At 39.1% G+C, this 57671-nt stretch carries 59 protein-coding genes, 6 tRNA genes, 2 pseudogenes and 1 other annotated feature (2 of these 68 only partly in view); of the genes and pseudogenes, 32 read left to right on the plus strand and 35 right to left on the minus strand.

Annotation, left to right across the window (positions count from 1 at the left end; all coding sequences use genetic code 11):
* The 8 genes from tolA to DPV97_RS01200 form a co-directional block, all read right to left on the minus strand.
* Nucleotides 1-125 carry the 5' portion of a cell envelope integrity protein TolA gene (gene tolA, locus DPV97_RS01165; protein WP_070715291.1) on the minus strand. It extends 1177 nt beyond the left edge of the window, so only the first 125 of its 1302 coding nucleotides appear in the window; it begins with the start codon at nt 123-125; its stop codon lies off the left edge, out of view.
* 18 nt (nt 126-143) lie between these two features.
* A complete protein-coding gene (gene tolR, locus DPV97_RS01170) occupies nt 144-563 on the minus strand; it encodes a colicin uptake protein TolR (RefSeq protein ID WP_070715289.1) in 420 nt (139 codons plus the stop codon).
* Nucleotides 564-641: 78 nt separating this feature from the next.
* The gene (gene tolQ / locus DPV97_RS01175; RefSeq protein WP_070715287.1) at nt 642-1328 is read right to left on the minus strand and encodes a protein TolQ; all 687 of its coding nucleotides are present in this window, start codon (nt 1326-1328) and stop codon (nt 642-644) included.
* A 20-nt stretch (nt 1329-1348) separates the two neighbouring features.
* Complete coding sequence (gene ybgC, locus DPV97_RS01180; protein ID WP_186821768.1) at nt 1349-1777, minus strand: tol-pal system-associated acyl-CoA thioesterase; 429 nt, start codon at nt 1775-1777, stop codon at nt 1349-1351.
* A gap of 71 nt (nt 1778-1848) precedes the next feature.
* On the minus strand, nt 1849-2136 hold the full coding sequence (gene ybgE, locus DPV97_RS01185; RefSeq protein ID WP_049374447.1) for a cyd operon protein YbgE: 288 nt from the start codon (nt 2134-2136) through the stop codon (nt 1849-1851).
* A gap of 2 nt (nt 2137-2138) precedes the next feature.
* Nucleotides 2139-2237: a cytochrome bd oxidase small subunit, CydX/CbdX family gene (locus DPV97_RS01190; RefSeq protein WP_101494276.1), complete on the minus strand. Its 99-nt coding sequence runs from the start codon at nt 2235-2237 to the stop codon at nt 2139-2141.
* A gap of 11 nt (nt 2238-2248) precedes the next feature.
* Entirely contained in the window at nt 2249-3388 is a 1140-nt protein-coding gene (gene cydB, locus DPV97_RS01195; protein WP_070715286.1) for a cytochrome d ubiquinol oxidase subunit II, read from the minus strand.
* A gap of 14 nt (nt 3389-3402) precedes the next feature.
* Nucleotides 3403-4968 (minus strand): cytochrome ubiquinol oxidase subunit I, encoded by a 1566-nt coding sequence (locus DPV97_RS01200; protein WP_070715284.1) that lies wholly within the window; start codon nt 4966-4968, stop codon nt 3403-3405.
* A gap of 451 nt (nt 4969-5419) precedes the next feature.
* Between DPV97_RS01200 and DPV97_RS01205 the strand changes: the two genes are divergently transcribed.
* The gene (locus DPV97_RS01205; protein ID WP_070715282.1) at nt 5420-5740 is read left to right on the plus strand and encodes a DUF5339 domain-containing protein; all 321 of its coding nucleotides are present in this window, start codon (nt 5420-5422) and stop codon (nt 5738-5740) included.
* A 55-nt stretch (nt 5741-5795) separates the two neighbouring features.
* On the opposite strand, the gene ruvB is transcribed toward DPV97_RS01205, so the two are convergent.
* The 8 genes from ruvB to aspS all read right to left on the minus strand — a co-directional run bounded on the left by ruvB (nt 5796) and on the right by aspS (nt 13731).
* A complete protein-coding gene (gene ruvB, locus DPV97_RS01210; RefSeq protein WP_070715281.1) occupies nt 5796-6803 on the minus strand; it encodes a Holliday junction branch migration DNA helicase RuvB in 1008 nt (335 codons plus the stop codon).
* Between the two features lie 13 nt (nt 6804-6816).
* Nucleotides 6817-7428: a Holliday junction branch migration protein RuvA gene (gene ruvA / locus DPV97_RS01215; RefSeq protein WP_070715280.1), complete on the minus strand. Its 612-nt coding sequence runs from the start codon at nt 7426-7428 to the stop codon at nt 6817-6819.
* Nucleotides 7429-7486: 58 nt separating this feature from the next.
* Entirely contained in the window at nt 7487-8059 is a 573-nt protein-coding gene (ruvC, locus tag DPV97_RS01220; protein ID WP_070715278.1) for a crossover junction endodeoxyribonuclease RuvC, read from the minus strand.
* Nucleotides 8060-8109: 50 nt separating this feature from the next.
* Complete coding sequence (locus tag DPV97_RS01225) at nt 8110-8544, minus strand: ACP-like domain-containing protein (RefSeq protein ID WP_049366389.1); 435 nt, start codon at nt 8542-8544, stop codon at nt 8110-8112.
* A gap of 17 nt (nt 8545-8561) precedes the next feature.
* Nucleotides 8562-9302 (minus strand): YebC/PmpR family DNA-binding transcriptional regulator, encoded by a 741-nt coding sequence (locus DPV97_RS01230; RefSeq protein ID WP_005697071.1) that lies wholly within the window; start codon nt 9300-9302, stop codon nt 8562-8564.
* A gap of 47 nt (nt 9303-9349) precedes the next feature.
* Entirely contained in the window at nt 9350-9808 is a 459-nt protein-coding gene (gene nudB / locus DPV97_RS01235) for a dihydroneopterin triphosphate diphosphatase (RefSeq protein ID WP_070715277.1), read from the minus strand.
* Between the two features lie 101 nt (nt 9809-9909).
* Nucleotides 9910-11178 (minus strand): NRAMP family divalent metal transporter, encoded by a 1269-nt coding sequence (locus DPV97_RS01240; RefSeq protein ID WP_014064903.1) that lies wholly within the window; start codon nt 11176-11178, stop codon nt 9910-9912.
* A 786-nt stretch (nt 11179-11964) separates the two neighbouring features.
* A complete protein-coding gene (aspS, locus tag DPV97_RS01250; RefSeq protein ID WP_070715274.1) occupies nt 11965-13731 on the minus strand; it encodes an aspartate--tRNA ligase in 1767 nt (588 codons plus the stop codon).
* A gap of 184 nt (nt 13732-13915) precedes the next feature.
* Here aspS and cmoA point away from each other — a divergent pair, with 184 nt between their 5' ends.
* From cmoA to priC, 5 genes are all read left to right on the plus strand, one after another.
* Nucleotides 13916-14641 (plus strand): carboxy-S-adenosyl-L-methionine synthase CmoA, encoded by a 726-nt coding sequence (gene cmoA / locus DPV97_RS01255; protein WP_070715272.1) that lies wholly within the window; start codon nt 13916-13918, stop codon nt 14639-14641.
* 95 nt (nt 14642-14736) lie between these two features.
* A complete protein-coding gene (gene gloA, locus DPV97_RS01260) occupies nt 14737-15144 on the plus strand; it encodes a lactoylglutathione lyase (protein WP_070715270.1) in 408 nt (135 codons plus the stop codon).
* A 74-nt stretch (nt 15145-15218) separates the two neighbouring features.
* Nucleotides 15219-15908 carry a ribonuclease T gene (gene rnt, locus DPV97_RS01265; protein ID WP_070715268.1) on the plus strand — a complete coding sequence of 230 codons (690 nt, stop codon included), beginning with the start codon at nt 15219-15221 and terminating at the stop codon, nt 15906-15908.
* A gap of 117 nt (nt 15909-16025) precedes the next feature.
* Nucleotides 16026-16152, plus strand: a sequence feature (His leader region).
* 102 nt (nt 16153-16254) lie between these two features.
* Entirely contained in the window at nt 16255-17607 is a 1353-nt protein-coding gene (locus tag DPV97_RS01270) for a Na+/H+ antiporter family protein (protein ID WP_070715266.1), read from the plus strand.
* A 39-nt stretch (nt 17608-17646) separates the two neighbouring features.
* Entirely contained in the window at nt 17647-18228 is a 582-nt protein-coding gene (gene priC / locus DPV97_RS01275) for a primosomal replication protein PriC (protein ID WP_070715265.1), read from the plus strand.
* 67 nt (nt 18229-18295) lie between these two features.
* Here the strand turns inward: priC and DPV97_RS01280 are convergent.
* From DPV97_RS01280 to rne, 3 genes and pseudogenes are all read right to left on the minus strand, one after another.
* A tRNA-Ser gene (locus DPV97_RS01280) sits at nt 18296-18385 on the minus strand.
* A gap of 154 nt (nt 18386-18539) precedes the next feature.
* Nucleotides 18540-18758: pseudogene (locus DPV97_RS09725) on the minus strand (polyhydroxyalkanoate depolymerase); the annotation flags it as partial.
* Between the two features lie 68 nt (nt 18759-18826).
* Nucleotides 18827-21344 (minus strand): annotated as a pseudogene (rne, locus tag DPV97_RS01285) (ribonuclease E); the annotation flags it as partial.
* Between the two features lie 427 nt (nt 21345-21771).
* Between rne and rluC the strand changes: the two are divergent.
* The 3 genes from rluC to hflX all read left to right on the plus strand — a co-directional run bounded on the left by rluC (nt 21772) and on the right by hflX (nt 24485).
* Nucleotides 21772-22752 (plus strand): 23S rRNA pseudouridine(955/2504/2580) synthase RluC, encoded by a 981-nt coding sequence (gene rluC / locus DPV97_RS01290; protein ID WP_070715260.1) that lies wholly within the window; start codon nt 21772-21774, stop codon nt 22750-22752.
* Nucleotides 22753-22838: 86 nt separating this feature from the next.
* A complete protein-coding gene (gene hfq / locus DPV97_RS01295; protein ID WP_070715258.1) occupies nt 22839-23120 on the plus strand; it encodes an RNA chaperone Hfq in 282 nt (93 codons plus the stop codon).
* Between the two features lie 9 nt (nt 23121-23129).
* Complete coding sequence (hflX, locus tag DPV97_RS01300; protein ID WP_070715256.1) at nt 23130-24485, plus strand: ribosome rescue GTPase HflX; 1356 nt, start codon at nt 23130-23132, stop codon at nt 24483-24485.
* On the opposite strand, the gene DPV97_RS01305 is transcribed toward hflX, so the two are convergent.
* The 6 genes from DPV97_RS01305 to mepM all read right to left on the minus strand — a co-directional run bounded on the left by DPV97_RS01305 (nt 24475) and on the right by mepM (nt 30735).
* A complete protein-coding gene (locus tag DPV97_RS01305; protein WP_005696712.1) occupies nt 24475-25425 on the minus strand; it encodes a sigma 54-interacting transcriptional regulator in 951 nt (316 codons plus the stop codon). The genes hflX and DPV97_RS01305 overlap by 11 nt on opposite strands.
* Before the next feature lie 120 nt (nt 25426-25545).
* Nucleotides 25546-26454 (minus strand): siderophore ABC transporter substrate-binding protein, encoded by a 909-nt coding sequence (locus DPV97_RS01310; protein ID WP_070715255.1) that lies wholly within the window; start codon nt 26452-26454, stop codon nt 25546-25548.
* Between the two features lie 14 nt (nt 26455-26468).
* Nucleotides 26469-27230, minus strand: a complete 762-nt coding sequence (locus tag DPV97_RS01315; protein WP_070715253.1) for an iron ABC transporter ATP-binding protein — start codon at nt 27228-27230, stop codon at nt 26469-26471.
* Entirely contained in the window at nt 27221-28180 is a 960-nt protein-coding gene (locus DPV97_RS01320; RefSeq protein WP_070715250.1) for an iron chelate uptake ABC transporter family permease subunit, read from the minus strand. Before DPV97_RS01320 ends, DPV97_RS01315 begins: the two co-directional genes overlap by 10 nt.
* Nucleotides 28173-29126: an ABC transporter permease gene (locus DPV97_RS01325; RefSeq protein WP_049370524.1), complete on the minus strand. Its 954-nt coding sequence runs from the start codon at nt 29124-29126 to the stop codon at nt 28173-28175. Before DPV97_RS01325 ends, DPV97_RS01320 begins: the two co-directional genes overlap by 8 nt.
* Before the next feature lie 133 nt (nt 29127-29259).
* Nucleotides 29260-30735, minus strand: a complete 1476-nt coding sequence (mepM, locus tag DPV97_RS01330; RefSeq protein WP_070715249.1) for a murein DD-endopeptidase MepM — start codon at nt 30733-30735, stop codon at nt 29260-29262.
* A 178-nt stretch (nt 30736-30913) separates the two neighbouring features.
* Here mepM and znuC point away from each other — a divergent pair, with 178 nt between their 5' ends.
* The 5 genes from znuC to tilS all read left to right on the plus strand — a co-directional run bounded on the left by znuC (nt 30914) and on the right by tilS (nt 35813).
* On the plus strand, nt 30914-31708 hold the full coding sequence (znuC, locus tag DPV97_RS01335; protein ID WP_070715248.1) for a zinc ABC transporter ATP-binding protein ZnuC: 795 nt from the start codon (nt 30914-30916) through the stop codon (nt 31706-31708).
* A gap of 9 nt (nt 31709-31717) precedes the next feature.
* Nucleotides 31718-32503 carry a zinc ABC transporter permease subunit ZnuB gene (gene znuB / locus DPV97_RS01340; protein ID WP_070715246.1) on the plus strand — a complete coding sequence of 262 codons (786 nt, stop codon included), beginning with the start codon at nt 31718-31720 and terminating at the stop codon, nt 32501-32503.
* A gap of 87 nt (nt 32504-32590) precedes the next feature.
* Nucleotides 32591-33538: an acetyl-CoA carboxylase carboxyl transferase subunit alpha gene (accA, locus tag DPV97_RS01345; RefSeq protein ID WP_049364469.1), complete on the plus strand. Its 948-nt coding sequence runs from the start codon at nt 32591-32593 to the stop codon at nt 33536-33538.
* A gap of 116 nt (nt 33539-33654) precedes the next feature.
* Nucleotides 33655-34521 (plus strand): pyridoxal kinase, encoded by an 867-nt coding sequence (pdxY, locus tag DPV97_RS01350; RefSeq protein WP_049364468.1) that lies wholly within the window; start codon nt 33655-33657, stop codon nt 34519-34521.
* Nucleotides 34521-35813, plus strand: coding sequence for a tRNA lysidine(34) synthetase TilS (tilS, locus tag DPV97_RS01355; RefSeq protein WP_070715245.1), 1293 nt, complete (start codon nt 34521-34523; stop codon nt 35811-35813). The genes pdxY and tilS overlap by 1 nt, the downstream gene beginning before the upstream one ends.
* Before the next feature lie 16 nt (nt 35814-35829).
* Here the strand turns inward: tilS and mutH are convergent, their stop codons facing one another.
* The 3 genes from mutH to DPV97_RS01370 form a co-directional block, all read right to left on the minus strand.
* The gene (gene mutH, locus DPV97_RS01360; protein WP_049364466.1) at nt 35830-36501 is read right to left on the minus strand and encodes a DNA mismatch repair endonuclease MutH; all 672 of its coding nucleotides are present in this window, start codon (nt 36499-36501) and stop codon (nt 35830-35832) included.
* The gene (locus DPV97_RS01365; RefSeq protein ID WP_070715243.1) at nt 36498-37037 is read right to left on the minus strand and encodes a methylated-DNA--[protein]-cysteine S-methyltransferase; all 540 of its coding nucleotides are present in this window, start codon (nt 37035-37037) and stop codon (nt 36498-36500) included. Before DPV97_RS01365 ends, mutH begins: the two co-directional genes overlap by 4 nt.
* A gap of 90 nt (nt 37038-37127) precedes the next feature.
* On the minus strand, nt 37128-38504 hold the full coding sequence (locus tag DPV97_RS01370) for an outer membrane protein transport protein (RefSeq protein WP_070715241.1): 1377 nt from the start codon (nt 38502-38504) through the stop codon (nt 37128-37130).
* Between the two features lie 208 nt (nt 38505-38712).
* Here DPV97_RS01370 and DPV97_RS01375 point away from each other — a divergent pair, with 208 nt between their 5' ends.
* The 3 genes from DPV97_RS01375 (at nt 38713) to purN (ending at nt 40898) form a co-directional block, all read left to right on the plus strand.
* On the plus strand, nt 38713-39000 hold the full coding sequence (locus DPV97_RS01375) for a YfcZ/YiiS family protein (protein WP_070715239.1): 288 nt from the start codon (nt 38713-38715) through the stop codon (nt 38998-39000).
* A 153-nt stretch (nt 39001-39153) separates the two neighbouring features.
* Nucleotides 39154-40191 carry a phosphoribosylformylglycinamidine cyclo-ligase gene (gene purM, locus DPV97_RS01380; RefSeq protein WP_070715237.1) on the plus strand — a complete coding sequence of 346 codons (1038 nt, stop codon included), beginning with the start codon at nt 39154-39156 and terminating at the stop codon, nt 40189-40191.
* Between the two features lie 68 nt (nt 40192-40259).
* A complete protein-coding gene (gene purN / locus DPV97_RS01385; protein WP_049374488.1) occupies nt 40260-40898 on the plus strand; it encodes a phosphoribosylglycinamide formyltransferase in 639 nt (212 codons plus the stop codon).
* 56 nt (nt 40899-40954) lie between these two features.
* Here purN and DPV97_RS01390 read toward each other — a convergent pair whose 3' ends face one another.
* Complete coding sequence (locus DPV97_RS01390; protein ID WP_049374475.1) at nt 40955-41569, minus strand: OmpW family outer membrane protein; 615 nt, start codon at nt 41567-41569, stop codon at nt 40955-40957.
* A 206-nt stretch (nt 41570-41775) separates the two neighbouring features.
* On the opposite strand from DPV97_RS01390, the gene DPV97_RS01395 reads away from it, so the two are divergent.
* The 7 genes from DPV97_RS01395 (at nt 41776) to mtgA (ending at nt 47189) form a co-directional block, all read left to right on the plus strand.
* Nucleotides 41776-42531, plus strand: a complete 756-nt coding sequence (locus tag DPV97_RS01395) for a beta-methylgalactoside transporter (protein WP_070715235.1) — start codon at nt 41776-41778, stop codon at nt 42529-42531.
* Between the two features lies 1 nt (nt 42532).
* Nucleotides 42533-43087 carry a septation protein A gene (locus DPV97_RS01400; protein ID WP_070715233.1) on the plus strand — a complete coding sequence of 185 codons (555 nt, stop codon included), beginning with the start codon at nt 42533-42535 and terminating at the stop codon, nt 43085-43087.
* Nucleotides 43087-43557 carry an acyl-CoA thioester hydrolase YciA gene (yciA, locus tag DPV97_RS01405; RefSeq protein ID WP_070715232.1) on the plus strand — a complete coding sequence of 157 codons (471 nt, stop codon included), beginning with the start codon at nt 43087-43089 and terminating at the stop codon, nt 43555-43557. The genes DPV97_RS01400 and yciA overlap by 1 nt, the downstream gene beginning before the upstream one ends.
* An 11-nt stretch (nt 43558-43568) precedes the next feature.
* Entirely contained in the window at nt 43569-43865 is a 297-nt protein-coding gene (locus DPV97_RS01410) for a YciI family protein (protein WP_070715231.1), read from the plus strand.
* A gap of 66 nt (nt 43866-43931) precedes the next feature.
* A complete protein-coding gene (locus DPV97_RS01415) occupies nt 43932-46124 on the plus strand; it encodes a transglycosylase SLT domain-containing protein (RefSeq protein WP_070715229.1) in 2193 nt (730 codons plus the stop codon).
* Between the two features lie 32 nt (nt 46125-46156).
* Nucleotides 46157-46465 carry a trp operon repressor gene (trpR, locus tag DPV97_RS01420; RefSeq protein ID WP_005696738.1) on the plus strand — a complete coding sequence of 103 codons (309 nt, stop codon included), beginning with the start codon at nt 46157-46159 and terminating at the stop codon, nt 46463-46465.
* A complete protein-coding gene (mtgA, locus tag DPV97_RS01425) occupies nt 46443-47189 on the plus strand; it encodes a monofunctional biosynthetic peptidoglycan transglycosylase (protein WP_049364455.1) in 747 nt (248 codons plus the stop codon). The genes trpR and mtgA overlap by 23 nt, the downstream gene beginning before the upstream one ends.
* A gap of 55 nt (nt 47190-47244) precedes the next feature.
* Here the strand turns inward: mtgA and DPV97_RS01430 are convergent.
* Both DPV97_RS01430 and gltX read right to left on the minus strand, forming a co-directional pair.
* Nucleotides 47245-47320, minus strand: a tRNA-Ala gene (locus DPV97_RS01430).
* Nucleotides 47321-47400: 80 nt separating this feature from the next.
* Entirely contained in the window at nt 47401-48843 is a 1443-nt protein-coding gene (gene gltX / locus DPV97_RS01435; RefSeq protein ID WP_070715227.1) for a glutamate--tRNA ligase, read from the minus strand.
* Between the two features lie 172 nt (nt 48844-49015).
* Between gltX and DPV97_RS01440 the strand changes: the two genes are divergently transcribed.
* The 4 genes from DPV97_RS01440 to DPV97_RS01455 all read left to right on the plus strand — a co-directional run bounded on the left by DPV97_RS01440 (nt 49016) and on the right by DPV97_RS01455 (nt 49469).
* Nucleotides 49016-49091, plus strand: a tRNA-Val gene (locus tag DPV97_RS01440).
* A gap of 44 nt (nt 49092-49135) precedes the next feature.
* Nucleotides 49136-49211, plus strand: a tRNA-Val gene (locus DPV97_RS01445).
* A 59-nt stretch (nt 49212-49270) separates the two neighbouring features.
* Nucleotides 49271-49346 (plus strand) — tRNA-Val (locus tag DPV97_RS01450).
* A gap of 47 nt (nt 49347-49393) precedes the next feature.
* Nucleotides 49394-49469: transfer RNA gene (locus DPV97_RS01455), tRNA-Val, on the plus strand.
* Nucleotides 49470-49588: 119 nt separating this feature from the next.
* On the opposite strand, the gene DPV97_RS01460 is transcribed toward DPV97_RS01455, so the two are convergent.
* The 3 genes from DPV97_RS01460 to DPV97_RS01470 form a co-directional block, all read right to left on the minus strand.
* Nucleotides 49589-50581, minus strand: a complete 993-nt coding sequence (locus DPV97_RS01460; RefSeq protein ID WP_005696743.1) for an amidohydrolase family protein — start codon at nt 50579-50581, stop codon at nt 49589-49591.
* Between the two features lie 190 nt (nt 50582-50771).
* Nucleotides 50772-52514 (minus strand): DUF3413 domain-containing protein, encoded by a 1743-nt coding sequence (locus DPV97_RS01465; protein ID WP_070715224.1) that lies wholly within the window; start codon nt 52512-52514, stop codon nt 50772-50774.
* A gap of 1 nt (nt 52515) precedes the next feature.
* Nucleotides 52516-52734, minus strand: coding sequence for a YejL family protein (locus DPV97_RS01470; protein ID WP_005698664.1), 219 nt, complete (start codon nt 52732-52734; stop codon nt 52516-52518).
* A 138-nt stretch (nt 52735-52872) separates the two neighbouring features.
* Between DPV97_RS01470 and yejK the strand changes: the two genes are divergently transcribed.
* The 4 genes from yejK to cpxA all read left to right on the plus strand — a co-directional run bounded on the left by yejK (nt 52873) and on the right by cpxA (nt 56538).
* Complete coding sequence (gene yejK, locus DPV97_RS01475; RefSeq protein WP_070715222.1) at nt 52873-53889, plus strand: nucleoid-associated protein YejK; 1017 nt, start codon at nt 52873-52875, stop codon at nt 53887-53889.
* 62 nt (nt 53890-53951) lie between these two features.
* On the plus strand, nt 53952-54365 hold the full coding sequence (gene bamE / locus DPV97_RS01480; RefSeq protein ID WP_014064861.1) for an outer membrane protein assembly factor BamE: 414 nt from the start codon (nt 53952-53954) through the stop codon (nt 54363-54365).
* 62 nt (nt 54366-54427) lie between these two features.
* On the plus strand, nt 54428-55135 hold the full coding sequence (locus DPV97_RS01485; RefSeq protein WP_070715219.1) for a response regulator: 708 nt from the start codon (nt 54428-54430) through the stop codon (nt 55133-55135).
* The gene (gene cpxA / locus DPV97_RS01490) at nt 55135-56538 is read left to right on the plus strand and encodes an envelope stress sensor histidine kinase CpxA (RefSeq protein ID WP_070715218.1); all 1404 of its coding nucleotides are present in this window, start codon (nt 55135-55137) and stop codon (nt 56536-56538) included. The genes DPV97_RS01485 and cpxA overlap by 1 nt, the downstream gene beginning before the upstream one ends.
* A 37-nt stretch (nt 56539-56575) precedes the next feature.
* Here the strand turns inward: cpxA and DPV97_RS01495 are convergent, their stop codons facing one another.
* Nucleotides 56576-57671, minus strand: partial view of a heavy metal translocating P-type ATPase gene (locus DPV97_RS01495; RefSeq protein ID WP_070715216.1) — the 3' portion only. 1073 nt of this gene lie beyond the right edge of the window; only the last 1096 of its 2169 coding nucleotides appear in the window; its start codon lies beyond the right edge, outside the window; its stop codon occupies nt 56576-56578.

Here is a 57671-nt window from a genome sequence, read left to right on the forward strand (position 1 = left end):
CCACCACCCATTATTTCAACGGTTTGATAAAGAGAGCTCCAAATCAACAAACCAAACAATGCAAGGTGCATCGCAATAGAGATGACAAACTCATTTGCACGTTTTTTTCGTCGATTATTCTGCACGGTTTTACCTACTTATTCTTAAATTGGGTTGGTCATTAAACCCACAGACTTAATGCCGGCAAGATGTAGTAAATTCAGTGCTTTAATCACTTCTTCATAAGGTACATCTTTTGCTCCGCCCACTAAGAACATTGTGTTATTGTCTTTATCAAATTCTTGTTTTGATAATTGGGTTACCATTTCTTCGTTAAGGCTTTCTTGGCGTTGACCACCAATAGAAATCGAATACTGCCCTACACCCGCTACTTCTAAGATAACCGGTGTTTTATCTTCATTTGATACATTTTGACTTTGCACCGAATCAGGGAGTTCCACTTGAACGCTCTGACTGATAATCGGCGCGGTTGCCATAAAAATTAACACTAAAACTAAAAGAACATCGAGAAATGGCACGATGTTAATTTCAGATTTAATGTCTTTACGCTGACGACGAGCCATAATTTCCTCTAAAACTTTGCTAAAATCCACCGCACTTTTCGTTTAATTTATGAAGTTCGGTCAACTTTTCATTTATTTTTAATGGTGCGCTTTACCAAAAGCTTGACGATGTAAAATTGTGGTGAACTCATCAATGAAGTTACCATAATTTTGTTCAATCGCATTTACACGTAAGCTTAAACGGTTATACGCCATTACAGCTGGAATCGCCGCAAACAAACCAATTGCGGTTGCGATCAAGGCTTCTGCGATACCTGGAGCAACCATTTGTAATGTTGCTTGTTTCGCACCACTTAATGCCATAAATGCATGCATGATCCCCCAAACGGTACCAAATAAACCAATATATGGACTTACAGAAGCAACTGTTGCTAAGAAAGGTACACGGCTTTCAAGGGATTCCACTTCGCGATTCATCGCAAGGTTCATCGCACGAGTCGTACCTTTGATAATTGCTTCTGGCGCATCTGCATTCACTTGCTTTAAGCGAGAGAATTCTTTAAAGCCAACAAAGAAAATTTGTTCGCTGCCTGTTAGTACTTCACGACGATTAGATAAACCATCATAAAGTTTATTTAAATCTTCACCAGACCAGAAACGATCTTCAAAAGTGTTCGCTTCTTTTAACGCACTCGTCAAAATACGGCTACGTTGAATAATGATTGCCCAAGAAATAATTGAGAACGAAATTAAGATCACAATTACAAGTTGAACAACGATACTCGCTTTTAGAAAAAGATCTAAAAAGTTCAATTCTGTAGTCATTGCATACTCCGAAAAGTTATTTACTTTAAAAATGCCGCTTTTAATTCTTCAGGAATTGCGACAGGTTTCATTTTGCCTAGATCAACACTAGCTACCTTAACAGTAGCCTTCGATAACACCACTGTCTCAAGAACTAACCGCTGTTCAAAGAGAATTGTTGCTCCTTTCACGGCCGTCATTTCAGTTTCAACAATAAGATAATCATCCAATTTTGCCGGAATACAATAGTCAATAGAGATGGTTTTGACCACAAAAGCTAATTGTTGTTCCTGCAATAATGATTGTTGGGAAAAATTAAGCGTTCTTAAATATTCAGTTCGTGCACGTTCAAAAAAATGTAAGTAACGTGCGTGATACACTACTCCGCCTGCATCCGTGTCCTCATAATAGACACGAACCGGAAAGGTAAAACATTGGTTATTCAAAATAATGCTCAAATTATCAGCCATAACAAGCCGCTTATTTTAGAACCTGTTCATTAGATGTGCAAGATCCAAATAATAATATTTGTCTATCGTTCTTATAAAAACCAATGCTGAACAATGGCAATTATTGTGGTGAAATAACCAATAAAGGGCAAGAAAACGAGCTGCCATATTGCTCGACGAATTTCAAATCCAATCCCGTGAATCCATAAATTAATCAATCCCCAAAAGATTGCAAGAATCCAAGCAGGATGAGCGGTTCGAAGTGCGGTTGAAAACTGACTTAAATTTAAAAAGAAAGCCGCAGTTAAAAATAACGCTAAAATAAACGAAAGGGTTCGCAAGGAACCCTTATTACTGAATTGATAGAGTGAATTAATCATCATTACTCGTCAAATTTACCTGACTTTTCTTTACCAATGGTTAATTTAGCACTCACCATAACTGCAGCCAACACACCCACTACCCAAATTACGTATAACATATTGTTTCTCCTTAGTATAATGAGTTTTTGTTGTCTTCAACAAAGCTTTCATCCAAGCGACCAAACATTTTGTAGTATGACCAAATGGTGTAAAGCAATGAGATGGTAACGAATACTAATGCCAAGTAGAACATTAAGGTTAATGTTAATTCACTTGACGTTGCATCCCACATTAATAAACTTTGTTCTGGATGAGTACTTGAAGGCATTACAAATGGGAACATTGATACTGCCGCAGTAATAATCACACCAGCCATTGTTAATACAGAGAAGAAGAATGCAAAACCACAACGATTTGCTTTAGATGCAATCACATTTAATAATGCACCAACCACAGCTAATGCTGGGAATGCCCATAAAGCTGGATTTTCATTGAAGTTTTTGAACCATGCTCCTGCTTCAACTGCTACTTGTTTGCCTGAAGTTGGCGCTGATGCTGCAAAGTGATCAATCGCGCTAGTCACCACATAACCGTCTTTGAAAGAAAGCCATACACCTGCAAGTACAAAAGTAATTAATGTCACTAATGCGCCAATTTGTGTAATTGCTCTTGCACGATCACGCAATGCAGCAGTAGTTTTCATTTGTAACCAGTTTGCACCATGAGTTACTAACATTGCAAGACTTAACACACCGCAAAGTAATGCGAATGGGTTTAATAATGCAAAGAACGAACCTGTGTAAGTTGCTTGTGAAAGCTCATTTAATTCAAATGGTACACCTTGTAATAAATTACCAAATGCTACACCGAATACTAATGCAGGTACAAAACCACCCGCAAACAAGCCCCAATCCCACACAGCACGCCATGTTGGGTTATCAATTTTCGCACGATATTCAAAACCAATTGGACGGAAGAATAACGCAGCTAACACGAGGAATAAGGCAATATAGAAGCCTGAAAACGCTATAGAATAAACAATCGGCCATGCCGCAAAGATTGCACCACCAGCAGTTAATAACCAAACTTGGTTACCATCCCAGTGTGGAGCAATAGAGTTAATCATAATACGTCTTTCTACTTCTTTCTTACCTGCTACGGGTAAAAGTGCGGTCACGCCCATATCGAATCCATCTGTTACAGAGAAACCGATAAGCAATACAACAACTAGCACCCACCAAATAATACGTAGAATTTCATAATCAAGCATAATCCATCTCCTGCTTATTTAGATGATTGCTCAAAATAGTATTTGCCGGTTTTCAATGCACTTGGACCTAAACGTGCATATTTAAACATCAAATACATTTCCGCAATGATGAAGAAGAAGTAAAGTACACAAATTAAACCGATAGAGAACCATAAGTCACCTACACTCAAGTTAGAGGCAGACACACCCACCGGTAATACTTCATAAATCGCCCATGGTTGACGACCAAATTCAGCTAAGAACCAACCGAATTCAATCGCTAAGATTGGCAATGGGATACCCCAAAGCAATGCTTTAAGTAATAAGCGAGAAGAAGTCACTTTGTTACGTAAATTTTGAACAAATGCACCAAAGGTCAGTAAAATAATTAAACCACCTGCGGCTAACATACCACGGAATGCCCAGAAGTTAGGCCCAACGTTTGGAATACTATCGCGAGCTGCTTGTTTAACTTGTTCATCCGTTGCATCAACAACTTTATCTGTGTAACGTTTTAATAATAAACCGAAACCTAAATCACCTTTAACTTCATCAAATTTTGCTTTAGTTTCAGGACTTACTTGGCCTGCTGATTTTTTCTCTGCTTTTAATTGTGTGAATAAATCATACGCTACCATACCATTACGAACACGACCTTCATTTTTCGCTTGAATATCTTTCAAACCAACAATTTCAGTGTCTAAAGAACGAGTTGCAATTAAACCACCTAAGTAAGGGATTTCAATCGCAAAATCATTTTTCATTTCAGCAGTATTTGGAATCGCAACTGGATGGAATGGCGCTGGAGCTGCATGAGTATCAAACTCAGCTTCCATTGCAGCCAATTTCACAGGTTGTGCTTTACCGATATCATAACCTGATTCATCACCCATAATTAATACAGCTGATGCAGCGATAAAACCAAAAGTTGCCGCTACAGAGAATGAACGTTTAGCAAAACCGATATCGCGACCTTTTAATAAATAGAATGCACTGATACCTAATACAAACATTGCACCGGTTGTATAACCTGCTGTTAATGTGTGTAAGAATTTACTTTGCGCAACTGGATTTAACCAAAGATCTAAGAAGCTGGTCATTTCCATACGAACGGTTTCAAAGTTAAATTCTGCCGCTACCGGATGTTGCATCCAACCATTCGCGACTAAAATCCACATCGCAGAAAGGTTTGAACCAAAGGCTACGCAGTAAGTTGCGAGTAAGTGTTTACCTTTAGTTAAACGATCCCAACCGAAAAAGAATAGCCCCACGAAAGTGGATTCTAAGAAGAATGCAAGTAATGCTTCGATCGCTAATGGAGCACCGAAAATATCACCAACATAGTGAGAATAATAAGACCAGTTTGTCCCGAATTGGAACTCCATGATAATACCGGTCGTTACCCCTAGAGCAAAGTTAATACCAAATAACTTACCCCAGAATTTAGTCATATCTTTATATACTTCTTTGCCCGTTTTAACATAAATGGTTTCCATGATCACAAGAACGAAAGATAAACCTAATGTTAATGGTACAAAAATGAAGTGATATAACGCAGTTAATGCAAACTGCAAGCGTGAGAGATCAACAACGTCTAACATCTCAACTCCTTGTATAAATCTACAAGATTTTCACTTTATGATTACCAGGGATAACCCCAAATAACCACCCCAAACTACTCAACAGAAATTGTTAAGAAATATTGAATTATTTACGTAATAATTGCCTTTCCTATTCTCAAAACAGAATACAGTACAATATAAATATTCAAAAATTTCCCATATTCTACTACTATTTATGAGGATAAAAAACAGAAAAAACCGTTATCTTGATCACATTTTTTGATATAAGTTACAAAATACCCTATTTAGCATAACTATAGCAAAATTGATCTACATCAAATCTTGCATATTTATCTCGAATGAAAAAATTTATCTCTATCACAAGGAAACTTTATTGAAAGGAAATAGACAAAATAATCACTAGACAGGACAACAAGATTTTGTTATTTTTTAACCTAATAATATTTGGAAAGATTTGTAGGGATTTACAATGAAAAAAATTTGTGTAATTTTGACCGCACTTTTCGGTTCTATGGCACTATCTGCCACTGCAGCACCTATTACAGAAAACAAAGCTGCTCTTCCACAACAATGCACACAGTTATTTAAAGAAACAGAAAATTTGATTGCCCAAGCAGAAAAACAGCCGGGTACTCATACTCAAGTAGGTAAAATCAAAAGCAAACTAAATCAAAGCAAACAGCAAATTCTTGAAATGGAATTAGCGACTCAACAAAAAAGCTGTAATGTGGGTTTAGCAAGATTAAATAGTATGAAGAGCTATACTGAAGGAACTGAAGAAACTAACTAAGCAGGTTTCAAAAAGAAAGGACATATTGATATCAATATGTCCTTTTTTATCTGTCTTATTCTGACGGCTTCTGAAGTCCGAAGTGTCGATAAGTTAACGAAGTCGCAATTCGGCCTCGAGGGGTTCGCTGTAAAAATCCCTGTTGAATCAAGTAAGGTTCTAAAACATCCTCGATAGTGTCTCGTTCTTCACCTATTGCTGCTGCCAAGTTATCTAACCCAACTGGCCCACCATCAAAACGTTCAATCACTGCGGTAAGCAATTTTCTATCTAAGTAATCAAAGCCAGCATCATCTACATCTAACATTGAAAGCGCTTGTTTCGCAATGTCTGCCGAAATCATGCCATCATTACGTACATCAGCAAAATCTCGAACCCGACGCAATAAACGGTTTGCAATGCGAGGCGTGCCACGTGAACGACGAGCCACTTCAAAAGCCGCTTTATCTTCTAATTCTAGATTTAAGCAAGAGGCACTTCTTGTCACAATAGACGTTAAATCTTCAACGGAATAAAATTCTAAACGCTGAACAATACCGAAACGATCACGTAGTGGCGAAGTTAAAGAACCCGCTCGAGTCGTTGCACCAATTAATGTGAAAGGTGGCAAATCTAATTTAATTGAGCGTGCAGCAGGGCCTTCACCGATCATAATATCCAACTGATAATCTTCCATTGCTGGATAAAGCACTTCTTCAATAGCAGGGGAAAGACGGTGAATTTCATCAATAAACAACACATCATGGGGTTCAAGATTTGTCAGCATTGCTGCCAAATCGCCGGCTTTTTCAAGAACAGGCCCTGATGTGGTGCGAATATTCACGCCCATTTCATTTGCCACAATATTAGCTAGCGTCGTTTTTCCTAAGCCAGGAGGACCAAAGATCAAAAGATGATCTAAGGCATCTTGCCGCAATTTTGCCGCCTGAATGAAAATATCCATCTGCTCTCGCACTTGTGGTTGTCCCACATAGTCCGATAAAAGCTTTGGACGAATCGCACGATCGATGACATCTTCATCCATCTTTGCCTGACTGCTAATAATTCTATCTGCTTCGATCATATTTGTTTAATCTTTATAATGCGGCTTTTAAGGCTTCGCGAATTAATTGCTCACTGCTTAAATCCGCTTTAGCGACTTTTTTCACCATTTTTTCAGCATCCGTTGGTTTATAACCTAATGCAACCAATGCAGCAACAGCTTCGTCTGCAGAGCTTTCAGCTTGGAGTAATTCTGACATTGAAGGAATATGCTTGCTCTCCACAAAGAAATCACTTTGGCGAACATCTTTAAACTTCCCTTTTAACTCTACTAATAAGCGTTCAGCGGTTTTCTTGCCCACACCAGGAATTTTAACTAATTTTGACAGTTCTTCTCGCTCAATAGCGTAAGCAAACTGCTCTACCGACATTGCAGATAAAATCGCGAGTGCCAATTTAGGTCCAACACCATTGGTTTTAATTAATTCACGGAATAAAGTGCGGTCAGTTTTTTGGGCAAATCCAAAAAGAAGATGAGCATCTTCACGCACAACAAGATGGGTAAATAAAGTAGTTTCTTGCCCGATTTCAGGTAAGTCATAAAAACTGGTCATTGGTAACAATAATTCATAACCGATGCCTTGTACATCAAGCAAAATTTCAGGAGGTTGTTTTTCTAATAAAATGCCTTTTAAACGACCGATCATAAGATTTCCATGTAAAAAAATTTTGCATAGAATAAAATAAAACTGGATATTAATCCAGTTAAATTTTTAATCTAAATCGACCTCGGCTGTATCTTGTTTTTAAAAGTGCGGTCATTTTTTCGTGTGTTTCTGTGGTTTTGACCGAGCCAGCAATATGCAAGGAATGTTGAATGGTATGAGCATGAGTGATGGCAATGGCTAAAGCATCTGCCGCATCTACCTGAGGTTTATCTGAGAGCTTCAAAATTCGTGTCACCATATCTTGTACTTGAACTTTATCTGCAGAACCAATCCCAACAACAGTCTGTTTCACCAAACGAGCCGCATATTCAAATACAGGTAAATCATGGTTCACTGCAGCCACAATCGCCGTACCACGTGCTTGCCCCAGTTTTAAAGCTGAATCCGCATTTTTAGCCATAAACACTTGTTCAATGGCAAACATATCGGGCTGGAATTGTGTGATGATTTCTGTCACGCCAGCATAAATTCGTTTTAATCGTGTAGGTAAATCCTCTACCTGCGTGCGGATTGCTCCACTGCCGAGATATTCTAAATGGCGACCATTTTGTCTAATCACACCATAACCCGTTACACGAGAACCTGGATCAATGCCTAAAATAATACTCATAAATTCTCAAAAATAAACGGCCGGTCAATGCCGGCCGTTTTTAGCGTTAATTATTGGTTTGCTTTTGCAGTTGCTTTTGCATCTACATCACAGTTTTTCACAACAATTTTATCTGCTTTTTTGCCTTTGATTAAAAGATTTACTGGCGCAACAGAATCAAATTTATCTAAAGTTAAACCACTATCTACGTTCCAAACATATTTGCCTGAAGTAAATGAAGTGAAGTCTTTTTGAGCTGCATCACGAGCAAAATCTTTCGCGATAACTTTGTTACCCACCATCACCATTGCTGCTGTTGGCTCTTGGTTTTCGAATTGATAAACTGCAGTTACAGTTTTCTTGTTACAGGTATAAACTACTGTTTTATCCGTTACAGTAGGGGTTGCCATTTGTTCCGCTTTGTTTTCCATTTTTGGTGCATCGCTTGCACACGCAGATAAAACAACAAGAGCGGCCATTGCTGGTAATACTTTAGCAAATTTCATTATAAATCTCCTTAAAATTACAGCTGAGCTGCAACTTCATCACTAATTTCACCGTTATGATATACGTTTTGTACATCGTCACAGTCTTCTAACATGTCAATTAAACGCAACAATTTAGGCGCAGTTTCAAGATCAAGATCAACTGTTGTTGATGGAATCATTGTCACTTCTGCGTTATCAATTTTAAACCCTGCTGCTTCGATTGCATCGCGCACAGAACCTAAATCTTCCCACGCAGTATAGATTTCGAATGAACCATCATCTTGTGGTTGAACATCATCTGCACCGGCTTCAATTGCCGCTTCCATTAACGCATCTTCTTCACCTTGGCTAATTAAAATCAAGCCTTTTTTGCTGAATAAGTAGCCTACAGAACCTTCAGTCCCTAAGTTACCACCACATTTAGTGAAACTTGGGCGAACCTGTGAGATGGTTCGGTTTGCGTTGTCACTTAGACACTCAACCATCACAGCAGTTCCACCCGGACCATAACCTTCGTAAATTCTTGTTTCCATATTGGTGTCATCACCACCGCCCACACCGCGTTCAATCGCACGGTTAATGGTATCGCGAGTCATGTTGCTCGATAAGGCTTTATCTACTGCCGCACGTAGACGCGGGTTCGCACTTACATCACCGCCACCAATTTTTGCAGCAGTCACTAATTCACGAATTAATTTTGTAAAAATTTTACCGCGTTGCGCATCTTGTGCTGCTTTACGGTGTTTAATATTTGCCCACTTACTATGGCCTGCCATGTTGTTTTCCTTCTTATCTTAAAAACGTTTTTAAATGAAATCCTCTTCTATAGAGGAAAGCCGTTCATCAAATATTTTTTGATGGCCTCGGCATTATTCGGCGATTTTGTCATTTGGATCGCATCTTCTGGTGAAACCCATTGATACGCCAAATGCTCACTTAATATCGGTTCAAATTCCTGCTCAACTGCCAATAAAAACCAATGTTCATGACAGTGAGCCACATTCGGTGCGTATTTATAGCGGAAATGCGGGAAAATTTCAAATTCTATACTCTCTTTACAATCAAAAAGTGCGGTCGAATTTTCTTCTATTTTTAATCCAACTTCTTCCCAAACTTCTCGAATTGCTGTTTCTCTTGGTGTTTCGTTGGTTTCCAATGCCCCCGTAACGGATTGCCAAAACGTTGTGTCGTCTCGACGTTGAAGCATAAGAACACGATGCGTGCTTTCCGCATAAATTACCACGAGAACCGATTGATTATTTTTATATTTCAAGCTCGTCATCTACATGATTGAGAATGGACAGCATCATACCTTTTCTACTAAAAACTTTCAAAAAAATTACCGCACTTTAAAACTAAAGTGCGGTAATTATCTCAATTATTTTAGTTTAACCAGCCAGCTTGTTGGGCGATAAACAAGCCTGCAAAGGCTGTTAAGTAGAATAAACCGATAAGGGATAACCACAATAAGCCGCCTTTTACACTGTGTTTCGCGTGCTTAGTCAGAGATAAATTCAACCAAGCAAAGATTGGTGCAGAAACAAATGAAGCAATCATCGCGAACTTCAACATCGGACCAACAGCATTATTAAAGTAGAAAATAATCGCTAAACCAGATAACGCCGCAAAAATCATACCGATATTAAGAATTCTCACAGAGCTTTCCTGTTTACCGAATAAGATACGCAAAGATTCAACATTGGTACGAGAGTAACCATCAATTACTGTAATTGTTGTACCAAACATACACATGAACGCAATGACTGCAATTAATAAGCGAGACCATTCACCGATAGTACTTGCATACATATTGATAAGTTGTGCGATATATTTTCCGCCAACCATCTCTACGGTTTCAGGAGAACCATATTGCACCAATGCACCAAGCGCTAAGAAGACGACAGCTAAAATTGCTGTACCGATATAACCCACGTTGAAGTCAAATAAACCGTCTTCATAAGATACTTTCGTTAGACGACGTTTTGCTACCACCCACATAGAGTTAACAGCAGAAATTTCAATTGGTGCAGGCATCCAACCCATTAAGGCCACTAAAAACGCTAATTTACTTAATTCCCATGGAGAAGGCGCTACAAAATCAGGTGTGGCTACGCCATTGATACCATTACGCATAAAAGCAATCACGACAGCGCTCACGGTTGTTACCGTTAAAGCAATCATGATGATTTTCGATAAACTATCTAATAAACGATATTTACCCAACAATAAAATGCCGGTTGTCACAAGAATCACTAATGAGCTTAATACTGGCATTGGTAGAGGAATTGGCGTAATGAAGGTTAAAATTGCGGCTGTTAATAATCCCACTGCAGCGGTATTAATCACTGTGGCAAAAACGTTTAAAGCAAGGAATAACCAAAGGTAGAACTTCCCTTTTTGACGGTAACCTTCTAACAAGGTATTACCGGTATCTAGGGTATATTGAACACCGAAACGGAAGAAAGGATATTTAAATAAGTTAGCAAGAATAACAATACTCACTAATTCCCAACCATAGATCGCACCAGCTTGGGTAGATGCAATAATATGCGAACCACCAACAGCTGCTGATGCCATCACGATGCCCGGGCCTAAGGCAGAGAATTTACTTGCCCACGTTGATTTTTCTACTGGAGTTGAAACTTCACTCATAAAATGTTCTCTTATAAATTAATCATAAATCGAAAAAGGTCTTATTTATAATAGAATTTTATCCTTGAGTAAAGTAAATAAAGTTCCATTTAAAGAAGAATAAAAGAGTAAAAATCTAATTATTTTGAAATTTCAGGATATAACTTCAAAACAAATAAAACTACATCATATTCATACCAAAAAAATGATGTATTTAAGTGAATAAAATTTTTTCAATAAAAAGAAAGTGCGGTCAAAATCAGTTGAATTTTTGACCGCACTTATATCGCATTAGCTCATACTAGATACTAAAAACTAGAATAGTCATGAGAAACAAGTCCCCTCTACTCTGACACTTTTGAAGTTTGAGTAAAATATTTATTTACACTTGGTCGATAGAGAATTAATCCAAACACAATTAAGCGAACGACTGAGCCAATAAATAAAGTTGAGTCAAGACCGTAAGCTAATCCAGCTCCACACAATATATAAAAGAGCTGATATTATAAATAAGATCCGACCACTATTTTGCCCTTCAAGCAATTTAATACCTGTAAGAAAAATTAATACACCTAGAACAAAATTTATTAGGTATAGTCTCAGAATCTGATCGAAACTTAAACTAAATGTTTCTTCAAATAATGAAAAAAGTAGGGAAAAGCAACCACTAGCTCCCCCCAGTATGGATAACCAAGCAATCACACTTACAGATATTGGGCGTTCCATTTTATACCTTGCAATAACACCTATAACTTAATAAACCAAAAAAATCGACCGTAAAACTACGGTCGATTTTAAAAACATAAACTACTCAGCTTTAGTCACTGCAATACTCAACTCCGCTAGCGCCTGCGGATTCGCGAAACTTGGCGCTTCAGTCATTAAACACGCTGCGGCTGTTGTTTTCGGGAATGCAATCACATCGCGAATATTTTCAGTGCCCGTTAAAAGCATGGTTAAACGGTCTAAACCAAATGCTAAACCTGCATGTGGCGGTGTACCGAATTTTAATGCATCTAATAAGAAACCAAATTTTTCACGTTGTTCTTGTTCATTGATACCAAGAATGCGGAAGACGGTTTGTTGCATTTTCGGGTCGAAAATACGGACAGAACCACCACCCACTTCATAGCCGTTGATCACCATATCGTAAGCATTTGCTACCGCATCGGTTGGATTCGCTTCTAATTGTTCTGGCGTAAAATCTTTTGGTGAAGTGAATGGGTGGTGCATTGCTGAAAGATTACCTTCATCGTCACGCTCAAACATTGGGAAATCAATCACCCAAAGCGGCTGCCATTCGTCCAAACGAGTTAAGCCAAGATCACGACCTAATCTCAAACGTAATGCGCCCATTGCATCAGTGGTGGTTTGCCATTTGTCTGCACCGAAGAATAAGATATCGCCAGTTTGCGCTTTCACACGTTCAGCTAACGCTTTCCATACCTCTTCATTTAAGAATTTCGCAATCGGGCTTTGTACGCCTTCAAGACCAGCATTAATGTCATTTACTTTCGCCCAAGCCAAACCTTTTGCACCGTAAATACCAACAAATTGTGTATATTCATCAATTTGTTTACGAGTGATTTCAGTACCATTTGGTACACGAATCACTGCCACACGGCCGTTTGGATTATTTGCAGGCTCATTAAATACTTTAAATTCAACATCTTTAACGATATCTGCCACATCGACTAATTCAAGCGGGTTACGCAAATCTGGTTTATCGGAACCAAAACGAGTCATCGCTTCTTGCCAGGTCATTTGTGGGAATTTACCTAAATCCACACCAATGATGTTTTGCCATAAACCGTGTACCATGCGTTCCATGATCTCACGTACTTCTGGCGCAGTTAAGAAAGAAGTTTCCACATCGATTTGAGTAAATTCAGGCTGACGATCTGCACGTAAATCTTCATCACGGAAACATTTCACAATTTGATAATAACGATCAAAACCAGACATCATTAAAAGCTGTTTGAAAAGCTGTGGTGATTGCGGTAATGCATAGAATTTGCCTTTATGTACACGACTTGGTACTAAATAGTCACGCGCACCTTCTGGCGTTGCTTTGGTAAGCATTGGGGTTTCGATATCAAGGAAACCATTATCATCCATAAAACGACGCACAAAGCTGGTGATTTTTGCACGGGTTTTCAAACGTTGCGCCATTTCCGGGCGACGCAAATCTAAATAACGATATTTTAAACGTTGTTCTTCTGTGTTGTTTTGGTTGAAGTCTAATGGTAAAACGTCAGAAGCGTTGTAGATGCGTAATTCTTTCGCCAATACTTCTACTTCGCCTGTCGCCATATTTTTATTAACTTGATTGTCAGGACGCGCGATCACTTCACCTTTAATTTGAATACAAAATTCATTACGTAAGCCTGAAGCTGCAGTTAACGCTTCTTGATATTTAGGATCAAAACAAACTTGCACGACACCATCGCGATCACGCATATCAATAAAAATTAAACCACCTAAATCGCGACGACGGTGAACCCAACCGCTTAATGTTACTTCTTGTCCAATATGGTTGCGGTTTAATGCACCGCAATAATGTGTACGCATCATTTCTATATTCCTTTCATTTTTCTAAAAATGGATTATTAACGCGTTGATTATACGGAAAAAGACATGCCTTTTAAATTGAAAAGCGAAATTTATTTGATCCTTTAAAAACTTTCACTAAAATGACCGCAGTTTTTTGCATTTTATCTAAATAAATGCCCTCTCAATACAACAACAGAATTCAATCATGATGAAAGATACAATTTTTGCCGCCCCGATCGAAAAACTGGGCGATTTTACTTTTGATGAAAGCGTGGCGGAAGTTTTCCCCGATATGATTCAACGCTCGATTCCTGGCTACTCCAACATTATCACCGCGATTGGTATGTTGGCTGAACGTTTTGTGACTGCTGACAGCCAAGTCTATGATTTAGGCTGTTCACGCGGTGCGGCAGCTCTTTCTATGCGACGCAATATAAAACAACCTAATGTGAAAATTATCGGTGTCGATAATTCTCTGCCAATGGTGGAACGCTGCCGTCAGCACGTTGCGGCTTATCATAGTAATGTACCCGTAGAAATTCTTTGCGATGATATTCGTCAAATTGAAATTAAGAACGCCTCAATGGTAGTACTCAACTTCACATTGCAATTTTTACCGCCAGAAGATCGTGTAGCCTTGCTCACCAAAATCTACCAAGGTTTAAAGCCAAACGGTGTGTTGGTGCTCTCTGAAAAATTCCGTTTTGAAGATGAAAAAGTGAATGAGTTGCTTATTGATCTCCACCACCAATTCAAACGTGCTAACGGTTACAGTGAGCTTGAAGTGAGCCAAAAACGCACTGCACTTGAAAATGTAATGCGTACTGACTCGATTAACATCCACAAAGAGCGGTTAAAAAACATCGGATTTTCACACGTAGAATTATGGTTCCAATGTTTTAATTTTGGCTCGATGATTGCAGTGAAATAAACCTAATCCTAGGAAGCAAGTTATATCTTGCAATATAAGCGACCAATTTCTATGTTATAATCGCCCACCAACCTAATAGAAAAGAGGAAAACAAGATGCAAATTTTACACACAATGCTTCGAGTAGGTGATTTGGACCGCTCTATTAAATTTTATCAAGATGTTTTAGGCATGCGTTTATTGCGTACGAGTGAAAACTCTGAGTATAAATATACGCTTGCTTTTTTAGGTTATGAAGATGGCGAAAGTGCCGCAGAAATTGAATTAACATACAATTGGGGCGTAGATAAATATGAACAAGGTACAGCATATGGACATATTGCTATCGGTGTTGATGATATTTATGCTATTTGTGAAGCCGTTCGTGCAAGTGGTGGTAAAGTGACTCGCGAACCAGGCCCAGTTAAAGGTGGTACAACCGTTATTGCTTTCGTTGAAGATCCAGATGGCTATAAAATTGAATTTATAGAAAATAAAAGCTCAAAATCTGGTCTAGGCAATTAATTAAAAGTGCGGTTGATTTTTTCGCTCTTTTATAACGCAGGGTTACCTGCGTTATTTATTTAAAAGGATACAATATGTCCAACTCTCAAGAAATCCCTTATCACCACCAATTAAAAAATCGTTTTCGCGGCTACTTTCCTGTCATTATTGACGTGGAAACAGCAGGGTTTGATGCAAAAAAAGATGCACTTTTAGAGCTTGCAGCTATCACCTTAAAAATGGATGAGAATGGCAATTTACAACCTGATCAAAAATGCCATTTTCATATTGAACCATTTGAGGGGGCGAATATTAATCCTGAATCACTCAAATTCAATGGGATTGATATTCATAATCCATTGCGTGGTGCCGTATCTGAATTAGATGCCATCACAGGGTTGTTCCAAATGGTGCGTCGTGGACAAAAAGATGCTGAATGTCAGCGCTCTATCATCGTGGCGCACAATGCGGCTTTTGACCAAAGTTTCGTGATGGCAGCTGCTGAACGTACGGGTGTAAAACGTAATCCATTCCACCCTTTTGGGATGTTTGATACCGCAACACTTGCCGGTTTTATGTTTGGGCAAACGGTGCTCGTCAAAGCATGCCAAGCGGCAAAAATTCCTTTTGATGGGAAACAAGCACACTCCGCACTATATGATACTGAACGTACGGCAGAATTATTTTGCTATATGGTCAATCATTTAAAAGATCTCGGTGGATTCCCTCATATTGCTCAAACCAATGAAACGGAAAAAACAGATGAAAATCAGACCGCAGTTTAATTTTCAAAATTTTTTAGAAAAAAGGCTTGCAATCGTTTTCGCTTTACCGTATTTTAAAAAGTAATTCAATTTAGTTATCTAAATAAGAGAGTTTCAAATGAACTTTATCCTTCGTCATCATCATCGCCATTCAACTGAATAATCTTTCAGGCTGTTGGCGTGCTTGGAAGATTTCTTCCGAGCTGACAAGATAAAGATCAAAAAATCTTACCCCTCGGAAGGCAACTTTCGAGGGGTTTTGTTTTATTATTAATTTACAGGAGTTTATTACTATGCGACATTTAACCTTAAATCAATTTTCTTTTATGCGACCGTCTCTTTTAACTAATCAATAAGGAACAACAATATGCTATCGAATCCCGTTGTTATTTCAATTGTCGTGCTACTGGCGTTAAGCCTGCTGCGCGTAAACGTGGTTATTGCACTTGTGATTTCCGCTCTGACTGCAGGCTTATGTGGTGACTTAGGTTTAGGAAAAACCATTGAAGCCTTTACAGGCGGCTTAGGTGGTGGTGCTGAAGTAGCCATGAACTATGCGATGCTCGGTGCATTTGCCATTGCGATTTCAAAATCCGGTATCACTGATTTGCTTGCCTACAAAATTATTACCCGAATGAACAAAACACCAACCGGTAAAAATTTAGCCTGGTTTAAATATATGCTGCTTGGCATTTTGCTTTTATTCGCCATTTCATCCCAAAACTTACTCCCAGTACACATTGCGTTTATCCCGATTGTAGTGCCGCCTTTACTTTCTATTTTTAACCGTTTAAAAATCGATCGTCGTGCAGTGGCTTGTATTATTACCTTTGGTTTAACCGCAACTTATATGATCTTGCCTGTCGGTTTCGGGAAAATCTTTATCGAAAGCGTTTTAGTAAAAAATATCAATCTTGCTGGTGCACCACTCGGTTTACAAACCAGTGTAGGTGAAGTTTCTTTTGCTATGCTTATCCCTGTGATTGGTATGATTCTTGGTTTACTCACTGCTGTATTTGTTACCTATCGCAAACCGCGCGAGTATGTGGTGACGACTGCAGAACCAACTACAGCTGAAATTGAACAACACATTGCGAATATTAAACCTATTCAAATTACCGCAAGTGCGATCGCCATTGTCGCCACTTTTGCCACCCAGCTTTTCACAAGCTCTACAATTATTGGTGGTTTAGTCGGTTTAGTCATTTTCGGGGCATTCGGTATCTTCAAACCCAAAGAAAGTAACGACATTTTCCAACAAGGTTTACGTTTAATGGCGATGATTGGCTTTGTTATGATTGCTGCCTCTGGTTTCGCTAATGTGATTAATACCACAAGCGGTGTGAAAGAGTTAGTTGATGCACTTTCAACTGGTGCGATTCAAAGCAAAGGCGTTGCGGCATTCTTAATGTTGCTCGTTGGGTTATTGATTACCATGGGTATTGGTTCTTCTTTCTCAACTGTACCAATTATCACCTCAATTTATGTACCACTTTGTCTTTCTTTTGGTTTTTCACCACTTGCGACAGTAGCTATCGTAGGTGTAGCAGCGGCATTAGGAGATGCGGGTTCACCGGCTTCTGACTCAACACTTGGTCCAACATCCGGTTTGAATATGGATGGCAAACACGACCACATTTGGGATTCTGTTGTGCCAACCTTTATTCACTACAATATCCCACTATTAGTATTCGGCTGGATTGCAGCCATGACCCTTTAATCGTTATAATCCCTGCATTCATTATGCGGGGATTTTTTTATGTCTATTCAATCATTACTCAATACGCTCGAACAAAAAGTACAGCAACTGACACAAGCCTATCAAGCTGACTCTGATAAAAAAATCAACGCGAAATTTAACCGCACTTTATTTACTGAAGATTTTGAAACCGTCGGTTTTTATCTCAAAGAAATCCAACAAAGCTTAACTAAGCTATGTAAAATTCCTCATCAAAATGAAGAACAAATTGTATTTATGGTAGAACATCTTTTAGGGCAATGTAGCGCCTTAACGGAAGCCATGAATCGTAAGTATAAAAAGCCCATTCAACCGAAAATAGCAGAGCCACAAGTTGCAAGTAATAAATCACAACATAGCATTCATCGTCTCCCTCCTAGAGAGCGTCTAGAAAAGTATTATGAAGCCTTGCAGCAACTCACGGAAAAATACGAAGAAGCCAAAGCACAAGCTAATACGGCTCAAAAAGATATTCAGCGAGATATGCATAAGCAAACAGCCGCAATTTATTTAACGCGCCGTCAAAAATGTTTAGAAGCGATTGAGACCTTAGAAGAATACCTTGCCTTTAAAGAGCTCCAAGAAAGTGCGGTCAAAAAATAAGATATTTTTAATAGACTGAAAAGTAAAAATCCCTAAATCTTTCGACTTAGGGATTTTTTGAATTTGATGGCGGAGGAAGTGAGATTCGAACTCACGGAGGGCGTAAACCCTCGCCGGTTTTCAAGACCGGTGCCTTCAACCACTCGACCATTCCTCCGTGATTTAAGCGAGGTGAATAATACGTTTTTTCCCCCACTCCGTCAAGCAAGAAAATAAAAAAACTATCTGACTGACTACTTTTAAATCACTATGTTTTAAAAATACACAAAATAAAAACGGAACCTACTGGTTCCGTCTTTATTATTGAGATATTACTCTGCTTTTGCTTGTGTCGCTTCAGAATAAATATGGCTAATTGCACTATGATGGCCTGCGGCGCCTTTACCGTTAAAGTAATAACGAGACTCCTTCCATTCCACAATTGGGAATGGTTTAGATTCTTCATCTGGTGCTTTCGCTAGTGTCATAGCTGCTTTTGTATGCGGCACGGCTGAAATAGTACCTGCACGACCTGTGAACACATAAGAACGAGCAAGCTCAGTTTTTTCTTGTGATTCAACTTCTGCCGTTGCAACTTGAGCAACTGGTTCTGATTTATGATGCAAGCGTTCTAATGACTCTTGCACTTTCTGTTGAACCGCTTCATTTGCCGGTTGAGTAATGAAATCTAACGCAGGTTGTGCTTCAACTGATTTTTCTTCCACGACAATACCAGTTGCCGGGGTGATCACACCTTTTTTCGTTTTCTCTTGCTCAAGCAACTCATCCACAGATAAGAAATTATTTTCTTTCGGTGCATTCACTGCAGAATAATCGATACATACTTTACCGCTTGCTAATTCTGGTGAAGCAACTGCCGCAAATAATGGCATTGGTGACTTCACTTCATTACGACGACGGCGTTGATTATTCGATGTACGTAAATGACGTGGAGTACGACGTTGACGTTCTTGACGTGGTTTATCTTCTGTATTATCAACCGTGTTATTTTCAACCACCTCATTTTTAATCACAGGAACTTCAACGGCCTCAATAACATTCTCGTTGATGTTATTTGTATTATCCTCAATACGAACACGTTTACGTAAATCACGACGTTGACGACGCTCTGCTACCGGTTTCTCTGTTTTTTCTTCTTGACGATTATCATCAGAAACATTAGCAAAATTAACCGCACTTTCAGATGTCACTTCTTCATTCGCGTTACGACGATTGCGACGATTATTTACACGCTCGCGAGTTGGACGCGCATTTTCTTCATCTGTATTTTTCGCATTATCGTTGTTTTCGTTATTGCGAGAACGACGAGTATTACGACGTTCTTGATTACGACGATTATTACGGTTGTTGTTACGATTGTTGCGGTTATTTTGGTTTTTCTCTTCTTCTTTTGGTTCAGAAGCAAATAAACCTTTAATTGCGGCAACAATTTTTGCAAACAATGACGGTTCTTCCGATTTACGCTCAACTGGTGCTGGTGCAGCCGTTGGGATCGATAGAGATACTGCTGCGCTTTCCATCACTTGCTCAGAGGTCACAGCTGCCGTTTCGATATTGCGAGAAACTAGAGACTCTTCTGGTACAAATGTATCGTCTTGAGCATCATGGAATTTCGCTAAGTTATAGCTTAATTCGTTAAGCTCTTCGCCTTCACGAACACGGAATACACTGAAATGTGGCGTTTCCATTGCTTCATTTGGCACCACGATAATATCAACATCATGGCGTTTTTCGATGCTATGAACGGCTTTACGTTTTTCGTTAAGTAAGTAAGACGCAATTTGTACAGGCACGATAGTGTGTACTTGTTTGGTATTTTCTTTTAACGCTTCTTCTTCGATTAAACGTAAGATAGAAAGTGATAAGCTTTCGTTATCACGTACTTTACCCGTACCTTGACAGCGTGGGCAAACATGGTGAGAAGATTCACCTAATGACGGACTTAAACGCTGACGCGACATTTCCAACAAACCGAAGCGAGAAATACGGCTGATTTGAATACGCGCACGGTCTTGACGCACGGCATCACGGATACGATTTTCTACTTCACGTTGGTGACGAACAGGTGTCATATCGATGAAATCGATAACGACTAACCCACCTAAGTCACGTAAACGTAATTGACGAGCAATTTCATCTGCCGCTTCAAGGTTGGTATTTAATGCCGTTTCTTCAATATCACCACCACGAGTTGAACGCGCTGAGTTGATATCGATCGCTGTTAACGCTTCTGTCACATCAATGACAATCGAACCACCAGAAGGTAAGCGTACTTCACGTTGGAAAGCTGATTCAATTTGTGACTCAATTTGATAGTGGCTAAATAAAGGCACTTCACCTTGATACAGTTTCACACGATTGATGAAATCTGGACGTACTAATTTGATGTGCGCTTTTGCTTTTTCAAATACTTTCGGGCTATCAATTAAGATCTCACCGATATCACGACGCAAGTAATCACGGATCGCACGAACGATCACATCACTTTCTTGATGAATTAAAAATGGTGCCGGACGGCTTTGTGAAGCTTGTTTGATCGCTTCCCAATGATGTAAAAGTACTTTCAAGTCCCATTGTAATTCTTCTGGTGATTTACCCACACCCGCTGTACGCACGATAAGGCCAACGCCTTCTGGTACATCTAAAGAACTCAATGCTTCTTTTAATTCGATACGTTCATCGCCTTCAATACGGCGAGAGATACCACCTGCACGCGGATTGTTTGGCATAATCACCAAATAACTACCAGCAAGGGAAACAAAAGTGGTTAAGGCTGCGCCTTTATTGCCGCGTTCTTCCTTGTTCACCTGAACGATCACTTCTTGACCTTCGGTCAAAATATCACGGATATTTGGACGACCTTGGAACACATAATCAGCAGGGAAATACTCACGGGCAATTTCTTTTAAAGGAAGGAAGCCATGGCGCTCTGCACCATAATCCACAAAGGCTGCCTCTAAACTCGGCTCTACGCGAGTGATTTTCCCTTTGTAAATATTCGCTTTTTTCTGTTCATGACCCGGACTTTCAATATCCAAGTCGAATAAACGCTGGCCATCGACCAACGCAACGCGCAACTCTTCTTTTTGAGTCGCATTGATTAACATTCTTTTCATTGTCAATTTCTCGTTTTGAATTATCTAAAATACCTTGAAAATTAACCGCACTTTACAGATTTACTGACCTTAGCCATCGACCTCGTGTTTCTCGCGAACAGTCAATCTCACGACTGTGTGTTGCTGGGTGCATTGATAGCATACTCAATTGTTATCTAAGACAATTTTCGTAAAACAATGCGGTGTGTTAATTACGCATTGCAAGGAAGCGTTAATCTTCAAGAAAAATATGTTGATTATCAATGTCTTATGCCATTCGCCGCATTGAGTTTTGACCAACATACAAAATCGCTTTCTAAATGCCAAATTTTAGGCGCAGAAAGACGCTCTATTATCCACATTCGGGGCTAAATTAGCAAGGCATTCTTGCTATTATCACCAGGGATATTGTGATATGATTCAGCCCAATTTTTAAAGGACAGATTCAATGACTGAAAAACAAGAAAAAATCATCAATCAATCCGTCAAAATGCTCACGATTTCTGAGGATGAAGCAGGACAACGCATTGATAATTATTTATTGGCAAAATTAAAAGGTGTGCCAAAAAGTTTGATTTATCGCATTCTGCGTAAAGGTGAAGTACGTGTGAACAAAGGGCGAATCAAACCTGAATATAAATTGCAAAATGGTGATGTGGTGCGTGTGCCACCTGTTCGTGTTTCTGAAAAAAATACTGCCCCAATTTCTAAAAACTTGAATAAAGTTGCTTCCCTTGAAAGCCATATTATTTTTGAAGATGACTGTTTATTAGTATTGAATAAACCTTCCGGCATTGCGGTTCATGGCGGGAGTGGTTTGAATTTTGGCGTGATTGAAGCCTTGCGTGCATTACGTCCTGAAGCACGCTTTTTAGAATTGGTTCATCGCTTAGACAGAGATACATCGGGCATTTTATTGGTGGCGAAGAAACGCTCTGCCTTACGCAACTTACACGAACAACTTCGTGTTAAAACAGTACAAAAAGATTATCTCGCGCTCGTGCGTGGACAATGGCAATCTCATGTAAAAGTTGTACAAGCGCCTTTATTGAAAAATGAACTTGCTAGTGGTGAACGCATCGTCAAAGTCAGTGAACAAGGCAAACCTTCAGAAACGCGATTTGCCATCGAAGAACGCTATCAAAATGCGACCTTAGTAAAAGCGTCGCCTGTAACGGGAAGAACCCATCAGATCCGAGTTCATACTCAATATGCAGGTCACCCAATCGCGCTGGATGATAAATACGGTGATAAAGAATTCGATAAATATATGCAAGATCTCGGGCTCAATCGTTTGTTTTTACATGCATTTTCTATTCGCTTTGAACACCCTAAAACAGGCGAAACATTACGTTTCAATGCACAATTAGATAAAGAAATGAAAACAATTCTGAAAAAACTGCGTGAAAGCAAAGAGATAAACCCATAGACAAGAAAAATGTTTATTGCTATATTTGGCGATGGAGACAACTCGTTTCTATCATTAATTAACATATAACAACAAAGGATAGCAAAATGGCAAAAGGACAATCATTACAAGATCCTTATTTGAATGCGTTACGCCGTGAACGTATTCCTGTTTCGATTTATCTCGTTAATGGGATTAAATTACAGGGTCAAATCGAATCATTCGACCAATTCGTGATTTTATTAAAAAACACTGTTAATCAAATGGTGTACAAACACGCTATTTCAACTGTGGTTCCAGCACGTTCTGTTTCTCACCACAATAATAACGGCCATCATGCAGCACAAACTTCTGACGCTGCAACAGAAGTAGAAACACAAGCAGAATAATTCTGTTCAATGAATGATTTCATCAATTTAAGTGCGGTTGAAAATTCACCTGAAATTTCAACCGCACTTTCGTCATCTAAAACAGGCGACAATAGCCAATCGGCGAAAGATAAAGCTATCGTCGTGCATGTATTCTTTTCTCAAAATAAAAACATTGAAGATCTGCAAGAATTCCAACTTTTAGCAGAATCTGCCAATGTTGAGATTTTACAAATCATCACCACGAGCCGAGCGACACCTCAAGCGAAATATTTTATCGGTGAAGGGAAAGCACAAGAAATTGCTGATGCAGTGAGAGCCTTAGATGCCGATGTCGTTTTGGTGAATCATCAATTAACCCCTGCTCAGACCCGTAATTTAGAAAGCATCTGCCAATGTCGTGTAGTGGATCGCACTGGGGTGATTTTAGATATCTTTGCTCAACGAGCCCGATCGCACGAAGGGAAATTACAAGTTGAATTAGCTCAGCTTAAGCATTTATCCACTCGATTAGTTCGTCGAAAAACAGGCTTAGATCAGCAAAAAGGTGCGGTTGGATTACGTGGCCCTGGCGAAACGCAGTTAGAAACGGATCGCCGTTTAATCAAGGTTCGTATCGCACAGTTGCAAAATCGTTTGGCGAAAGTCGAAAAACAACGCAATCAAAATCGCCAAACCCGACAAAAAGCGGATATTCCGACCATTTCCTTAGTAGGCTACACCAATGCAGGGAAATCGACACTCTTCAATTTCATCACGCAAGCCAATGTCTATGCGGCAGATCAGCTTTTTGCCACCCTCGATCCCACATTAAGACGTTTGCAAATTCAAGATGTTGGCACAGCGATTCTCGCCGATACCGTTGGTTTCGTTCGCCAACTTCCCCATGATTTAGTTTCCGCGTTTAAATCTACGTTGCAAGAAACGGTTGAAGCTAGTTTGTTATTGCACGTCATTGATGCAGCAGACGCTCGAAAGATCGAAAATATTGAAGCTGTGAATTTAGTGTTGGAAGAAATTAATGCTGATAAAGTACCAGCTTTGCTTGTGTATAACAAAATTGATTTATTGGAAAATGTGGCGCCTCATATTGAATATGATGACGAGAATAAACCCGTTGCCGTTTATCTTTCAGCACATTCAGGTGAAGGATTAGATCTGCTACTTGAAGCTATTAAAGTGCGGTTGAAAAACGAGATACTTTCTTTCACCCTCACACTGCTCCCACAAGAGGGCAAAATCCGCCATGCGCTCTATCAATTAGATAGCATTCGTCACGAGCAAATTTCAGATGGAGGTGAATTTATCCTCAATGTACAAATTGATAAAGTCGAATGGCTCAAACTTTGTAAACAATTCCCTAAACTGTCAGAAATTATTTACTAATACCGTATTGTTTTAATTTATTGGCAATCGCCGTGTGTGATACGCCTAATCGTTGTGCCAATTTTCGCGTACTTGGATACTGAGCATAAAACGCGCGCAATACACTCGCCTCATATTGTCCCATGATTTCATCTAGCGTTTGCTCACCAAAATCATCTGCAGAAATGACCGCACTTTGTACAGGTTTTAAATTTAAACTTTCAATATCAAGCTGGTTATTCTTTGCTAAGGAACAGGCACGATACAAGACATTGTAAAGCTCTCGCACATTACCTTGCCAAGGCTGACCTTTCAAATAATTTAGAAAATCAGCATCATATTGCGGCATTGAAATCTTAAGCTGTGTGCTGATTTCTTGTAAAAAACTGTCTGTTAAAGGCTGAATGTCCTCCACTCGCTCACGCAATGGTGGCACATTTAGTGCTAAAACATTTAAGCGATGGAATAAATCACTGCGTAATTTCCCTTGTTCTAACAGTTTTTCCATCGGTTCTTGTGAAGTACAAATCACTCGAACATTTGCATGATGTTCTTTTTCTTCCCCCACTCGACGGAAAGAACCATCCGTTAAAAAACGCAATAATTTTGCCTGTAAACTTAATGAAAGCTCAGCAATGCCATCCAGTAACACCGTACCTTCATTAGCATATTCAAAAAAACCGATGGTTTCACTGTCACCCACTTTACGCCCAAACATTTCACTTTCCGCATCTTCATCTGGCAAGCCCGCACAGTTTACTGCAATGAATTTTTTCTCACGACGCAAGCTCGCAAAATGGCAAGCTTTTGCTAATAAGTCTTTACCCGTGCCCGTTTCACCTTGAATTAAAAGTGGTACATCAAACATCGCAAAACGTTGTGCATTTTCGACCGCACTTTTCATGGAAAAGCTTTGAGTGACAAAGCAAGAGAAAGGATCTTGTGGATTAAATGTCAGCATAAAATAAGCTCGATTTTATTGAATGATGCCGATATGATAGGGAGTTTATTGATATGTGTAAAGATTAATTTACATATAAAAAGGGCAATCCTTGACTGCCCTTTTAGATGATTTTTCGTATTATTTTTTCACTGCACGATCAAGTTCTTGTGCGATGATTTCCATGCTTTCTAAACCACCAAACGCAAGATACCAATTCGCTGCATCAAGATACACAATGTGTCCATCTTTATACGCTTTGGTTTGTTTGATGATATCGTTATCCAACACTTTTTGTGCATTGTTGGCTTTTTCTGTAATCGCCGCAGTACGATCCACGACAAGTAAAAAGTCTGGATTTTTTTCTAAGATATATTCAAAACCAACACTTTGGCCGTGCGTAGACGATTTAATGCTGTCATCAATCGGTTTAAAACCAAATTTTTGATAGACCATACCATAACGAGAACCATCACCAAAGGCACTGATTTTACTTTCATTAACCAACACCAATAAGGCTGTTTTGTCTTTCGCATCTTTGGCGACTTGGTCAACCTTACTTTCTAATGCTGAAAGTTTTTCTTTCGCAACATTTTCTTTACCAAAGATCTGACCAAGTGCGGTCACATTTTGTTGAAAACTCGGGTAGTAATTGTTGTAGTCATTTTCAACATTAAATACTGGCGCAATTTCTTTAAATTTGTCGATCATTTTTTCTTGACGTTTAGACGCGATGATCAAATCCGGATTGAGTTCGTTAATTTGCTCCAATGATTGTTCTTTCAAATCACCGACATTCTTATATTTTTTGTCTGCAAATTCTGAAAGATAGTTTGGAATTTTTCCACTTTGTGGGAAGCCCACGATTTTATCTTGCACACCTAATGCATGAAGTGTGTCTGCGGCACCAAAATCAAGCACAATAACTCGCTGTGGATTTTGTGGAACAACCTGTTTTCCAGCAGCATTTTCAACGGTAATATCTGCAGCTTGTGCAATACCGGCAAATGCAAAGAGTGAAAGTGCTAAAGTTGATAATGTTTTTTTCATGAAGATTTCCTTATTTATCTAAAATAAACGGCAATTTTATGGTCATCGATATCCTGAATAGGTATCGTCATATCGTAAATATCTTGTAGCACGGGTGATTGCATAATGTGGTTAACTTCCCCTTGGTGTACCAATTTTCCATTTTTCATGGCAACAATGTAGTCTGAGTAACAAGAGGCAAAATTAATATCGTGAATCACAATTACCACGGTTTTGTTGAGTTCTGTCGCTAATTTGCGCAAAACTTGCATGATCTGCACTGAATGTTTCATATCCAGATTATTTAATGGCTCATCCAACAAAATATAATCCGTATCTTGTGCCAGTGTCATCGCAATATAAGCGCGTTGTCGCTGACCACCACTTAAGTTATCGATATATTGATGACGAATATCATCTAAATTCATATAGGCAATAGCATTATCAATAAAAGTGCGGTCAGTTTGGGTTAAGTTTCCTTTGCAATAAGGAAAACGCCCAAAGGCGACTAAATCTTCAATGGTTAGACGCAAATTAATGTTGTTAGTTTGCTTTAAAATCGCAAGTTGTTTCGCAATATCGCTACTTTTCTTGCGATTGAGCAATTCACCGTTGAGATAGATCTCGCCGCTATCCGCATTCAACAAACGGCTCATAATAGACAGCACAGTACTCTTCCCCGCGCCATTCGGCCCGATAAAAGACGTAATTTTCCCCGTAGGAATGGTGACGGACACATTATCCACCACCTTTTTGCTTCCGTAACTTTTAGTAATATTGCGAATTTCTATTGCCATTTTTTGTTTGCTCTTAATAACAAATAAATAAAGTACACGCCACCGACAAAATTAACGATGATGCTTAATGTCGTGCGGAACGTAAAAATATGCGTCACCAATAATTGCCCTAAAACCAAGGTAATGATGGAAATTAACATCGCGGCAGGAATGAGGACTTTGTGACGATAATCACGAACAAATTCAAAGGTCACGTTCATTACCAATAACCCGAGGAACGTAAGTGGGCCAACAAGTGCAGTCGACACTGACGTTAAAATTGCCACGAGAATTAATAGGACTTTTAAGGTCTTTTGATAATCAATACCTAAGTTAATGGCATTTTCTCGCCCTAACGCCAACACATCAAAGCAATGCCAATATCTCAGACTGAAAACAATCGTCGCCACTAAAATGGCTAATGCCACCCACAAGATTTGTGTATTGATTCGGTTGAAACTTGCGAAGCCAATATCTTGTGCGATCTGGAATTCATTTGGATCAATCAACACTTCCATAAACGTCGTTAAGCTGCCAAAGAAGGTGCCGAAAATAATCCCAACAAGCAATAAGAAGAAAATATTTTGGTTTTCTTTCTTAAACAGGAAGTGATAAAGCGCTAATGAAAACGCCATCATTAATCCCGTGCACAATACAAACAAGGCAATTGAATTCATGGAAAGCAATGTGCTTGAACCAAAAAGGAAGATAATCGTCGTTTGAATCAGTAAATACAGTGAATCTAACCCTAAAATACTCGGGGTGAGAATCCGGTTATTCACGACCGTTTGGAAAATCATCGTAGCGAGTGCACTTGCCGCGCCTGTAATCACAATCGCAATTAAGGATAAGGCGCGATTTTCCAAGGCATATTGCCAACGGTTCGGTAAGTTGTAGCCTAAATAGAGTGCAAGAGAAACAATGGCTAACAACGACAATATAATCAGTTGAGAAGAAGATTTCTTAGCCATTTCTATACCGCTTTAATAATAAAAATAAGAAGACACTACTACCGAATACACCAACCACGGCATTAATGGAAATCTCATAAGGATAAATCACACTTCGACCTAAAATATCGCAGAATAAAACAAATACCGCACCTAACAAAGCGGTATGAGATAACACTTTCTTCAAGTTATCCCCTAAATAAAGCGTGACGATATTTGGAATAATTAGCCCCAAGAAAGGGATCACGCCAACAGACACGATAATAATCGAAGACACTACCGCCACAATGAGCAGACCGAGATAAAGGACCTGGTTGTAATTTAGACCTAGATTAACCGCAAAATCTTTCCCCATCCCGACAATAGAAAAACGATGGGCAAATAAATAAGCCACGATGAGTGTAGGAATACTGAAATACAACAATTCATAACGGCCTGACATCACAAGAGAAAAGTCCCCTTGTAGCCACCCGGATAAGTTTTGCAATAGATCTTCTTTATAAGCGATAAAGGCAGTAATTGAACTGATGATATTACCAAACATAATCCCCACTAAGGGCACAAAAATCGTGTCCTTGAATTTCAAACGGGACAGAATCGTCATAAATAATAATGTGCCAAGGAAAGACACGATGACCGCAATGGCGGTTTTTAACAACATTGAAGCTGTTGGGAAAAATAGCATCGCCATTAAAATCCCTAATCTTGCACTATCCATGGTGCCCGCTGTGGTAGGGGAAACAAATCGGTTTCGGCTGAGTTGCTGCATCACCAAGCCACAAATACTTAAAGAGGCACCCGCAATCAAAATACTGATTAAACGCGGCACACGACTGATGAAAAAAATCTGCCACTGATTACCTTCAAAATTCAGTAATCCTTGCAGATTAATAGTACTTACCCCGAGAAAAAGTGAAACAAAGGAAAGCACGATCAAAAGAAAAATCAGATAACGTCGCTTAATCATAAAAATGAGAATAATTCTAAAATGCAAAAAGAATAGCATATTGAAGGAAAAGAGAAAAGATGAAGTGCGGTCAGTTTTCGGCTAATTTTTAGGCGTATAAAAAATGCGGTCAAATTTGACCGCACTTTATTCACTATAATTTTAACGTTATTTCCACTTCTTTTGCACGGATTAAGAATTGTTTACGTTCTGCTGTTGCCATTCCGCTACTGGTACCCGGTAATTTCACTGTAAGCGGGTTTACTGCACGATCATTTATATGGAATTCATAGTGTAAATGAGGCCCCGTTGAGATACCTGTATTTCCTGTTAATGCAATACGCTCCCCTTTCTTCACCATTTGCCCCGCTCTGACTAAAGCTCGGCTTAAATGCATATAAACAGTTTGATATTCCCGACCATGACGTATCACTACATAACGTCCTGCACCACCTGCTTGATAAGCCACTTTTTCCACCAAGCCTTCTGCTGGTGCAATAACTGGTGTGCCTGGTGCCACGGCAAAGTCTACCCCTTTATGTGGGCGAACACGTCCCGTTACCGGATGGCGGCGATTTGGGTTAAATGGGGAAGAAATACGCGCTTGACGTTGCAATGGATAACGTGCAAAGCCTTTACCAAGGGTTTCCCCTTGCTTATCGTAGTAACGACCATTGGCCGCTTGAATACCGTAATAACTCTTACCATCCGCCATAATATGAATGGCTTCAACGTTACCTTGACCGGTTAATTTATCACCTAAATATTCACGTGATACTAAAATCGCAAATTTGGTGCCTTTACTAAGTTTTTGAAGGCTTACCTGCCACTGTAACGCAGAGCTTAACTGGCTGATTTGACGTCCATCCAAACCTAAATCACGTAAACTCGATGCAAAGGATCCGTTAATCGTACCTTTTAACACCTCTTTCTTCCAAATGCTTTTCTTCTCTAAAATTTGGCGTTTAAACTTACCGTTTTCAGTCCGTTCATAAATACGTTCTTCTTTTTCAGATACCAACCAATTTAAATATTCTAGTTGATCTTCTTTATCTAAAATCCAATAGAACTGTTGACCTGCGCGAAGTGTTTTTAATTCAGGATAAGCAGTAATCAAATTCTTTGCGGTATCATCTTCCAACCCTGAAAGCTCTAATACATCCTTTAATGAATCACCACGCACTACGGTATGGCTAAATTGATCGGTAATACGCAGAGCCTGATCAGCCACATCTAAAATACCACTCAACACATCTTGAGCATCTTTTGGTAAATCATTGAGATCGTCAAACTGAGGTTTGATTTCATCCACTTCATCATCTTTCGCTTGAAGATCATCATCATAAGAAGTTGCATCTTCCTTATTCGCATTCAGCTTAGTCTCTGGATGTTCGCCTGCTTGAGCTTGCGACTTGTCTGATTCCGTTTTTTCAGATGTAAGAGATTGATATTGAACGTTATCCACCATCTCTGGTTCAAGATTGCTTTGCAGAGAAGGATCATAATCAGCAGTGTCTTTAAAGGCGAGGAAAATGCCAGTTAAAATAAGCAAAAGTGCAGCAAAAAAAATCACCGCTTTTATGCGGGATTTTCGTTTCCGTCGTTCTCTGGCTAATTTAACGTGTTGCAAAATTGATACCTTTAAAATGAGTAAAAAACTTTTCGCTTTTCAGACTACAAACTCTGAAAAAAATTCATTTTACCCTAAAAATGTAAAATATTATGCCTAAATATTAGGCATAGTCAGAATTTCTTGAGAAAAAGGCGGAAATGAGCTATTTTAGTGAGCTATTTTTAAAGGGGGAATTATGCAGATTCGCGCCATTCAACCAACCCAACCCACACCATTAATTACACTGAAAAATATCAATGTGGTCTTTGAACAAAAGACCGCATTGCGGGATATTAACCTCAGCATTTATCCCAATTCCATTATCACCATTGTTGGGCCAAATGGTGGGGGAAAATCGACCCTCTTAAAAACCTTATTAAAATTACAAACGCCAACATCCGGTGAAGTAATTTATAGCACCAATGTCAGAATTGGCTATGTCCCACAAAAAATTCACCTCGATCACAGCTTACCAATGACGGTTGAGCGTTTTCTGGCACTCAAAAAAGGTGTTAAAACGCAAGAAATATCAACCGCACTTGAGCAACTCTCTATCACTCATTTGAGAAAAAATAATATGCAAAAACTCTCAGGTGGGGAAATGCAACGCGTGTTATTAGCTCGTGCGATTTTGAACAAACCCAATTTACTGGTGCTAGATGAACCAACTCAAGGGGTCGATATTAATGGTCAAGCTGAACTTTATCAGCTGATTCACCGTACTCAACAAGCCTTAAATTGTGCGGTTTTAATGGTTTCCCATGATTTGCATATCGTGATGGCGGACAGTAAAGAAGTGTTGTGCATCAATCAACATATTCGCTGTGCCGGCACACCCGAAAGTTTATCGAATGATCCAACATTTATACGCCTTTGGGGCAACCAAATCTCACAAAATGTGGGCTTTTATACGCACCATCATAATCATCATCATAATATGCACGGTGATGTTTGTAGTTGCAGTGCCAATCCATCTGAATGCCAACAATAAGGAAAAATCATGTTTGAGATTTTATTTCCCTCCTTGCTTACGGGATTACTGCTTTCCTTAATTACCGCACCACTGGGTGCTTTTGTGGTGTGGCGTAAAATGGCTTATTTTGGTGATACCCTTTCCCACTCAGCCTTGCTTGGTGTGGCGTTAGGGATTTTCTTACAAATTAACCCTTATGTTGCCATTGTAATTTTGACGATTATTCTCGCCGTATTAATGGTTTGGCTCGAAAGTAACACGCAATTTTCAGTGGATACCCTTTTAGGCATTATCGCACACAGTTGTCTTTCCCTTGGTGTGGTTACGGTTGGCTTACTAAAAAATGTCCGCGTAGATTTAATGAGTTATCTTTTTGGGGATTTGCTCGCCATTAATTTTAACGACTTACCTTATATTGGCACGGGTGTCCTCATTGTATTAGGCACACTGCTTTACTTCTGGCAAGCCTTACTCTCCACCACAGTTTCACCTGAACTGGCTCAAGTGGAAGGCATTAACATTAAAAAAATGCGATTTATCTTAATGATTTTGACCGCACTGACGATCGCATTAAGTATGAAGTTTGTTGGGGCACTGATTATTACATCACTCTTAATTATTCCCGCCGCAACAGCAAGACGTTTTGCCAAAACACCTGAACAAATGGTATTTATTGCGATTTTAATCAGTATGCTTTCTGTCGTTGGCGGGTTATTTCTTTCCGCCTTTTATGATACAGCTGCGGGGCCTTCCGTCGTAATTTGTTCCGCATTTTTGTTTTTGTTATCATTACTAAAAAAGGAATATTTATAATCCGCTCCAACCAGTGAAAACCATTTGCACCGCACCTTAAATCTTGATAAAGTGCGGGCAACTTTTGACGATATTTTAGGATAAGAAATGAGCCAAGAATATTTAGATTTTGAATTACCTATTGCTGAACTTGAAGCCAAAATTGAAGCGTTACGTTCAGCATCTGATGACAAAATTGATTTACACGATGAAATTAAACGCTTGCAAAAGAAAAGCGATGAATTAACCAGAAAAACCTTTGCAAATCTTGATGCATGGCAGGTTTCTCGTATGGCACGTCACCCAAATCGTCCATACACGCTTGATTATATCGAACATATTTTTACTGATTTCCAAGAACTTGCGGGCGATCGTGCCTTTGCAGATGATAAAGCAATCGTAGGTGGTCTTGCTCGTTTAGATGGTCGCGCGGTAATGATTATCGGTCACCAAAAAGGTCGTACAGTAAAAGATAAAGTAACACGTAACTTTGGTATGCCAGCACCTGAAGGCTATCGTAAAGCGTTACGTTTAATGCAAATGGCTGAGCGTTTTAACTTGCCTATTATTACCTTTATCGACACGCCAGGGGCTTACCCAGGCATCGGTGCGGAAGAACGTGGTCAATCTGAAGCGATTGCTCGTAACTTACGTGAAATGTCTACCTTAAAAGTTCCTGTTATCTGTACGGTAATCGGTGAAGGCGGTTCCGGTGGTGCATTAGCTATTGGTGTCGGCGACAAAGTGAATATGTTGCAATATTCAACTTATTCCGTTATTTCACCAGAAGGCTGTGCTTCTATTTTATGGAAGAGCGCTGAAAAAGCATCAACCGCAGCAGAAGTCATGGGCTTAACCGCAACTCGTTTAAAAGAGTTAGGTTTAATTGATAATATCGTTCAAGAGCCATTAGGTGGTGCGCATCGTAATTATCATGAAATGGCACGTAATTTAAAACAATGCCTTGTTGAAGAACTAAACGAACTCGATACCTTCGACAAAGATGGCTTATTAGAAAGACGTTATGAACGTTTAATGTCTTACGGTTATTGTTAATAAAATAGAAAAAGAGCGGTTAGTTTAACCGCTCTTTTTTGTGTTTTGAAAAAAATGTTGCATGAATGCAAGAAACAGCATCAATGCCTAAAATAATATAACAAGGAGAACTCAAAATGAAAAACGTATTAGCAATCCAATCTCATGTAGTTTATGGTTTCGCTGGTAATAAATCTGCTACCTTTCCAATGCAGCTATTAGGCGTGGATGTATGGGCACTCAATACCGTGCAATTCTCTAACCATACTCAATATGGTAAATGGACAGGCATGGTTATTCCACAAGAGCAAATTGGTGAAATTGCTAACGGTTTAGATGCTATTGGAAAACTGCAAGAATGTGATGCGTTGCTTTCTGGCTATTTAGGTTCAGCTGAGCAAGTTGACAAAATTATCTATGCTTTAGAAAAAATCAAAGCACGTAACCCAAATGCACTTTACTTGTGCGATCCAGTGATGCCTAATGCCGAAAAAGTTTGCGTGGTCGCCGATGGTGTACGTGAACGCTTAATTGAAAAAGCCATTCCACGTGCGGACATTATGACCCCAAATCTTTCCGAACTTCGTACGCTTTCTGACTTCCCTATCAATACGTTTGACGATGTGCTGAAAGCCGCCAATGCATTAGTGGCTAAAGGTGTGAAAAAAGTGTTGGTTAAACACTTAGGTAAAGCAGGTAAATTAAATGATCCTGATACCTTTGAAATTATTATGGCGACACCTGAAGGTGTATGGCATTTAAGCCGTCCGCTTTATAAATTTAACTTTGAACCTGTTGGTGTGGGTGATTTAATTGCGGGGACTTTCTTGGCGCATTACTTAAACTGTGGCAATGATGTAGAAGCTTTTGAAAAAATGAATAATGCGGTTGCTGGCGTAATGAAAACTACCTTTGATTTAAAATCTTACGAACTCCAACCGATTGCTGCACGTTTTGAGATCTTAAATCCAAGCACAAACTACAAAGCTGTTAAAGTTGCCTAATGGATCTTTTTTCATTATTCCAAGCTCAAATCCCAACTACCGCCAATAAGTTTCTCATTGCTTTTAGCGGTGGTTTGGATTCAACTGCACTGCTTTCTTTAGTTAAAAGACTCCGCGAAAAACGACCGCACTTAAGTCTGCGAGCTATCCATATCCATCACGGATTAAGCCCGAATGCGGATGCTTGGACGGCTCATTGCCAACAACTTTGTAAACAATTTGCCATTCCACTTATTATTGAAAGAGTCAAAGTAGAAATGCACGATGGCATTGAAGCTGGCGCAAGAGAAGCCCGTTATCAGGCGATTTTAAAACATATCCAGCCAAATGAATATCTGGTCACTGCACATCATTTAAATGATCAAACTGAAACTTTTTTTCTCGCATTAAAACGAGGCGCGGGATTACAAGGTTTAGGCGCAATGCAGAAAGAAAGCCAATTGTTCGGGATGTCTATTCTACGCCCGCTTCTTTCTTTTACCCGTAATGAATTAGAAGATTACATTCAGCAAGAAAATCTGTCTTGGGTCGAAGACGAAAGTAATCAAGATAATCATTACGATCGCAATTTCTTACGTAACCAAATTTTACCTGAAATACGCCAACGCTGGGGGCATTTTGATCATGCAGTTCAGCGTGCCGCACAACATTGTTTTGAGCAACAACAACTAATTAATGAATTATTACAACCTTGCTTTGAGCAGCATCTTCTTGAGGATCAAAAACAGTTTTCACTCGTAAACTTTCTAGAATATTCATCGCAAAAACAAACCGCACTTTTGCGAATGTGGCTAGCTAAAAATCAGATTGCCATGCCTACGCAGGTTCAATTAATGCATATTATTGATGATGTTATTCAGGCTAAAGCGGATGCCATCCCACAATTTCAACTTGGGGAGCATATTATTCGCCGATATCAACAACGTCTCTATTTAACAGGAAAATTAATTGATTTGTCGCAAACTTGTCTTGATATGCCATTAAATCAACAGATTGTCTTGCCTGATAATCTTGGAATAATTTATGCAATCCACAATGCAACAGGCATTTTAGTCAATTGGAACGAAAAACAGGTTCAACTTGCCGATACGCAAGAACCGATTCAAATACGATTTGCTTATACTGGCAAAGTAAAACGCCAACATAATCGTCCTGCCGAAACCATGAAAAAAATCTGGCAAGAGCTCGGCGTTCCGCCTTGGCAACGAAATCGCATTCCTCTCATTTTTTATGGCGAGACTTTACAAAGTTCGGTGGGTTTTTTCCGTGTTTTTCAGAACTTAGAGAAATAAAAAAATGGGTGATGAGTCACCCATTTTTATGATTAAGAAAAGCGTTTAAAATGCCTGCCGTAAATTCTTTCCGTAAATAAAACCCCAGTGGCAAGGTATCAATCACATCCCCATTTTTGCCAATGCCTTTTGTAATGGCTTTGCTGTTTGCCCCTTTCGGACGAAGCTGCATCACTTTACCAATGTGTGCTGTAATTTGGTTCAACTTTCCGAGCACAATATAATCCATCAACTCTTCCCAATCTTGGCGTAATTGATGTTCTTGTTCAGCCGAAGGTTGCCATAAGATAGGTTGGCCAATATGGCGCTCACGCAAAGGAATATCTCGACTACCTTCAACAGGAATCCACAAGACTTTCGATAATTTATGACGAACGTGCGAATTTTCCCAATTCACGCCCGAATTTTGAACCAAAGGCGCAAGGCTAACGAACGTGGTTTCCAACGGAAAACCTTCTGCATTGATGGGTAAGGTTTTTAACTCAATGCCTAAATGGGAAAAGTCCTGCTCTGCTTTACTGCCGGCAGTCGCTCCTAATGCAGTTTCAAGCAACATTCCAACCCAACCTTTATCGCGTTTTAAATCAGGCGGAACGGGAATATTTAATTCACCTGCAAGTTCGCCAAAGGTTAACCCCGCAATAGATTGCGCTTTTTCTAATAAGGCTTGTTCGGTTTGTGGGATCATTCGTGGTATTTCTTCAATAATTTCGGTTTAACGTATTCTACGCCTTTATCAAGGTAAGGAATATTCTCTAATTTCAATAAAAAACGTTTTGCCGGCAATCCACCACCAAAACCAGTAATTTCACATTTTTTCCCTAATACACGATGACATGGAATGATAATACTAATGGGATTACTCCCCACAGCACCGCCAACGGCTCGCACCGCCTTAGGGTTATTAATACTTTCGGCTAATCCACCATAACTGGCTGTTTTACCATAAGGAATTTGACACAATGCTGTCCAAATCGCTTGTTGAAATGCGGTACCTTTAGGCGATAAAGGTATATCGGAGAAACTTTCTGGCTCGCCATTGAAATAACGCCTTAAAGAACACTGAACTTTTTCAAAAAGCGGTAAATCTTCTCGTAAAATCCAATTTGGATTTGGCGTGGTTTGTTCTAACTCACAATCTAAATTTGTGAGATTTTCACCATCAGAAAGCATTAATAACCGACCGATTGGTGAATCCATATAAGCATAAAAAAGTGCGGTCATTTTTCTCCCGTTTTTTATGGGACCATATAAGAAAAAAGCACACCGAACATGCATTCGGTGTGCTACGTATTATGCTAAATTTTTAACAAATTAGAAACTGTAGTTTAAGTTTAAACCGTAAAGATTTGCACTAGCTTTAGATGTATAGTTTCCAGTAACTACTACTGCTCCATTTCGAATAACTTGCTCTTCTTTGAAATGAACTTTTTTACCTTTCAAATAAGCATAGCCTAAATCAACTGAAAGATTAGGAGTAAATTTATATGTAGCACCCACACTATACCAAGTACGATCTGTATCAGGAATTGCCGCACTAGCATGTTCAGTTGCTGCAGCTTGATCATAAGCAATACCTGCGCGTAAAGTTAATTTGTCATCTACGTTATAAGTTCCACCCAATGCAACACGCGAACTATTTCTGTAGTACATTTTCTTATGGAAGGCTTCTTTTCCATCAGAGTGATAGCTTGCATATAAGTTTTTCAAACGGCTCCAATGAGAATATTTATAACTATAGTGCATCGCAAATTTTTCAGTTAATTGGTGGAATCCTGAAAACTCTAAGTAATCAGGCAAATTAAGCTTTAAACCACCTTCTTGCCCAATACGCTGGGCTTGTAAACTAGTTGCTGTATGATCTGTAAAATCAATATCTACTTTAGAATGGTAAGCTAAACCAATTCGATGATTTTCATTAAATTGATACATTACACCAGCATTCCAAGCAAAAGCCCAAGCCGCTTTGTCTTGTAGTTGAGTTAGAATAGTATCTTTTTGAACTCTACTTAATGAAGCCAATAATGGACCAGCTGTAGGAGGTAATTGTATAGCTCCTGCGCGTACAGCATTACCAACATATTGAGCTGCATCAGCCAGAGCACCAGCTCTACGCTCAATTTTTGCTTGAGCATAAATCGCATTCAAGCCTAAACCAGCACTAAATCCCTCAGTAACACGATAAGAACCACTTAGGTTTAAATTTAACGCAGTTAGATCTGTTGTTCCACCAAATACACCGCCGTTGTATTTGTTATCATACTCGCTTTTCAAACCAAAATTCACATTCATGCCTGCACCAACCGCCACTTTGTCATTAACAGGTGCCACAAAATACATATTTGGTACAAGAGAGCCTGGAACTACATTTTTTTGATGAAGATTAGTTGAAGCACCTGGTAAACGAGCACCCACATTTCTACCTAACGCAGTAATATCAGTATTACCACTCATATTAATCTTAGAATCCACATAAACCCCTCCCACAGAAAATTGATTCGTTTTAAATAAACTCATCAATGCAGGGTTCGTTGCAACTACTGCAGCATTATCAGCAATTGCTGCTTCACCGGCATAAGCACGACCAAGACCTGATGTAGAAACTTCTGCTAATTGGAATGCGGCTGCATTTGCACCGCTTGCTACTAATAATGTGGTCATTGCTAATAGCGTTTTATTTAATTTTGTCATTTGGAACCTTTTGTTATTAATGATAATGAAAAAACCGCAAGATTCTAAAACTCCAATAAATGGAGTGCAAATTATTTTAGATTAAATTTTAAGTGTTCCGACCAGTGATAAATAAATGATATTTAAATTAAAAAAGTGTGGTCACTTTGGCAGAGCGTTTCAAAAATGCTAGAATGGAGTTAATCTTAATTTTAAATAAGGAAATCCTATGACAGTAACATGCAAAGCAGCAGAATCTCTCACTTGTAGTTGTGTTGATGTAGGTACGATTATTGACGGTTCAGATTGTTCTGTTGATATTCATCAAATCTATGCGAATAAAGCTGAAGCAGAAGCGGCACTTAATCGTTTCATTGAAAAAGCTCGCAAAACAGAAAGCGATCCTTGCGACATTAAAAGTGAAATCACAGAAACTGAAAATGGTGCCAATTTAACGGCGTGTTTTACATTTAGCTGCCAAGCTGAAGCGATGATTTTCGAATTAGCAAATCGCTAAAAATATTTTAGAAATTGACCGCACTTTATCATGCAAAATAAAGTGCGGTTATTTTTTTAGTTAAAACCCAATTAAATCACTATCGCAAACGTTTGCTTAATCTGGTACAATCACGCCGTTTTATCATTTAACCTAAAAATATAGGATAGCATTGTGAGCAAACCATCATTAAGTTATAAAGATGCAGGCGTGGATATTAATGCCGGTAATGAATTAGTTGAACGTATTAAACCACACGTGAAACGAACTACTCGTCCTGAAGTCATTGGGGGATTAGGTGGGTTTGGCGCATTATGTGCTATTCCGGGCAAATATAAAGAACCGATCCTCGTTTCAGGTACAGACGGTGTAGGAACAAAACTACGTTTAGCCATTGACTTAAAAAAACACGATACCATTGGTATTGATTTGGTTGCCATGTGTGTTAACGATTTAGTGGTTCAAGGCGCCGAACCATTATTCTTCTTAGACTACTATGCGACTGGAAAACTTGATGTGGATGTTGCCTCTGATGTAGTGAAAGGCATTGCTGAAGGCTGTGTACAATCGGGTTGTGCATTAGTGGGTGGCGAAACAGCAGAAATGCCAGGCATGTACCACGCTGGCGATTATGACCTAGCAGGTTTCTGTGTGGGTGTCGTCGAAAAATCAGAAATCGTTGATGGTAGCCAAGTTAAAGTAGGAGATGCTTTAATTGCACTAGGTTCAAGTGGCCCGCATTCAAATGGTTATTCTTTAATTCGTAAAGTCATTGATGTTGCTGGCGTCAACCTAGCCACTGAGCAATTAGATGGTCATCCATTAAGTGAACAAGTGCTTGCACCGACAAAAATCTATGTAAAATCTGTTCTCGCTTTAATCAAACAAACGAAAGTCCATGCTATCGCACACTTAACGGGTGGCGGTTTCTGGGAAAATATCCCTCGTGTATTACCGAAAAATACCAAAGCGGTTATTGATGAAAGCAGTTGGGAATGGCAACCCGTATTCAAATGGTTACAAGAAAAAGGCAACATTGAAACCTATGAAATGTACCGCACATTTAACTGTGGCGTTGGTATGGTGATTGCATTACCACAATCGCAAGTGGAAACCGCTTTAGCGATTTTAAAACAATCCGGTGAAAATGCCTGGTTAATCGGTCATATTGAAAATGCGACAGATAACGAACCACAAGTTATTATTAAATAATTTCTCTTTTCCATTTCAGGGCGAAAATTTCAGAATGAAAGGTTCGCCCTTCTTTTATGCAGAATAATATGAAAAAAATTGCCGTCCTGATTTCAGGACAAGGATCAAATCTTCAAGCAATAATTGAGGCTTGTCAAACCCGCTTTATTCCAGGAAAGATTGTGACTGTCATCAGTAATAAAATCGATTCATTTGGCTTAAAACGCGCTAAAAGTGCGGGCATTCCTAGCCGAGTTTTTTTGCGCCAAGATTTTAGTTCCAATCTCGCTATGGATAAGGCTATAGGGGATTATTTAGACGCTCTCAATATTGATCTCATTGTGTTAGCCGGTTACATGAAAATCTTAACCAAACCATTCACACAACGTTTTGCTGGGAAAATTTTAAATATTCATCCTTCCCTTCTGCCAAAATATCCTGGGTTACATACTTATCAAAGGGCACTTGAGAATGGCGAGAGTGAACATGGTACAACCGTGCATTTTGTCAATGAAGAGCTCGATGGCGGCGCCATTGTGTTACAAGCTAAAGTACCGATTTTCCCTGGTGATACCGTCGAGGAAATTGAACTTCGTACACGTGAACAGGAATATAATATTTATCCTTTAGTGATTAAATGGTTTATTGAAGAGCGATTAAAGCTCGAAAACGGTATAGCGTATTTAGATGCCTCCCCTTTACCGATATCTGGCTATGCCGCTGAATAAAGTGAAATAAAAAAGCGATACACATTGTGTACCGCTTTTTTCAGAGCAAGGTTCTATTAGAAACGATAACCTAAACCGACGAAATATACTGTAGGGTCAAGTTTCACCTTCACCGTATGATGTTCACCAGCTAAATTAAAACGCGCTTTGGTTTTAATGTTCGCGTACCACATTGCCGCATTGAAATAAAGATTGTCGGTCAGTTTAATATCGACACCCACGTTCGCAATTGGGCCAACTGAATCTTTTAATCTAAGATCAGATACGCCAGCTAACTTAGCTTTTTCACTGAAAAATGTCGTGTAGTTAAGACCCGCGCCTACATAAGGACGTACGCTAGCATCTTTATCAAAGAAATAGTATTGAGCATATACACTTGGCGGTAAATGTTTAGTTTTACCTACTAAGGCAGAACCTAACTTAATTTCATGACTGAAAGGGGTCGCCGCAAGTAATTCTACCCCGATGTTATCAGTGAACATATAAGTACCGGTTAAACCCAATTGAGTATTGTTGTTCACTTTAAATTTAAAGACATCGCTATTTGTGGTGGTGTGTGTATCCACAAGAACACCACCCGCTCTAACAATAACATCACCTTGCTGATGTGCGTTTGCAAAACCCGCTAATAATGCCGCGCTTAATCCCAATGCTAATGCTGCTTTTTTCATTTTGACTCCTTAGTCATTTTCTTTAAGATTAATTCCCATACAAATTATGGGTAAATATATGATACCTATTTTTAAGTATTAAAAATATGATCTCTATCAATTTTTTAAAAATTAATAATTTTTGATCTAGAACAATTTCTTGTATTTTTAGTTTTTTGATGTCAAAGCTTGTATAATTACTTCACTTTTTTTACCGAGAAAATACAATGCAAATTAACTTTACTCAGATTTTTCAAGATAGCCTCAACTTTATGCGTAATCAGCGAAAAACCGTGCTACTTTTCGTTGGTATTTTCGTCATCTCACAATTGATTAATGCATTAGTCAGTGTCCCAATATCGAGTTTGGGTGATAATCCTAATCCATCACAAGAGGATATTATTGATGCATTGAGCAAAGTGGAACCAACTGCACTGATTGGATCTTTTTTATTCCAACAATTATTGATGTCTTTTATTGCGACCTTCGGTATTTCAAGCATTCATCATATTAGTCTGCAAAATGAAAATCCGATTAATCAAGGTCTCATGCTGACATTGCGTCGTTTTTTAGGTGTGGTCGTTTTAGATATTTTTATGAGTTTGCCACTTCTCTTTGGCATAGCGGATGTCATGAGCTCATTTTTAAGCAAAAATGCCCTCTCCCCTCTAGCCTTTGTTTCAATGGTATTGGGCTTATTCTTCTTTGTACGTTTATGCTTATCACCTGTGCATTATATTGCCTCTAATCAATCTATCAGGCAAAGTGCTTTACAAGTGTGGCGTGCAGGTATTAAACGTAATGGCGTGTTAATTATTTATGCCTTGCTCACTTATTTACTTCTTCCTTTAGTGGTGAATACCGTTGGTGCAATCTTAGGTTCATCATTTTTAAGTGCTATCGTTGGCATCTTGGCAGCATTATTTCAAATATTTATTTTGATATTTACTTACCGTTTTTACAGTTTATTTATGAAGGCATAATATGAAGCAACTTCTTGAATTTATTCCGCTTGTTCTCTTTTTCATCACTTACAAAATGTTTGGGGTGCGTGAGGCGGCTATTGTCTTAGTGATCGCGACCATCATTCAGATGGTTGTACTAAAACTGAAATATGGTGTGATTGAGAAACAACAAAAAATCATGGCCATTGCGGTTGTGTTTTTTGGTTTGCTCACTGCCTATTTCAATGAAATCAAATATCTACAATGGAAAGTCACAATTATTAATGCCTTATTTGCCATTGTTTTATTGGTTGCACAATTCCAATTCAATACGCCACTGGTAAAAAAGTTATTAGGCAAAGAAATCCAATTACCTGATAATGTGTGGAACAAATTGAATTTAGGCTGGGCAGGATTTTTCATTCTGTGTATGCTTGTAAATATTTATATCAGCCAAAATATGTCTGAAGATGCTTGGGTTGATTTCAAATCTTTTGGTTTACTTGGTATGACCTTTGTTGCAACAATCGTCAGCGGCGCTTATATTTACCGTTACTTACCTAAAGATGATCAAAAAAATGATGGGAAAAAATAATGGTTTCAAATCTTACTGATAAAGAAGGTCGTCAATCTAAAGGCGTATTATTACTACGCACCTTGGCAATGCCTTCAGATACTAACGCCAATGGCGATATTTTCGGTGGCTGGATTATGTCCCAAATGGATATGGGCGGAGCAATTCTTGCCAAAGAAATTGCTCATGGCCGTGTGGTCACTGTTGCCGTAGAAAGTATGAATTTCATCAAACCTATCGCTGTCGGTGACGTGGTATGTTGTTATGGTCAATGCCTCAGCGTGGGACGTTCTTCTATTAAAATCAAGGTAGAAGTATGGGTGAAAAAAGTTGCCAGTGAACCAATTGGGGAACGTTATTGCGTGACAGAGGCCGTATTTACCTTTGTCGCCGTTGGAAAAGATGGCAAATCTCGCAGTATACCACGTGAAGGCAATCTCGAATTAGAACGTGCATTAGCCACCATCGAAGAATTACAATTAAGTTGTTAAAAGGAGAAATAATGTATTACGTAATTTTTGCCCAAGATCTTCCTGGCAGTTTAGAAAAACGCCTTGCTGTACGTGAGCAGCATCTCGCTCGTTTAAAACAATTACAAACAGAAGGTCGTTTATTAACAGCCGGTCCCAATCCTGCCATTGACGATGAAAATCCTGGCGAAGCTGGCTTTACAGGCTCGACTGTGATTGCTCAATTCGAAAGCCTGTCTGCAGCAAAAGACTGGGCGTCACAAGATCCTTACGTAGAAGCTGGCGTTTACGGTGATGTGATTGTGAAGCCTTTCAAAAAAGTTTTCTAAATAAAACGAACTCTACACTCAAAGACGGATCTAAATATCCGTCTTTCTCTTTATATGGAACCTCCTATGCGAGCACTTAAACACGCGACAATTTCGTTATTAATTTTAACCGCACTTTCAGGCTCAGCTTTGGCTAATCAGCATGCCCATCAAAGCAAAAATGAAACAGCACCACAAATTAACCTTGCAGAAGAACAAGCCAAATGGGCACAACAACAGCACTCTCATGAATTAAAGCTGATTGAACAACGTGCAACTTTTCTACAATTAGAGTCGCTCCTAAAAAGTGCGGTCAAAAATAATCATGTTTCTAATAATGCTAAATTATTTCTTGGGCTTATTGATTCTTTAAAAGGTTATCCATTGCAAACTGATGCTATAGCGGCTTATTTAGATGCACGTATAAAAACCGTTAATCGCGATACGCCTCGTGAAAAAGTGAATGCATTGCGAACAGACATTGAACAATTTATTCAACAGCACGCCTCTCATTTTCTACGCGGAAAATTAGAACAAAGCATTTTTACATTATTAACCAATGCTGAAGATACTCAAGCGCTCGCCAAACTCACGCCTAATAATTTGGAAACACAAATTGCTGTGCTTACAGCTAAATATCAAATAGAGGCAGCCAATACCAGTCAGACGACAGAAAATCAACCAAATGACAAGAATAAATCGGCTATTTTGTCTGAATATGAACAGCTTTGGCTCAACAATGCTGAACTTCCTAATGATGCTCAGCTATGGGAGGCTTGGTATTCACAAGGTGGACGCACTGAAGAGAAAATCTACCAAAAAGCAGAAATGCTCTTTGGTAAAAATGACGCGAAAGGCCTCGAAATACTCGCTAAAGAGTTAGAAAAAATTGAGAACGCTAAAAAAGATGAGCAAGTAGCCGCTCATTTAGCGCTTTATCAGGATCTCTTAAAAAATCCAGCCAATTTGAAAACACTCACTGAGTCATTGCCATTAATTGATGGTAATACGAATAAAATCATCAATAAATTTGCCGTAGTGCTAGGTTTTGCTCGTTATTTGCGGACCATTCCAGAAAATATGAATGAGCCAACATTCACCCCTTACGAGCAATGGGCGAAGACTTGGCAATTAAACGAAGCTGAATTACGTGATTGGAAAATCGCCTTTATTAACCGTTTCTTTGATAATGAAAGTCCTAATTTTGTGCAATGGCGCGATCAAGAACTTCTCAAACTCAACGCAGATAATCTCATTGAACGTCGTTTGCGTACGGCTATTTGGCAACAAACGGATTTATTAGGTTGGTTGAATGCCCTTTCAGATGAAGCGAAGCAAAAACAAGAATGGCGTTATTGGATGGTTAAAATAACTGCTCAAGCATCCGATAAAGATGCGAAACAACGATTAGAAGCTTTATCGAAAGAACGTGGGTTTTATCCAATGTTGGCAGCGGTCAAATTAGGCCATTCCTACAAACTGGAAATGCCTAAAATTCCTCAAGAGTCCAATATCCAAGAGAAGTATGCTACTGAATTAGCTGAGATTGCAGAACTGCGTCAATTAGATCGATTAGGCGCAGCCAAACAACGTTGGCGTTCTCTATTAGAAAAATTACCGCAAGAGAAACAACTTGCATTAAGCCAATATGCAAATGAACAAAATTGGTTTGAATTAGGCGTAGATGGCTCGATTATTGCGAAAGCATGGGATTATATCGACTTACGCTTACCAAATGCTTACAGTCAATATTTTGATATTGCCCTCAGTAATGTGAATCTCAGCGCAACGGAACCTCAAACTATTGTGGATAATCGTGTAACTAAAACCTTCGCCATGGCAATCGCTCGCCAAGAAAGTGCTTGGAATCCAATGGCACAATCTTCCGCAAATGCTCGAGGATTAATGCAGTTATTACCGAGTACTGCACAAAAAACAGCAGAAAATCAGCAACTTCCTTATAACGGTGAGTTAGATTTATTCAAACCGCTTAATAATATTTTACTCGGTACGGCTCACTTAAATGAGTTAAATGCTAAATACCCTAATAACCGAATTTTGATCGCCTCCGCCTATAATGCGGGAGCAAGCCGTGTAGAAAAATGGCTTGCGAGAGCAAATAGCAAATTGGCTATGGATGAATTTATTGCCTCTATTCCGTTCTTTGAAACACGAGGTTATGTTCAAAACGTATTAACTTACGATTTTTACTATCAAAACCTACAAGACAAAGAAAAATTACAAACCTTTAGCAAAGAGGAATACGATCGGCTATACTAGTCGCACTAGTTTAATAGTATAGGGTTGTTGATATGTATATTAGTCGCAATTTAGAACAATGGAATGCTTTCCTAGCGACCTTGCAAACCGCATTTGAGCAAGGCAAAGCACAAGATTTCTTAACGCTTCTGCTCACGCCTGATGAACGTGATGCGGTGGGGTTACGTTTACAAATCGTGGCACAGTTATTGGATAAAAATCTCTCACAACGAGAGATTCAACAAAATCTCAATACCAGTGCGGCAACCATTACGCGTGGTTCTAATATGCTCAAAACAATGGATCCGGATTTTATAAACTGGGTGAAAAGCCAACTCGATGAGCAAGCTGCAAAAAACTAAGCGAATTCTGACCGCACTTTTACATCTTTTTCGCCCATCTTGGTGGAAAAAAAATTGGCAACGGGTTGCGTGGCGTTTTTCTCTCGCAATCCTGGCATTTTTCATTTGCTTCCGCTTTATCCCTGTTCCCTTCTCTGCCTATATGGCACAGCAAAAAATCGGGCACTTATTACAGTTGGATTTCAGCTATTCAATCAAATACGATTGGGTGAGCCTTGATGAAATCTCACCGAATATGCAGCTTGCGGTGATTGCCGCTGAAGATCAAAAATTCCCAAACCACTGGGGCTTTGATTTTGAGGCTATTCAAAAGGCCTTTAAATTTAATGAAAAATCCCGCCGAACCCGAGGCGCCTCAACGATTTCTCAACAAACAGCAAAAAACCTCGTTCTTTGGCATGGACAAAGTTGGTTTCGCAAAGGATTAGAAGTTCCCACAACGGTATTAATGGAAATCTTTTGGTCCAAAGAACGCATTTTAGAAGTGTATTTGAACATCGCAGAATTTGGTCATGGTATCTTTGGTGTAGAGGCAGCCAGTCGCTATTACTTCAAAAAATCAGCGAAAAATTTAACTCAATCAGAAGCGGCATTACTTGCTGCAGTTTTACCAAATCCTATTATCTATAAAGTGAATAAGCCTAGTGTGTTAGTTCGTAAAAAACAAAGTTGGATTATGGGACAAATGAATGGATTAGGCTTGGATTACCTAAAAGAAATGTAGATTTGCCATAAAGAAAAAACCTTGAAACTCACTTTAAGTTTCAAGGTTTTAAATTTGGTGGAGATAATCGGGATCGAACCGACGACCTCTTGAATGCCATTCAAGCGCTCTCCCAACTGAGCTATATCCCCAAATAACGCAGGCTATGATAAATTTCGGCTGATAAACTGTCAATATTGAAATAATCAAATCCCGCTTATCAGCCTAAATATTAAGCGTTTTGAGACTTAATAAAATCAATGGCACGTTGGATACGCGCTAACACACGTTCACGGCCGATACCCACTAATGTCACATCCATAGAAGGTGATTGACCTGAGCCTGTCACTGCCACGCGTAATGGCATCCCGACTTTACCCATACCCACTTCTAATTCAGCCGCAGTTTGTTCAATCGCTTCATGAGTAGAATGTAAATCCCAGCTAGAAAGTGCGGTCAATTTTTCTTTTACTTTTTCAAGTGGTTCAATTGCCGCTGCTTTAAAGTGTTTCTTCACCGCTGCTTCATCAAAACTTTCAAACTCTTCGAAGAAATAACGGCTTGCTGATGCCATTTCTTTTAAGGTTTTACAACGTTCTGCAAGCATCGTCACGATTTCAGTTAATGCTGGGCCATTTGATATATCAATACCTTGATCTTTATAATGCCATGCAAGGTGTTTCGCCACATATTCAGGAGGTAATTCACGAATGTAATGGTGATTTAACCACAATAATTTCTCAGTGTTAAATGCACTTGCAGACTTACTCACGTGATCTAATTCGAAGAATTTAATCATTTCTTCACGTGTAAAGATCTCTTGGTCACCATGACCCCAACCTAAACGAACAAGATAGTTGATTAAGGCTTCTGGTAAATAACCATCATCACGATATTGCATCACACTTACCGCACCATGACGTTTTGAGAGTTTTTGGCCATCATCACCGTTAATCATAGAAACGTGAGCATATACTGGAATTGGTGCACCCAACGCTTTTAAGATATTAATTTGACGCGGGGTGTTGTTAATATGGTCTTCACCACGCACAACATGAGTAATGCCCATATCCCAGTCATCCACTACTACACAGAAGTTGTAGGTTGGTGAACCATCGGTACGACGAATAATTAAATCATCTAATTCGCTATTGCTGATTTCAATGCGACCACGCACCGCATCATCAAATACGACTGAACCTTCTGTTGGATTTTTAAAACGTACAACATGTGGCTCATCGGCTGCATGATTGTGGTCATGTAAACAATGACGGTCATAACGTGGTTTTTCTTTGTTTTGCTCTTGTGTATGGCGTAATTCTTCTAAGCGTTCTTTAGAGCAATAACAACGATAAGCTAAGCCTTGCTCAATCATTTCATCAATCACTTGATTGTAACGATCAAAGCGTTTGGTTTGATAATAAGGACCATGTTCCCAAGCAAGGTTTAACCACTCCATTCCTTCAATGATTGCCGCAGTAGCTTCCGGTGTAGAACGTTCTAAATCGGTATCTTCAATACGTAGTACAAACTCACCGTTGTTATGTTTTGCAAATAACCAAGAATAAAGAGCTGTACGTGCGCCACCTACGTGTAAATAACCTGTTGGACTTGGGGCAAAACGCGTACGTACTTTTACATTCGGATCTAATTCAAAAGGAGGATCAATTTTCATTTTCTTAATAACCTATTCATTTACAAAAATTACTTTTATTTTACTACGACTTGCATGAGTTCTAAATAAAAAATCTGATTTTATGCCTATTTTTGCAACAACTAGACGCTTTTTCATAAAAATATATTGACTGAAATCTCATTATACTTATAATGCCAATCCACAACATTAAGGGCGATTAGCTCAGTTGGGAGAGCACCTCCCTTACAAGGAGGGGGTCACTGGTTCGAGACCGGTATCGCCCACCACTTTTTCCAAAGTAGACTTTAATGTTGTAAAAGTTTGACCAAGCGGGCGATTAGCTCAGTTGGGAGAGCACCTCCCTTACAAGGAGGGGGTCACTGGTTCGAGACCGGTATCGCCCACCACTTTTCTAAAGTGTTCTTTCCGCTCAAACTTTCCCATTATTTAAACGCTTTTCTTATGTGGGCGATTAGCTCAGTTGGGAGAGCACCTCCCTTACAAGGAGGGGGTCACTGGTTCGAGACCGGTATCGCCCACCACTTAATTTTAGTGTTTAAATAAATCCGAATACCTTTTTAGGTGCATCGGGCGATTAGCTCAGTTGGGAGAGCACCTCCCTTACAAGGAGGGGGTCACTGGTTCGAGACCGGTATCGCCCACCACTTTTCTTAAAGTCCTTTTTTAAATCAGTCAAATTAGCATTATTTCTGTTTCATCTTATAAAGAAAAAACGGCCACAAAACGTTTCGTTTTACGACCGCACTTTTATCAATTTTTTAGATTAAACTGGTTCTAAACCCAACACTTTACGTCCGTTGATACTGGCAATATCAACCATCGCATCAAGATGTGGGAAACGACAGCCCGCAGCCAGCAAGCTTAATTCTTGCCATAAATCCCCTTCACAAAGTGGTACCATGTAATCACAGATATTATCCGTACCTAGCGCCACAGTAATTCCTTCCGGAATCATTTCATCTGCCGGTGTCAATGCATTGTGGAAAGGCATCAAATCTTCTTTTCGGTTACTATCAATCCACGCCATTGGGCAAGCAATCATCATCATTTTTGCTTGACGCATTTTTTCATAAAGTTTATAACGATATTCTCTGCTATGTGCACCGATAGAAATACCATGGATCGCCACAACTCTACCTTCCATGCCATGTTCGATGGTTTTATCGCAAAGCTGTTCGGTTTCTTTTTCTTTCGGAGAGTTGAATTGATCCACGTGCACATGACACATAATGCCGCGAGATTTGGCTGCATCAAGCAGAATATCCATTGCTTCAAGGCCACGACCATAATCAAGCTCATCGCGATAAGGTAAGCCTCCAATCATATCTACCATATCAGAACCAATATCAAACCATTTGCGAGCTTCTGGCTCAATGACACCTTTTAAGGTCTGATTTGCAAATTTCAAAATAATGTCATGCTTATAGACTTCGCGAGCTTTGTGCGCAGCAATGATGGCTCTGTCTTCACAAATCGGGTCGATATCCACAAAAGTCCCAAATGCCGTCACCCCTTGGGAAATCATCAGCTCAATCGATTGACAGAAACGGGCGTAATAATCATCAACACTTGATGTACGTTTAACTTCGTCCACTAAATCCCATTTTTGTTGAAGATTACTATTGTGATAAATGCCAATTTTTTCAGGTGTCATTGTAAAAGCACGATCTGCGTGAGCATGAGCATTAACCCAGCCACCTTTTTTAATAATTTCGTCTCGAATAAACGTTTTAAAGCTACGAACGTGATTTCTCATAATAACTCCGCCAAAAAAGAAAGGAAAAGAGAGACGAGAAGTGTATTAATTGAAAAGCAAACCCAATAAGGTTCTGGTCTATTGTGAATTGTTTGCAATGTTATGAAAAATTCGCAGATTTTAATTAATAACATCTTTTCAGTCTTTCAACTGAGTGCAAAGTATAAGATTTTAAGCACAAAAAAGCTATCTATTTATTGACAAAAGAACGCTCTTGTTTAAAGACATCTAAGAACAAGCCGAGCGGAGGGCGGCTTGAAGATTGTTCAGTATAAGTGCGGTCAAATTTCTTATAGTTTCCTTTGCGATCAATATGATACTGTGTGCCATCCGGCTGAATAATGACATTCCAACGGAAATTCGATGCCAACACCCAAGGATCGTCATTAAGCTCAAATAAATTGCGACCTTGTGCATAATCCGAAACTGGATTTTTCACTTTAAAGATTGATGACATCAATGCTGGTAATAAATCCGTATGGCTCGTTAATTTAGAGACTTCTTGCACCGGCAAATCTTTCCAGTAAACAATAAATGGCACCTGGATTTCATCACGACCAAAATAGTTTTCTTGTGCTTTTTCATCCAGTTTATTAAACGTTGTACCATGCTCTGCCGTAATAATAACAATCGTATTCTCTAAAGAAACTGATGCTAAAGTAGTATCAATTTGTTGATCAATCTCCGCAAGCGATTTGGTGTAATTTTCTTCCGTTAGATCCGCAATATCTAAATCCACATAAGCAAACCAAGGTTTATCCTCTTTTAAGAGAGATAAAACGCTATTTATCGCTTCTTTTGGCGAAGAGGCTTTCACTTTAGGTAATTTCACATTACGGAACAAGGCTTGTTTAAATAAGCTGTCTTTGAATGCCGTAGACGAATAAGCAACAAATTGATATTTCTCGTCTTGTAGCTTTTTAATTAATACCGACGGTGTGTGATTACTCAAAATACTGTCCGTATAATTTGCATTCAGTCCATAGAATAAGCCTACTAAGCCGGCATTATTCGTATTGCCACTGCTGTAATGATTCGTAAATTGAGTAGAGCTTGTGGCAAACTCGAACAATTTAGGCATTTTCTCGCTCGTTAGCGCATCATAACGTAAGCCTGAAACGGTAATCACGAGAATATTTGGTTTGTTTTCAACTTGCTCAAACTGAAGATCTTTTTTCGGATAATCAATTTTTAATGCATCCAAACGGCCTTCTTGCTCTAAGCGCTGAGAATATGTTTCCGCATTAATAAATCCTTGTTTTTCCAAAAATGTTCGTGCGGTCATTGGATAAGAAAGAGGGAAATTAGAACGCTGCATGGTAATCGGACGATATAAAAATGCATCCGCCCAAGCGTAAATTAAGTGTGTCGCGACAAACGTGGAAGTCAGAACTAATCCCACTTTCTTCAGCCATTTCTGACGCTCTAAACTACGTAATTTTTCCCAACTCCAACGGGAGAAAAGCATTTGGATTAGCAAAATAATCGGCATTGGCGCAAAGAAAATTTGCCAATCCCGTGAGAAATCGCCCTTTTCAGGGTTCACTAACAAATTCCAAACAATAGAAGAAAGGTGGATATTAAAGCGGTTAAAAACTTCTGTATCAAACAGCAGTAATGTGGTACAAATCGTGGCAATAATTACCGTTAGTCCACGGAAAGTGCGGTGATTTTTGATGATAAAACTCAGTGGAAAAATAACCAGCAAATACAGGGCAAAAACACAAAAGCTGAAATGGCCTAATAAGCTGATGAAGAAATAAATTTTGCCGAGTAATGTGTCGGGCCAGTCAATGAGAAAGGCATAACGACTGCCAATAAGAATTGCGATGATAATGTTAAAAAAAGCAAACCAATGTCCCCACGAAATTTTTCGTGAGGTTTCTTCACGGTATTCACGCCCGTTAAATTTGCTTTTTTTAAACCAAAACATTTTATTTTATTTTTACCGAATTCATTAGAGAGTTGGCAAAGGCTTGTGCTAATGCTTCACGCTGTGCGGCTGGTACGCTAGTGGTCAATAAATTACTGGCCATATTGCCTAAAGCGATAAGCGAAAGATCAACGGGTGCTTTGTGAGTTTCAAGTACGCTAATCATGTCGTTAATGATGGCATTAACTTGCCCATCGGAATACTTTGAATGTTGAGCCATTTGGAATGTTTAAGCCTGTTCTAAATACAAAAAACTTCTCATATCATACCCGATAATTTGTCCAATCTGAATAATTTCTTTTTTCTTGCTTAAAAAGTGCGGTTATAATTTAAGGTAAATTTTACGAAGGAAAAAATTATGAGCATTACGGTTAATCAAATCGTGCTACATCAACTAGTTAAGTACGCTGAAAATGAAACCTCTATGATGGAAAGCGTGTTGCGTGATGAACTTCTCACTATTACGCCAGAAATCGAACAAATGATGTTGCAACTACATCAAGGCTATCAAAATAAAGGTAAAGCATTTGGTGTCTTCCAAGAAAATTCCATTTTCGCACAAGATCTGAATCGTTTATTAGAAAATGAAATCAATTTTTTAAATTTCAGCCAACAATCCACAAAATTATTAGCGCAAGAATTGGGCAAATATAATTTTGCTGATAGTGGCACACTAATCCTATGTCAATACAACTTTTTAGCAACTGACTACCTATTCATCGCACTATTAGATAGTCGTATCAGCATGTTAGTTGACGAAAATCTTGAAATTCGCCGTACGGAATACTTAGATATCACACAATTTGATATTGCTGCACGTATAAACCTAACGGATTTGCAAGTAAACGCAAACTCAAACCGCTACCTTACCTTCATTAAAGGTCGTGTAGGTCGTAAAATTAGTGACTTCTTTATGGATTTCTTGGGGGCGGAAGAAGGTTTAAATCCACAAGTTCAAAACCAATGCTTATTACAAGCAGTAAGTGACTACTGTGAGCAAGGAGAGCTAAATAAAGAACAAACCCAAGCAGTCAAAAAACAGGTATTTGAGTACTGTAAAGGGCAATTAGCAAGCGGTGATGAAATTGCCTTAACTGAACTTTCAGCTAATTTGCCGACTCTAAACGATCGCCCTTTTGTCACCTTTACAGAAGAGCAAGATTACGGCTTGGAAGAAACAATTCCACCAGTACGCTCAGCCTTAAAAACATTAACAAAATTTTCAGGTTCCGGTAAAGGGGTGACATTAAGTTTTAATGCGGATTTATTGAATAACCGTATTGAATGGGATCCACTTACAGATACTTTAACAATCAAAGGGATACCACCGAATCTGAAAGATCAACTTCAAAAAGCATTAAAGTGCAATAATTAATTTGGCAAGATCATAAAGTTTCGGTATCATTCGACATAATTTTGCAATAAAAGGTAAAAAATATGCAATTAAAAACATTTTTAGGTGCAGTTGTTTTAGCATTAAGTTTAACTTCTTGTTCAACAGTACAAAAAGTCGTTTATCGTATTGATGTACCACAAGGTAACTATTTAGAAGCGGCCACTGTGGCACAAGTAAAACCAGGCATGACAGCCCAACAAGTACAATATTTACTTGGTACACCAGTTTTAATTGATCCTTATAGTAACTTAACTTGGTATTACGTGTTCTTACAACAACATTCTTATCAAAAACCTGAACAGCACACATTTACCGTGAAATTTGATCAAAACGGTTTAGTGAGCAGTGCAGAATTAGATAAGCCATTACCTGAAGTGGCAAAACAAGACGAAAATAATACTATTATCAGCACGCCTGAAAATGCAGGCAAGAAAAGCTGGTGGAAATTCTGGTAGTCATTAAAAACAATACCTGCTTGTCATATCAAGCAGGTTTGTTGTATTACAAGGGAATAAAAATGTCAAAAATTCTATTAGTTGATGATGATATTGAACTAACAGATTTACTTGCAGAAGTCTTACGACTGACTGGTTTTGAAGTCGAAATTGCAAATAATGGTCAAGAAGCATTAGACAAGTTAAACTCAAGTCACCAATTAGTCTTATTGGATGTTATGATGCCTGTATTAAACGGTCTTGAAACACTCAAGAAAATTCGTCAAACATCAAACGTCCCTGTAATGATGCTTACTGCGCGTGATGAAGAAATCGATCGTGTACTGGGCTTAGAACTTGGTGCCGATGACTATTTACCAAAACCATTTAACGATCGTGAACTTGTTGCCCGTATTAAGGCGATTTTGCGTCGTGCCTCTCCATCAGAAAAAGAAACACAAAATTCGACTGCACTTCCATCTGAAGAAAATATATTGGAATTTGCAGGCTTAGTGCTTCACTCTGGTCTTCAGCAAGCCTCTTATAAAGGCCAAGATCTCGGTCTAACTGGCTCTGAATTTGCACTACTCCACAAGCTTATACTTCGTCCGGGACAAATTGTCTCTCGTGAAGAATTAAGTATGAATGTGCTTGGCAAACACCTTTCTCCTTTCGATCGCTCGATTGATATGCATATGTCAAACTTGCGCAAAAAACTTCCAGAAAGAGACAATGGCTTACCATGGCTGAAAACGCTACGTAGTCGTGGTTACTTATTGGTTTGTGAATAATGCGTATCAAGAAATTCAGCTTAAATCAGCTCACTATACTCACATTCACTGTCTTTTGGTTGGCATTCTTTGCCATGGCCGCACTTTTGGTCGCACTCCCTTATTTTGATAGCCGCTTATACTCAGATTTAAATCAAAATGAAATCTCGAGCTATCAAAAGAAACTCGTTGAATCAATTCGTAACAATAGGATCAATGGTATCCTCGCAGGCGTTCCTGTGCTTCCAACTGATAAATTCGACTCAGCTCGTCCAGTCATCATAACGCCCGAAAAAGACATCTTCGGCGCTTTAGGCGAAGAAAGAATGCATATTACTCAGTTCGCCCAAGAATCAAGTAACTTTGCCCAGCCACAACGCAAAACGTTTAAAGATATCCAAATTGCAGGACCTTTTAAAGTCTATATTGGCGATTCCGACCAAGCATCCGAATTATTCTTTGTATCTCGAGCAAATGGTCAACAAGAAATTTTACGTTATATGCTTGACCACCCTTGGATCTTATTACTTTTAACGTTAATTATTACGACACCTTTGCTTTGGTGGTTCACTTATACCATCGTCAAACCTATTACCAATTTGCAAAAAGCCGCGAATAGCGTGGCTTTGGGGCACTTCAAAGTTGATAATAAGTTAGCGAACCATGGTCCATCAGAATTACGAGAAGTAGGCCAAAGCTTTAATAAGATGTCGATTGCAATTGATACCCTAATTTCAAATCAACACAATCTGCTATCGTCCATTTCTCACGAATTAAAAACACCATTAACGCGTTTACAACTTTCCACTGCGCTAGTTCGTCATCAAACAGGTGATATTGAACCAGTAAAACGCATTGAAAAAGAAATACAACGAATGGATAAAATGATCAGCGAATTGTTGCTCATTTCTCGCCAACAAATGCATTCTCAAATGGAGCATAATTTATTTCCTATTAATCAGCTTTGGGATGATGTGATCAAAGATGCCTTATTTGAAGCAGAACAACACCAGATCACTTGTGATGTGAATATCTCTATTTTACATCCTGAAAAGCATATGATTTATGGCAACCTAAGTTTGCTGACTAGTGCAATTGAAAACATCATTCGTAATGCATTGAAATACACGAAAAATCATATTTTCTTAACTATTGATTTACATAAAAATGAGCAGGATGATAATTGCCTTCAAATTCGAGTAGATGATAATGGCTTAGGCCTACCGCCAGAAGAGTTTGATAAAATCTTTAAGCCATTCTATCGAGTTGATGAAACCAGAACAAGAGCCACTGGCGGAACGGGATTAGGTTTAACGATTGTCTATAATATTGTGAATGAACACAATGGAAAAGTATGGGCTGAATCCAGTAATTTAGGTGGACTTGCCGTCACGATTCAACTTCCAGTATGGAAACAAAGTTAGTTCAAACAAAAGGCGATATTTTCATATCGCCCTTTTCTTATCTAATTTTCACTCGTTTTAATCGCAATGCATTGGATAGCACAGAAAGTGAACTCATCGCCATTGCTGCGCCCGCTAATACAGGACTTAAATAGCCCAATGCGGCAAGTGGAATACCTAACACATTATAAATTAAAGCAAAGAATAAGTTTTGCTTAATATTTTTTAATGTTGCACGAGAAATCATTAATCCATCGACTAACTGATCCACCGAATGCTGCATGAGTGTCGCCGATGCTGTTTGCTCTGCAACATCAGAACCCGATTTCATCGCAAAGCTTACGTTAGCCATTGCTAATGCGGGTGCATCATTCACACCATCACCAACCATTGCGACCACTTTGCCTTGCTGACGTAATCTCTCAATATAAGTCGCTTTGTCACGTGGACTGCAATTACCCTGTGCAGTTTTCACACCTACTTGCTGGGCAACATAATCAACGACAGATTGCTGATCGCCACTCATTATCACCACATCAATATTATGTTGGTGTAAGCGTTGAATCGCTTGCAAACTATCCTCTTTTAGACTGTCTGCTAGCGCAAATGCACCGATTGGACTGTTATCTACAGATACCGCAACAACACTCGCGATTTGCCAAATTTGAGGCATATTATCTGGTAAGGTTAATTCACAATAAGTAAGTTTACCTACTTTAACCAAACCAACTCCTTCAATGTGAGCAGATATACCCTGCCCCACTTCTGAATGAACCGAAAGTGCGGTCGGAATTTCAAGTGATTTTTCCTGTGCAGCCAGGACTATCGCTTTAGCTAAAGGATGATTGGCATTTTGCTCAACGGAAGCCGCAATACGATATAAATCTTCCTCAGAATAGACCGCACTTTGTGGTTGCCAAACAGCGGCAATTTTGAGCTTTCCTTGAGTTATCGTTCCTGTTTTGTCTAATACCACCGTATCCACATGCGCCGCCTCTTCCATAGATGCCGCATCTTTAAACCAAATCCCTGCATTGACTGCTTTCCCCATTCCCACCATTATGGCAGCAGGTGTGGCAAGCCCTAATGCACAAGGACAGGCAATGACTAACACAGCAACCGCATGAATTAAAGCGGTTACCCAATCTCCTTTT

Source organism: Haemophilus parainfluenzae (assembly GCF_003253005.1).
In the GTDB taxonomy this organism is placed as follows: Bacteria; Pseudomonadota; Gammaproteobacteria; order Enterobacterales; family Pasteurellaceae; genus Haemophilus_D; species Haemophilus_D parainfluenzae_M.

Coding starts and splice junctions, on each gene's coding strand:
- tolR (WP_070715289.1), bottom strand. CDS start 563: ATGGCTCGTCGTCAGCGTAAAGACATTAAATCTGAAATTAACATCGTG.
- tolQ (WP_070715287.1), bottom strand. CDS start 1,328: ATGACTACAGAATTGAACTTTTTAGATCTTTTTCTAAAAGCGAGTATC.
- ybgC (WP_186821768.1), bottom strand. CDS start 1,777: ATGGCTGATAATTTGAGCATTATTTTGAATAACCAATGTTTTACCTTT.
- ybgE (WP_049374447.1), bottom strand. CDS start 2,136: ATGATTAATTCACTCTATCAATTCAGTAATAAGGGTTCCTTGCGAACC.
- DPV97_RS01190 (WP_101494276.1), bottom strand. CDS start 2,237: ATGTTATACGTAATTTGGGTAGTGGGTGTGTTGGCTGCAGTTATGGTG.
- cydB (WP_070715286.1), bottom strand. CDS start 3,388: ATGCTTGATTATGAAATTCTACGTATTATTTGGTGGGTGCTAGTTGTT.
- DPV97_RS01200 (WP_070715284.1), bottom strand. CDS start 4,968: ATGTTAGACGTTGTTGATCTCTCACGCTTGCAGTTTGCATTAACTGCG.
- DPV97_RS01205 (WP_070715282.1), top strand. CDS start 5,420: ATGAAAAAAATTTGTGTAATTTTGACCGCACTTTTCGGTTCTATGGCA.
- ruvB (WP_070715281.1), bottom strand. CDS start 6,803: ATGATCGAAGCAGATAGAATTATTAGCAGTCAGGCAAAGATGGATGAA.
- ruvA (WP_070715280.1), bottom strand. CDS start 7,428: ATGATCGGTCGTTTAAAAGGCATTTTATTAGAAAAACAACCTCCTGAA.
- ruvC (WP_070715278.1), bottom strand. CDS start 8,059: ATGAGTATTATTTTAGGCATTGATCCAGGTTCTCGTGTAACGGGTTAT.
- DPV97_RS01225 (WP_049366389.1), bottom strand. CDS start 8,544: ATGAAATTTGCTAAAGTATTACCAGCAATGGCCGCTCTTGTTGTTTTA.
- DPV97_RS01230 (WP_005697071.1), bottom strand. CDS start 9,302: ATGGCAGGCCATAGTAAGTGGGCAAATATTAAACACCGTAAAGCAGCA.
- nudB (WP_070715277.1), bottom strand. CDS start 9,808: ATGACGAGCTTGAAATATAAAAATAATCAATCGGTTCTCGTGGTAATT.
- DPV97_RS01240 (WP_014064903.1), bottom strand. CDS start 11,178: ATGAGTGAAGTTTCAACTCCAGTAGAAAAATCAACGTGGGCAAGTAAA.
- aspS (WP_070715274.1), bottom strand. CDS start 13,731: ATGATGCGTACACATTATTGCGGTGCATTAAACCGCAACCATATTGGA.
- cmoA (WP_070715272.1), top strand. CDS start 13,916: ATGATGAAAGATACAATTTTTGCCGCCCCGATCGAAAAACTGGGCGAT.
- gloA (WP_070715270.1), top strand. CDS start 14,737: ATGCAAATTTTACACACAATGCTTCGAGTAGGTGATTTGGACCGCTCT.
- rnt (WP_070715268.1), top strand. CDS start 15,219: ATGTCCAACTCTCAAGAAATCCCTTATCACCACCAATTAAAAAATCGT.
- DPV97_RS01270 (WP_070715266.1), top strand. CDS start 16,255: ATGCTATCGAATCCCGTTGTTATTTCAATTGTCGTGCTACTGGCGTTA.
- priC (WP_070715265.1), top strand. CDS start 17,647: ATGTCTATTCAATCATTACTCAATACGCTCGAACAAAAAGTACAGCAA.
- rluC (WP_070715260.1), top strand. CDS start 21,772: ATGACTGAAAAACAAGAAAAAATCATCAATCAATCCGTCAAAATGCTC.
- hfq (WP_070715258.1), top strand. CDS start 22,839: ATGGCAAAAGGACAATCATTACAAGATCCTTATTTGAATGCGTTACGC.
- hflX (WP_070715256.1), top strand. CDS start 23,130: ATGAATGATTTCATCAATTTAAGTGCGGTTGAAAATTCACCTGAAATT.
- DPV97_RS01305 (WP_005696712.1), bottom strand. CDS start 25,425: ATGCTGACATTTAATCCACAAGATCCTTTCTCTTGCTTTGTCACTCAA.
- DPV97_RS01310 (WP_070715255.1), bottom strand. CDS start 26,454: ATGAAAAAAACATTATCAACTTTAGCACTTTCACTCTTTGCATTTGCC.
- DPV97_RS01315 (WP_070715253.1), bottom strand. CDS start 27,230: ATGGCAATAGAAATTCGCAATATTACTAAAAGTTACGGAAGCAAAAAG.
- DPV97_RS01320 (WP_070715250.1), bottom strand. CDS start 28,180: ATGGCTAAGAAATCTTCTTCTCAACTGATTATATTGTCGTTGTTAGCC.
- DPV97_RS01325 (WP_049370524.1), bottom strand. CDS start 29,126: ATGATTAAGCGACGTTATCTGATTTTTCTTTTGATCGTGCTTTCCTTT.
- znuC (WP_070715248.1), top strand. CDS start 30,914: ATGCAGATTCGCGCCATTCAACCAACCCAACCCACACCATTAATTACA.
- znuB (WP_070715246.1), top strand. CDS start 31,718: ATGTTTGAGATTTTATTTCCCTCCTTGCTTACGGGATTACTGCTTTCC.
- accA (WP_049364469.1), top strand. CDS start 32,591: ATGAGCCAAGAATATTTAGATTTTGAATTACCTATTGCTGAACTTGAA.
- pdxY (WP_049364468.1), top strand. CDS start 33,655: ATGAAAAACGTATTAGCAATCCAATCTCATGTAGTTTATGGTTTCGCT.
- tilS (WP_070715245.1), top strand. CDS start 34,521: ATGGATCTTTTTTCATTATTCCAAGCTCAAATCCCAACTACCGCCAAT.
- mutH (WP_049364466.1), bottom strand. CDS start 36,501: ATGATCCCACAAACCGAACAAGCCTTATTAGAAAAAGCGCAATCTATT.
- DPV97_RS01365 (WP_070715243.1), bottom strand. CDS start 37,037: ATGACCGCACTTTTTTATGCTTATATGGATTCACCAATCGGTCGGTTA.
- DPV97_RS01370 (WP_070715241.1), bottom strand. CDS start 38,504: ATGACAAAATTAAATAAAACGCTATTAGCAATGACCACATTATTAGTA.
- DPV97_RS01375 (WP_070715239.1), top strand. CDS start 38,713: ATGACAGTAACATGCAAAGCAGCAGAATCTCTCACTTGTAGTTGTGTT.
- purN (WP_049374488.1), top strand. CDS start 40,260: ATGAAAAAAATTGCCGTCCTGATTTCAGGACAAGGATCAAATCTTCAA.
- DPV97_RS01390 (WP_049374475.1), bottom strand. CDS start 41,569: ATGAAAAAAGCAGCATTAGCATTGGGATTAAGCGCGGCATTATTAGCG.
- DPV97_RS01395 (WP_070715235.1), top strand. CDS start 41,776: ATGCAAATTAACTTTACTCAGATTTTTCAAGATAGCCTCAACTTTATG.
- DPV97_RS01400 (WP_070715233.1), top strand. CDS start 42,533: ATGAAGCAACTTCTTGAATTTATTCCGCTTGTTCTCTTTTTCATCACT.
- yciA (WP_070715232.1), top strand. CDS start 43,087: ATGGTTTCAAATCTTACTGATAAAGAAGGTCGTCAATCTAAAGGCGTA.
- DPV97_RS01410 (WP_070715231.1), top strand. CDS start 43,569: ATGTATTACGTAATTTTTGCCCAAGATCTTCCTGGCAGTTTAGAAAAA.
- DPV97_RS01415 (WP_070715229.1), top strand. CDS start 43,932: ATGCGAGCACTTAAACACGCGACAATTTCGTTATTAATTTTAACCGCA.
- trpR (WP_005696738.1), top strand. CDS start 46,157: ATGTATATTAGTCGCAATTTAGAACAATGGAATGCTTTCCTAGCGACC.
- mtgA (WP_049364455.1), top strand. CDS start 46,443: ATGAGCAAGCTGCAAAAAACTAAGCGAATTCTGACCGCACTTTTACAT.
- gltX (WP_070715227.1), bottom strand. CDS start 48,843: ATGAAAATTGATCCTCCTTTTGAATTAGATCCGAATGTAAAAGTACGT.
- DPV97_RS01460 (WP_005696743.1), bottom strand. CDS start 50,581: ATGAGAAATCACGTTCGTAGCTTTAAAACGTTTATTCGAGACGAAATT.
- DPV97_RS01465 (WP_070715224.1), bottom strand. CDS start 52,514: ATGTTTTGGTTTAAAAAAAGCAAATTTAACGGGCGTGAATACCGTGAA.
- DPV97_RS01470 (WP_005698664.1), bottom strand. CDS start 52,734: ATGGCTCAACATTCAAAGTATTCCGATGGGCAAGTTAATGCCATCATT.
- yejK (WP_070715222.1), top strand. CDS start 52,873: ATGAGCATTACGGTTAATCAAATCGTGCTACATCAACTAGTTAAGTAC.
- bamE (WP_014064861.1), top strand. CDS start 53,952: ATGCAATTAAAAACATTTTTAGGTGCAGTTGTTTTAGCATTAAGTTTA.
- DPV97_RS01485 (WP_070715219.1), top strand. CDS start 54,428: ATGTCAAAAATTCTATTAGTTGATGATGATATTGAACTAACAGATTTA.
- cpxA (WP_070715218.1), top strand. CDS start 55,135: ATGCGTATCAAGAAATTCAGCTTAAATCAGCTCACTATACTCACATTC.